Annotated in this window: 46 protein-coding genes and 1 pseudogene (1 of these 47 cut by a window edge); 25 read left to right on the forward strand and 22 right to left on the reverse strand. The window is 68.9% G+C overall.

The annotated features are described in order from the left end of the window. The 8 genes and pseudogenes from HXX10_RS12480 to HXX10_RS12515 all read left to right on the forward strand — a co-directional run. A pseudogene (locus HXX10_RS12480) lies at positions 1-210 on the forward strand (hypothetical protein); the annotation flags it as partial. Further along, the gene (locus tag HXX10_RS12485; RefSeq protein ID WP_296522583.1) at positions 186-929 is read left to right on the forward strand and encodes an FkbM family methyltransferase; all 744 of its coding nucleotides are present in this window, start codon (positions 186-188) and stop codon (positions 927-929) included. The pseudogene HXX10_RS12480 and the gene HXX10_RS12485, both read left to right, overlap by 25 nt. Next, positions 916-2,274: a hypothetical protein gene (locus tag HXX10_RS12490; RefSeq protein WP_296522584.1), complete on the forward strand. Its 1,359-nt coding sequence runs from the start codon at positions 916-918 to the stop codon at positions 2,272-2,274. The genes HXX10_RS12485 and HXX10_RS12490 overlap by 14 nt, the downstream gene beginning before the upstream one ends. Before the next feature lie 241 nt (positions 2,275-2,515). After that, positions 2,516-3,262 carry a coenzyme F420-0:L-glutamate ligase gene (cofE, locus tag HXX10_RS12495; protein ID WP_296522725.1) on the forward strand — a complete coding sequence of 249 codons (747 nt, stop codon included), beginning with the start codon at positions 2,516-2,518 and terminating at the stop codon, positions 3,260-3,262. Continuing rightward, positions 3,262-4,218 carry a 2-phospho-L-lactate transferase gene (gene cofD / locus HXX10_RS12500; protein WP_296522585.1) on the forward strand — a complete coding sequence of 319 codons (957 nt, stop codon included), beginning with the start codon at positions 3,262-3,264 and terminating at the stop codon, positions 4,216-4,218. The genes cofE and cofD overlap by 1 nt, the downstream gene beginning before the upstream one ends. Next, the gene (gene cofC, locus HXX10_RS12505) at positions 4,215-4,925 is read left to right on the forward strand and encodes a 2-phospho-L-lactate guanylyltransferase (RefSeq protein WP_296522586.1); all 711 of its coding nucleotides are present in this window, start codon (positions 4,215-4,217) and stop codon (positions 4,923-4,925) included. Before cofD ends, cofC begins: the two co-directional genes overlap by 4 nt. Continuing rightward, positions 4,925-7,321: a 5-amino-6-(D-ribitylamino)uracil--L-tyrosine 4-hydroxyphenyl transferase CofH gene (cofH, locus tag HXX10_RS12510; protein ID WP_296522587.1), complete on the forward strand. Its 2,397-nt coding sequence runs from the start codon at positions 4,925-4,927 to the stop codon at positions 7,319-7,321. Before cofC ends, cofH begins: the two co-directional genes overlap by 1 nt. Positions 7,322-7,569: 248 nt before the next feature. Then, a complete protein-coding gene (locus HXX10_RS12515) occupies positions 7,570-8,904 on the forward strand; it encodes an MFS transporter (RefSeq protein ID WP_296522589.1) in 1,335 nt (444 codons plus the stop codon). A gap of 302 nt (positions 8,905-9,206) precedes the next feature. On the opposite strand, the gene HXX10_RS12520 is transcribed toward HXX10_RS12515, so the two are convergent. Continuing rightward, positions 9,207-10,409: a CoA transferase gene (locus HXX10_RS12520; RefSeq protein ID WP_296522590.1), complete on the reverse strand. Its 1,203-nt coding sequence runs from the start codon at positions 10,407-10,409 to the stop codon at positions 9,207-9,209. A 357-nt stretch (positions 10,410-10,766) separates the two neighbouring features. Here HXX10_RS12520 and HXX10_RS12525 point away from each other — a divergent pair, with 357 nt between their 5' ends. The 5 genes from HXX10_RS12525 to HXX10_RS12545 all read left to right on the forward strand — a co-directional run bounded on the left by HXX10_RS12525 (position 10,767) and on the right by HXX10_RS12545 (position 15,347). Continuing rightward, a complete protein-coding gene (locus HXX10_RS12525) occupies positions 10,767-11,909 on the forward strand; it encodes an ABC transporter substrate-binding protein (protein WP_296522591.1) in 1,143 nt (380 codons plus the stop codon). A gap of 227 nt (positions 11,910-12,136) precedes the next feature. Next, positions 12,137-12,997 carry a branched-chain amino acid ABC transporter permease gene (locus HXX10_RS12530; protein WP_296522592.1) on the forward strand — a complete coding sequence of 287 codons (861 nt, stop codon included), beginning with the start codon at positions 12,137-12,139 and terminating at the stop codon, positions 12,995-12,997. 4 nt (positions 12,998-13,001) lie between these two features. Then, complete coding sequence (locus tag HXX10_RS12535) at positions 13,002-13,859, forward strand: branched-chain amino acid ABC transporter permease (protein ID WP_296522593.1); 858 nt, start codon at positions 13,002-13,004, stop codon at positions 13,857-13,859. Next, on the forward strand, positions 13,856-14,650 hold the full coding sequence (locus HXX10_RS12540) for an ABC transporter ATP-binding protein (RefSeq protein WP_296522594.1): 795 nt from the start codon (positions 13,856-13,858) through the stop codon (positions 14,648-14,650). Before HXX10_RS12535 ends, HXX10_RS12540 begins: the two co-directional genes overlap by 4 nt. Then, a complete protein-coding gene (locus HXX10_RS12545) occupies positions 14,637-15,347 on the forward strand; it encodes an ABC transporter ATP-binding protein (protein WP_296522595.1) in 711 nt (236 codons plus the stop codon). Before HXX10_RS12540 ends, HXX10_RS12545 begins: the two co-directional genes overlap by 14 nt. Positions 15,348-15,514: 167 nt before the next feature. On the opposite strand, the gene HXX10_RS12550 is transcribed toward HXX10_RS12545, so the two are convergent. The 3 genes from HXX10_RS12550 to ftcD are packed head-to-tail and all read right to left on the reverse strand — an operon-like array spanning position 15,515 to position 17,989. Further along, complete coding sequence (locus HXX10_RS12550) at positions 15,515-15,847, reverse strand: type II toxin-antitoxin system HicB family antitoxin (RefSeq protein WP_296522596.1); 333 nt, start codon at positions 15,845-15,847, stop codon at positions 15,515-15,517. Continuing rightward, the gene (locus HXX10_RS12555; protein ID WP_296522597.1) at positions 15,844-16,104 is read right to left on the reverse strand and encodes a type II toxin-antitoxin system HicA family toxin; all 261 of its coding nucleotides are present in this window, start codon (positions 16,102-16,104) and stop codon (positions 15,844-15,846) included. The genes HXX10_RS12550 and HXX10_RS12555 overlap by 4 nt, the downstream gene beginning before the upstream one ends. Before the next feature lie 34 nt (positions 16,105-16,138). Beyond that, positions 16,139-17,989 (reverse strand): glutamate formimidoyltransferase, encoded by a 1,851-nt coding sequence (gene ftcD, locus HXX10_RS12560; protein WP_296522598.1) that lies wholly within the window; start codon positions 17,987-17,989, stop codon positions 16,139-16,141. Between the two features lie 153 nt (positions 17,990-18,142). On the opposite strand from ftcD, the gene hutI reads away from it, so the two are divergent. Together hutI and hutU are read left to right on the forward strand one after the other, a co-directional pair. Further along, positions 18,143-19,342: an imidazolonepropionase gene (gene hutI / locus HXX10_RS12565; protein ID WP_296522599.1), complete on the forward strand. Its 1,200-nt coding sequence runs from the start codon at positions 18,143-18,145 to the stop codon at positions 19,340-19,342. 139 nt (positions 19,343-19,481) lie between these two features. Continuing rightward, positions 19,482-21,146 (forward strand): urocanate hydratase, encoded by a 1,665-nt coding sequence (gene hutU, locus HXX10_RS12570; protein ID WP_296522600.1) that lies wholly within the window; start codon positions 19,482-19,484, stop codon positions 21,144-21,146. A 203-nt stretch (positions 21,147-21,349) separates the two neighbouring features. Here hutU and HXX10_RS12575 read toward each other — a convergent pair whose 3' ends face one another. The 7 genes from HXX10_RS12575 to HXX10_RS12605 form a co-directional block, all read right to left on the reverse strand. Next, positions 21,350-22,030, reverse strand: coding sequence for a tetratricopeptide repeat protein (locus HXX10_RS12575; protein ID WP_296522601.1), 681 nt, complete (start codon positions 22,028-22,030; stop codon positions 21,350-21,352). A 139-nt stretch (positions 22,031-22,169) separates the two neighbouring features. After that, the gene (locus tag HXX10_RS12580; RefSeq protein ID WP_296522602.1) at positions 22,170-22,499 is read right to left on the reverse strand and encodes a DUF4387 domain-containing protein; all 330 of its coding nucleotides are present in this window, start codon (positions 22,497-22,499) and stop codon (positions 22,170-22,172) included. Continuing rightward, the gene (locus tag HXX10_RS12585) at positions 22,496-23,908 is read right to left on the reverse strand and encodes an acyclic terpene utilization AtuA family protein (RefSeq protein ID WP_296522603.1); all 1,413 of its coding nucleotides are present in this window, start codon (positions 23,906-23,908) and stop codon (positions 22,496-22,498) included. The genes HXX10_RS12580 and HXX10_RS12585 overlap by 4 nt, the downstream gene beginning before the upstream one ends. Before the next feature lie 60 nt (positions 23,909-23,968). Next, on the reverse strand, positions 23,969-24,982 hold the full coding sequence (locus HXX10_RS12590; RefSeq protein WP_296522604.1) for a tripartite tricarboxylate transporter substrate binding protein: 1,014 nt from the start codon (positions 24,980-24,982) through the stop codon (positions 23,969-23,971). Between the two features lie 115 nt (positions 24,983-25,097). Next, a complete protein-coding gene (locus tag HXX10_RS12595) occupies positions 25,098-26,066 on the reverse strand; it encodes a LysR substrate-binding domain-containing protein (RefSeq protein ID WP_296522605.1) in 969 nt (322 codons plus the stop codon). A 66-nt stretch (positions 26,067-26,132) separates the two neighbouring features. After that, positions 26,133-26,951 carry a hypothetical protein gene (locus HXX10_RS12600; RefSeq protein ID WP_296522606.1) on the reverse strand — a complete coding sequence of 273 codons (819 nt, stop codon included), beginning with the start codon at positions 26,949-26,951 and terminating at the stop codon, positions 26,133-26,135. A gap of 60 nt (positions 26,952-27,011) precedes the next feature. Further along, positions 27,012-27,521: an OsmC family protein gene (locus HXX10_RS12605; protein WP_296522607.1), complete on the reverse strand. Its 510-nt coding sequence runs from the start codon at positions 27,519-27,521 to the stop codon at positions 27,012-27,014. Positions 27,522-27,760: 239 nt separating this feature from the next. On the opposite strand from HXX10_RS12605, the gene HXX10_RS12610 reads away from it, so the two are divergent. The 4 genes from HXX10_RS12610 (at position 27,761) to HXX10_RS12625 (ending at position 35,607) form a co-directional block, all read left to right on the forward strand. After that, complete coding sequence (locus tag HXX10_RS12610) at positions 27,761-30,511, forward strand: response regulator (protein WP_296522608.1); 2,751 nt, start codon at positions 27,761-27,763, stop codon at positions 30,509-30,511. A 131-nt stretch (positions 30,512-30,642) separates the two neighbouring features. After that, positions 30,643-31,692, forward strand: a complete 1,050-nt coding sequence (locus HXX10_RS12615; protein ID WP_296522609.1) for an HlyD family efflux transporter periplasmic adaptor subunit — start codon at positions 30,643-30,645, stop codon at positions 31,690-31,692. Beyond that, complete coding sequence (rbbA, locus tag HXX10_RS12620) at positions 31,689-34,421, forward strand: ribosome-associated ATPase/putative transporter RbbA (protein ID WP_296522610.1); 2,733 nt, start codon at positions 31,689-31,691, stop codon at positions 34,419-34,421. Before HXX10_RS12615 ends, rbbA begins: the two co-directional genes overlap by 4 nt. 25 nt (positions 34,422-34,446) lie before the next feature. Beyond that, complete coding sequence (locus HXX10_RS12625) at positions 34,447-35,607, forward strand: ABC transporter permease (RefSeq protein ID WP_296522611.1); 1,161 nt, start codon at positions 34,447-34,449, stop codon at positions 35,605-35,607. Between the two features lie 241 nt (positions 35,608-35,848). On the opposite strand, the gene HXX10_RS12630 is transcribed toward HXX10_RS12625, so the two are convergent. From HXX10_RS12630 to HXX10_RS12640, 3 genes are all read right to left on the reverse strand, one after another. Beyond that, entirely contained in the window at positions 35,849-36,625 is a 777-nt protein-coding gene (locus tag HXX10_RS12630; protein ID WP_296522612.1) for an ABC transporter ATP-binding protein, read from the reverse strand. A gap of 208 nt (positions 36,626-36,833) precedes the next feature. Then, positions 36,834-37,685: an ABC transporter permease gene (locus HXX10_RS12635; RefSeq protein WP_296522614.1), complete on the reverse strand. Its 852-nt coding sequence runs from the start codon at positions 37,683-37,685 to the stop codon at positions 36,834-36,836. A gap of 32 nt (positions 37,686-37,717) precedes the next feature. Then, positions 37,718-38,695, reverse strand: a complete 978-nt coding sequence (locus HXX10_RS12640; protein ID WP_296522616.1) for an aliphatic sulfonate ABC transporter substrate-binding protein — start codon at positions 38,693-38,695, stop codon at positions 37,718-37,720. Positions 38,696-39,065: 370 nt separating this feature from the next. Here HXX10_RS12640 and HXX10_RS12645 point away from each other — a divergent pair, with 370 nt between their 5' ends. After that, positions 39,066-41,894 (forward strand): [protein-PII] uridylyltransferase, encoded by a 2,829-nt coding sequence (locus HXX10_RS12645; protein ID WP_296522617.1) that lies wholly within the window; start codon positions 39,066-39,068, stop codon positions 41,892-41,894. 83 nt (positions 41,895-41,977) lie between these two features. Here HXX10_RS12645 and HXX10_RS12650 read toward each other — a convergent pair whose 3' ends face one another. From HXX10_RS12650 to HXX10_RS12660, 3 genes are all read right to left on the reverse strand, one after another. Continuing rightward, positions 41,978-43,180: a multidrug effflux MFS transporter gene (locus tag HXX10_RS12650; RefSeq protein WP_296522618.1), complete on the reverse strand. Its 1,203-nt coding sequence runs from the start codon at positions 43,178-43,180 to the stop codon at positions 41,978-41,980. Positions 43,181-43,196: 16 nt separating this feature from the next. Continuing rightward, positions 43,197-43,490, reverse strand: a complete 294-nt coding sequence (locus HXX10_RS12655; RefSeq protein ID WP_296522619.1) for a DUF2218 domain-containing protein — start codon at positions 43,488-43,490, stop codon at positions 43,197-43,199. Between the two features lie 173 nt (positions 43,491-43,663). Then, positions 43,664-44,803 carry an amidohydrolase family protein gene (locus HXX10_RS12660; RefSeq protein WP_296522620.1) on the reverse strand — a complete coding sequence of 380 codons (1,140 nt, stop codon included), beginning with the start codon at positions 44,801-44,803 and terminating at the stop codon, positions 43,664-43,666. A 122-nt stretch (positions 44,804-44,925) separates the two neighbouring features. Here HXX10_RS12660 and HXX10_RS12665 point away from each other — a divergent pair, with 122 nt between their 5' ends. Both HXX10_RS12665 and HXX10_RS12670 read left to right on the forward strand, forming a co-directional pair. Then, the gene (locus HXX10_RS12665; protein WP_296522621.1) at positions 44,926-45,444 is read left to right on the forward strand and encodes a MarR family transcriptional regulator; all 519 of its coding nucleotides are present in this window, start codon (positions 44,926-44,928) and stop codon (positions 45,442-45,444) included. Positions 45,445-45,483: 39 nt separating this feature from the next. Continuing rightward, positions 45,484-46,392 (forward strand): PepSY-associated TM helix domain-containing protein, encoded by a 909-nt coding sequence (locus HXX10_RS12670; RefSeq protein ID WP_296522622.1) that lies wholly within the window; start codon positions 45,484-45,486, stop codon positions 46,390-46,392. 40 nt (positions 46,393-46,432) lie between these two features. Here the strand turns inward: HXX10_RS12670 and HXX10_RS12675 are convergent, their stop codons facing one another. From HXX10_RS12675 to HXX10_RS12690, 4 genes are all read right to left on the reverse strand, one after another. After that, positions 46,433-46,888, reverse strand: a complete 456-nt coding sequence (locus HXX10_RS12675; protein ID WP_296522623.1) for a zonular occludens toxin domain-containing protein — start codon at positions 46,886-46,888, stop codon at positions 46,433-46,435. Between the two features lie 239 nt (positions 46,889-47,127). Continuing rightward, entirely contained in the window at positions 47,128-48,957 is a 1,830-nt protein-coding gene (locus HXX10_RS12680) for a DNA translocase FtsK (protein ID WP_296522624.1), read from the reverse strand. Then, positions 48,939-51,059, reverse strand: coding sequence for a hypothetical protein (locus HXX10_RS12685; protein ID WP_296522625.1), 2,121 nt, complete (start codon positions 51,057-51,059; stop codon positions 48,939-48,941). Before HXX10_RS12685 ends, HXX10_RS12680 begins: the two co-directional genes overlap by 19 nt. Next, entirely contained in the window at positions 51,056-51,805 is a 750-nt protein-coding gene (locus tag HXX10_RS12690) for a hypothetical protein (RefSeq protein WP_296522627.1), read from the reverse strand. Before HXX10_RS12690 ends, HXX10_RS12685 begins: the two co-directional genes overlap by 4 nt. 920 nt (positions 51,806-52,725) lie before the next feature. On the opposite strand from HXX10_RS12690, the gene HXX10_RS12695 reads away from it, so the two are divergent. Further along, the gene (locus HXX10_RS12695) at positions 52,726-53,427 is read left to right on the forward strand and encodes a Crp/Fnr family transcriptional regulator (RefSeq protein ID WP_296522628.1); all 702 of its coding nucleotides are present in this window, start codon (positions 52,726-52,728) and stop codon (positions 53,425-53,427) included. Between the two features lie 532 nt (positions 53,428-53,959). On the opposite strand, the gene HXX10_RS12700 is transcribed toward HXX10_RS12695, so the two are convergent. Then, on the reverse strand, positions 53,960-54,913 hold the full coding sequence (locus HXX10_RS12700; protein ID WP_296522726.1) for a LacI family DNA-binding transcriptional regulator: 954 nt from the start codon (positions 54,911-54,913) through the stop codon (positions 53,960-53,962). Between the two features lie 303 nt (positions 54,914-55,216). On the opposite strand from HXX10_RS12700, the gene HXX10_RS12705 reads away from it, so the two are divergent. Together HXX10_RS12705 and HXX10_RS12710 are read left to right on the forward strand one after the other, a co-directional pair. After that, positions 55,217-56,212 carry a tripartite tricarboxylate transporter substrate binding protein gene (locus HXX10_RS12705; protein WP_296522629.1) on the forward strand — a complete coding sequence of 332 codons (996 nt, stop codon included), beginning with the start codon at positions 55,217-55,219 and terminating at the stop codon, positions 56,210-56,212. A gap of 28 nt (positions 56,213-56,240) precedes the next feature. Beyond that, a protein-coding gene (locus tag HXX10_RS12710) for a mandelate racemase/muconate lactonizing enzyme family protein (RefSeq protein ID WP_296522630.1) crosses the window boundary here: on the forward strand, positions 56,241-57,040 show its 5' portion. Its footprint extends 349 nt past the window's final position; 800 of the gene's 1,149 nt are visible here — the first part of the coding sequence; its start codon is at positions 56,241-56,243; its stop codon lies beyond the right edge, outside the window.

Consider the following 57,040-nt stretch of genomic DNA (forward strand, 5'->3'; position numbering starts at 1 on the left):
CCGCTCGCCGTGCTCACCGCGTCGCCGCGGGTCGGCCGTCTCGTGCGCCGGCTCGGCCTCGCCCGCCTGCCGGAGGAACGCGAGCCGCCTGCTGTCCTGCGGGCCGTCGCGCTCGCCGCGCTCGAACCGAAATCCGCCGCACCGCTCCCTGTCGCACCGACGTCCCCCGTCGCCGGACTGCCGTCATGCTCAAACGCTTCCACGCCCTGAAGGGTATCTTCGCGTCGCTGCGCACCTATCACGGTCGCCGCGAGCACCGCGACGGGCTCGATCGGCTGTACGCCCGCTTCGTGCAGCGCGGCGATCTCGTCTTCGACGTCGGCGCCCATGTCGGCGACCGGGTCGGCGCCTTCCGCCGTCTCGGGGCGCGGGTGGTCGCGGTCGAGCCGCAGCCGGCCCTGGTGCGGGTGCTGACCGTGCTGTACGGGCGCGACCGTGCCGTCACCATCGAGCCGCTGGTGATCGGCCGCACCGACGGCTACGCCGAGCTGATGATCAACCATGCCAACCCCACCGTGTCGACGGCGTCGCCGGCTTTCGTCGCTGCCGCCGCCGGTGCGCCCGGCTGGGAGAAGGAGAGCTGGACCGAGCGCCTGCGCCTCCCGATGACGACGCTCGACGCGCTGATCGCGCGGCACGGCATGCCGACCTTCATCAAGATCGACGTCGAGGGTTTCGAGGCCGAGGCGCTGGCCGGCCTGTCGACGCCGGTGCCGGCGCTGTCCTTCGAGTTCACCACCATCCAGCGCGACGTCGCGCTGACGGCGCTGTCCGCTCTGGCGGCGCTCGGCTACGAAAAGTTCGACGCCTCGCTCGGCGAATCGCACCGGCTGATGCATGGCGCCTGGCAGAGCGCGTCGCGCATGCGCGACTGGATCGCCGGTCTGCCGCACGCGGCGAATTCCGGCGACGTCTATGCGCTCCGCTGAACGGCTCGCCGTTCCGCTTTCCGCACTGGACCCGGCCCCGGCGCGCCGTCTCGTCCCGGCGCTCACCGTCGTGCTGATCGCCATGTCGGGCTTCGCCCTCACGCTCGCGGTGTTCTGGCCCGGCGTGATGACGTTCGATGCCCGCTTCGTGCTCGCCGCCGCTCGCGCCGGCATCTACGGCGACTGGCAGTCGCCCGTGATGGCGGCCCTGTGGCGCGCCATCGACCCGCTGGTGCCGGGCGCCGCCGGCATGCTGCTCACGACCGCTCTGCTCTATTGGCTCGGCTTTGCCCTGGTCGGCTTGGCGCTGGCGCGGCGCGCGCCCTGGCTCGGCGTCGTCACGGTCGTGCTCGGCCTCGCGCCACCCGGATTCATGTTCCTGGGAATTCTCTGGCGCGACGTGCTGTTCGGCTCCGTCTGGTTTTTGGCCGCCGCGCTCGCGTTTGTGGCGATGAGCACGCGGCTGCCGGTCCGTCCGGCACTGCAAATCGGTGCGCTCGGCCTCGTGATCCTCGGCGTGCTCTTGAGGCCCAACGCGATCTTCGCGGCGCCGATCCTGGTCGTCTATGCGCTGTGGCCGGCGCGCTTCGAAGTCCGGCGCACCGCGATCCTCTATGGGCCGGCCGGGCTCGCGCTGTTCGGCCTGCTGCAGCTCGTCTATTACGGCGTGCTCGGCGCCGCGCGGGAACATCCGGAGCACTCGCTCGCGGTGTTCGACCTCGGCGGCATCACGCATTTTTCCGGCGACATCCGCCTGCCGGGCGCGTGGACGCCCGAGGAGAAGCGCCGCCTCGCCACCGACTGCTACGACCCCTATCTGTGGGACGCCTACTGGTATAACCGCCCCTGCGCCTTCGTGATGGAGCGCCTGGAACAACGCGACGGCGTGTTCGGCACGCCGGCGTTGACGCTGGCCTGGCGCAATGCCGTCGCGGCGCATCCGCGTGCCTGGCTGACCCACCGCGCCGCCTTCACGGAGCAGTTCCTGCTCCGCGAGAATTTTACGCTCTGGGTCCTCGATCTCGACGACAAGACGCGGCTGGCGCTGCCCGACAACCACGCTTTTGCGGCGATGCTGGCCGTCCATGACGTGTTGAAGCCGACGCCGCTGTTCCGGGTCGGGGCCTGGCTAGTGGTGTGCAGCGTCGTCGCCGCATTCGCCTGGCGGCGTCGTGAGGAGCCCTCCGGCGCCTATGCGCTCGCGGTGTCGGGTGCGGCGATCGTCTATGTCGCGAGCTTCGCGGTGCTCGGCGTCGCCGCCGACGTCCGCTACGCGTGGTTCGCCGTGCCGGCCGGGCTGACCGGTGGGGCCGCGTTGCTGGCGGCAGGGCTTCGCCGTCGCTGAGCGGTTTCGTGCAGAGGTTGCCGACGCCGTAAAAAGGCACGCGGCAGCGGTTTGCATTGCGTCGCGCCAGGGTCGATAAATCGAAAACGCCGGCCCCTCGCGGCCGGAACTCCCGAGCGACCCCGTCGCCAAGGTCGGCCCCCGATCGATGAGCACCCCGTCGGCCCCGCGGGCCGTTCCCGCCGCCTCCCCGCCTGAGCCCGCCGCCTGCCCCGCGCCGGCCGCGCCGCGCCGGCTGGAGATGGTGGCTCTGCCCGGCCTGCCGCTGATCCGCCCGGGCGACGATCTCGCCGGCCTGCTGGCGGCGGCGATCGAGGCGGCCGGTGGCGTCGCCCCCGGCGACGTGCTGGTGCTGGCCCAGAAAATCGTCTCCAAGGCCGAGGGCCGCTATGTCGACCTCGACACCGTGGTGCCGTCGCCGCGCGCCGAGGCGCTCGCCGTCGAGACCGGCAAGGACGCCCGACTGGTCGAGCTGATTCTCCGCGAATCGCGCCGCGTGGTGCGCCACTCGCCCCATGTGCTGATCGTCGAGCACCGCTGCGGCTTCGTCATGGCCAATGCCGGCATCGACCGCTCCAATGTCGATCCGGTCGAAGGCAGCGACCCGGTGCTGCTGCTGCCGCAGGATGCCGACGCCTCCGCCGGCCGGCTCCATCATGCGCTGTCGGCCCGCTTCGGCCTGCCGCTCGCCGTGATCGTCAGCGACAGCTTCGGGCGCCCCTGGCGACAGGGCACGGTCGGGGTCGCGCTCGGCGCCGCCGGCCTGCCGGCGCTGCAGGATCTGCGCGGCGAGCCCGACCTCTACGGCCGGCCGCTGCGCGTCACCGAGACCGGCTTCGCCGACGAGATCGCCGCCGCCGCTTCGCTGCTGATGGGGCAGGGGGCGGAAGGCCAGCCCGCCGTTCTTCTGCGCGGGTTAGCGTTCGACGCTCCACCGCGCCCGGCCGCGGATCTGATCCGCGACGCGGCCGAGGATCTGTTCCGCTGATGGCGACGCGGCGCAAGGTGGTCGCCCTGTCGGGCGGCATCGGCGGCGCCAAGCTGGCGCTCGGCCTCGCTCGCGTGCTGGCGCCCGGCGACCTCACGATCATCGCCAATGTCGGCGATGATTTCGAGCATCTCGGCCTGCACGTGTCACCCGACATCGACACGCTGGTCTACACGCTCGCCGGCCTCGCCAATCCGGAGCTCGGCTGGGGTCGCACCGGCGAGACCTGGACCTTCATGGCGACGCTGGAGCAACTCGGCGGCCCGGCCTGGTTCCGGCTCGGCGACGGCGACCTCGCCATGCATGTGATGCGGACGCATCGCCGCGCCCAGGGCGTGCCGCTCTCCACCGTCACGGCCGACATTTGTGCCGCGCTCGGCGTCGTGCCGCGCGTGCTGCCGGCGACCGACGATTCCGTTCGCACCCGGGTGCGGCTCGACGAGGGCTGGCTCGATTTCCAGGACTGGTTCGTCGGCCGCCGCGCCGCCCCGCCGGTGCGCGAGCTCGCCTTCGACGGGGCCGCAACGGCGCGTCCGCTGCCCGCCGTGCTGGACGCGCTCGCCGATCCCGAGCTGCACGCCGTCGTGGTCTGCCCGTCCAATCCGCTGATCAGCATCGAGCCGATCCTGTGCGTGCCCGGCCTTCGCGAGGCGGTGCGGGCCTGCACGGCGCCCGTGGTCGCCGTGTCGCCGCTGATCGGCGGCCGTGCCGTCAAGGGACCGACCGCCGCCATGCTGAACGATCTCGGCGCCGGCGCGACCGTCGGCGCCGTGGTGGAGCGCTACCGCGATCTCCTCGACGGCTTTGTGCTCGACGAGGCCGACGCCGAAGCCGCGCCCGCTCTCGCCGTACCCACGATCGCCACAAAGACCCTGATGCTCACCCTGGCCGATCGCATCCGATTGGCCGAGGATGTGCTCGCCTTCGCCGACCGGATCGGAGCCACCCCCGGATGATCCCCGCGCCGAAGCTCTGCGCCGTCGTGCCCGTCAAGGGCCTGGTCGGCGCCAAGCAGCGCCTTGCCGACGTGCTGTCGCCCGACGCACGCAGTGCGCTCGCCATGGCCATGGCGGAAGACGTGCTCGAGGTGCTGGCCACCGTTCCGGAGCTTGCCCGTATCCTGGTGGTGACGGCGGACGCGACCGCGGCGGCGCTGGCGCGGCGTTACGGCTGCGAGGTCACCGACGCGCATGCGGGCGAGGGCCACACGGGCGCAGTGACGGGTGCCGCCCGGCGGCTTGTCCGAGAAGGCTTCGGCATGATCACGCTGCCGGGCGACCTGCCGATCTTGAACGCCGCCGATGTCAGCCGTGTCATAGCGGCTCATCGCAGTGCGCCGGCCTTCACCATCGCGCCGGCCCGCGACTTGCAAGGCTCGAACGCGATTGCATGCTCGCCCGCCGACGCGGTGCCGTTGCGCTTCGGACCGGACAGCTTCTACCCCCATCTCGATGCCGCGCGAAAACAGGGGATCGAGCCGACCGTGGTCGAGGCGGCGTCGATCGGCTTCGACGTCGACGAGCCGCACGATCTGGCGGCGTTTGCGCGCCTGAAGGCGCAGACGCGGGCCGGGCGGCTGGTGGCGAGTTTTGGCCCGGAGCTTTTGGCGCGGCTGGCGGCTTATGACCAAAGCGGGGCGAACGTGACTGTGGAGGCGAGATGATGAGCGAGCCGATCGATTGTCTGGCGCTGGTGCGCGCGCCACGCCGGCTCGCCGACGACGAGGCCATGCTGCTCGCCGACATGGAGCCGGGCCCGGCTCTGATGCGCGCCGCCGCGACGCGACGCGACTGGGCCTTCGGCGACCGCGTCACCTACTCGCGAAAAGTGTTCATCCCGCTCACCCAGCTCTGCCGCGACGCCTGCCACTACTGCACCTTCGCGCATCCGCCGCGGCGCGGCGAGGCGGCCTATCTGACGCCCGACGAGGTGCTGGCGATCGCCCGCGCCGGCGCTGCGGCCGGCTGTCAGGAGGCGCTGTTCACGCTCGGCGACAAGCCGGAGCTGAGGTACCGAGTCGCGCGCGAGGAGCTCGACCGGCTCGGCCATGCGACGACGCTCGACTATCTCGCCGCCATGGCGGATCTGGTGCGGCGCGAGACCGGCCTCTTGCCGCATCTCAATGCCGGCGTGATGACGGCGGACGACATCGCCACGCTGCGCGTCGTCTCGGTGTCGCAGGGCCTGATGCTGGAGACCGCCTCGGATCGCCTCTCCCAGCGCGGCGGGGCGCATTTCGGCTCGCCCGACAAGCGCCCGTCGGTGCGGCTCGCCACCATCGCGGCGGCGGGCGAAGCCGCCGTGCCGTTCACGTCCGGGATCCTGATCGGCATCGGCGAGACGCGGCGCGAGCGCATCGAGGCGCTGCTGGCGCTGCGCGCCCTGCACGAGCGGTACGGGCATCTTCAAGAGATCATCGTCCAGAATTTTCGCGCCAAGCCCGGCACCCGCATGGCGGCGCATCCCGAGCCCGACGCGGCCGAGCATCTGTGGAGCGTCGCGGCGGCGCGGCTGATCATGAGCGACGACGTCGCCGTGCAGGCGCCGCCCAACCTGGGCTCCGGTTATCTGCGCGGGCTCCTCGCCGCCGGCGTCGACGACTGGGGCGGCGTCTCGCCGGTGACGCCCGACCACGTCAATCCCGAGAAGCCGTGGCCTCACCTCGATGCCCTGGCGCGAGAGACCGCCGCGGTCGGCAAGGTGCTGGTGCCGCGGCTCGCCGTGCATCGCCGTTTTCTGGCGGACCGCGCCCGCTGGATCGACAAAGGGCTGCACACGGCGGTGCTGCGGGCGAGCGATTCCGAGGGCTTTGCCCGCGCCGAGGCGTGGACGCCGGGCGCCTCTCTGCCGCTGCCCGCCATGCCGGCGATCGGCCCGCGCGTCGGCTCGCTGTCGCCGATTCTTTTGCGCGCGACGCGCCGGGAGGAACTCTCCGAGGCCGACATCGGGGCATTGTTCGGCGCCCGCGGCGAAGCCTTCTCGGAAGTGTGCGCGGCGGCTGACGCGCTGCGCCGCGAGACCAACGGCGACACCGTCAGCTACATCGTCACCCGCAACGTCAACTACACCAACATCTGCTCGTATCGCTGCAGCTTCTGCGCCTTCTCCAAGGGCAAGACGGCCGACCATCTGCGCGGCCGGCCCTACGAGCTGGAGATTCCCGACGTGGTGGCGCGCTGCCGCGAGGCGTGGGAGCGCGGCGCCGTCGAGGTCTGCCTGCAGGGCGGCATCCACCCGGACTACACGGGGGCGTTCTATCTGGAGCTCTGCCGTGCCATAAAGGCGGAGCTGCCCGACCTGCACATCCACGCCTTCTCGCCACTGGAGACCTTCCAGGGCGCCAAGACGCTGGACCTCACGCCGTCCGAGTTTCTGCCCATGCTGCGCGACGCCGGGCTCGGCACGCTGCCGGGCACGGCCGCCGAGGTCTTGGATCCCGAGGTGCGGGCCATCATCTGTCCCGACAAGGTGACGGTCGAGCAGTGGCTGCACGTCGTCGAGTCGGCGCACCGCGCCGGCTTGCGCACCACCGCCACCATCATGTTCGGCCATGTCGACACGCCCCGGCACTGGGCGCGGCATCTCTTGCATCTGCGCCGCCTGCAGGAGCGCACCGGCGGCATCACCGAGTTCGTGCCGCTGCCCTTCGTGGCGATGGAGTCGCCGATCAATCTGCGCGGCCAGTCGCGCCTCGGGCCGACGTTTCGCGAGTCGGTCTTGATGCATGCGGTGTCGCGGATCGTCTTCCACGGGCTGATCGAAAACATCCAGACGTCGTGGGTGAAGATGGGCACCGAGGGCGCGCAGGTCTGCCTGAACGCCGGCGCCAACGACGTCGGCGGCACGCTGATGAACGAGAGCATCACCCGGGCGGCCGGTGCCGCGCATGGTCAGGAGATGACGCCCGCCGCGCTCGAATTGCTGATCAGAGGCATTGGCAGAACGCCACGCCAGCGCACCACGCTCTACGGCACGCCGCGGGCCGAGCGCATCGCCGTGTCCCACGCGGCGTCGCCTTTGCCGCAGCCGGAGACTGACCGTGCCGCGGCAAACGGCTGACGCGACGGCCGATATTGCAGCCGGCGAGCCGGCAACTGTCAGTATTATTAGGTATCAGGGTCGCGTTGCCGGCCTCATGGGACCGGCGTATCGTCTGCGGTCAGACATGCGCCGCACCTGCTGCGCATGGACCGGTATTGGTCGGGCGACCGGGCGTGCCGGACGGCTCTTAGTCATCACTTCACATTGACGATCTGCTGAGCGACCGGAGACCCCTCCGGCCGAACGCTTGTCCATGAGGTGGTCCGATGGCCATTGATCAGAGCGTCGAGGCGAGGACCTATGCCAAGGTCGACCGCCATATCATTCCGTTCTTGTTCCTGTGCTACATCCTCGCCTATCTGGATCGTGTGAATGTCGGCTTCGCCAAGCTGCAGATGTCGAAGGATCTGTCGCTCTCCGACGCCGCCTTCGCCACCGGCGCCGGCATTTTCTTCATCGGCTATTTCTTCTTCGAGGTGCCGAGCAACATCCTGCTGAAGAAGTACGGCGCCCGGATGTGGATCGCCCGCATCATGGTGACATGGGGCATCGTGTCCTCCGCCATGATGTTCGTGACCGACGAGTGGACCTTCTATATCGGGCGCTTCATCCTCGGCCTGGCCGAGGCGGGCTTCTTCCCCGGCGTCATCTTCTACCTGACGCTCTGGTATCCCTCCGACAAGCGATCGACCCGCACGGCGTGGTTCGTCTCGGCCATCGCGCTCGCCGGCGTGATCGGCAACCCGATCTCCGGCGCCATCATGGATCTGTTCTCCGGCGCGTTCGGGCTCGCCGGCTGGCAGTGGCTGTTCCTGACCGAGGGCATCCCGTCCATCATCGTCGGCATCTGGGTGATCTGGTATCTCGACAGCAGCATCGAGGAGGCCAAGTGGCTCTCCGTCGAGGAGAAGGCGATGCTGGCCCGCAATCTCGTCACCGAGGACAAGCACAAGACCGAGCACAGCGTGCTCGACGCCTTCAAGAGCGGCAAGGTCTATGTCCTGTGCGCCATCTACTTCACCCTGATGATCGGCCTCTACGGCATCGCCTTCTGGCTGCCGACCATCATCAAGGCGTTCGGGGTGCAAGGCTATCTGAGCGTCGGCCTGCTCTCGGCGATCCCATGGGGCTTCGCCACCGTCGGCATGCTGATCATCAGCCGCCACTCCGACCAGACCGGCGAGCGGCGCTGGCACTACGCCCTCAACGTGACGGCCGGCGCCATCGGCCTCGCCCTGAGCGGCGTGTTCGCTTCCAACCCGGTCGTCTCGATCGCCTTCCTGTCGATCGGCACGCTCGGCGTCGTCGGCTCGATGCCGCTGTTCTGGCCGATCCCATCGGCCTTCCTGGCCGGCACCGCGGCGGCGGCCGGCATCGGCATCGTCAACTCGGTCGGCAATCTCGGCGGCTATGTCGGTCCCAACGTGACCATTTGGGTGAAGGCGATCTCGGCCGACCCATCGGCCGCGATGTACTGCATCGCCATCATCCTGGTGATCGGCGCGGCGATCACGCTGCTCTTCATTCCCAAGGAGCTGCGGGTGAAGCGCGCCGCGCCGTCCGGCGGCTCCGGCCGTCCGCTCGGCACGCCGGCGGAGTGAGGCGGACGGCGCGACCTCTCGACTCGGCATTCGCGGGCTCGACCCGCGAATCCATCCTCGAAAAAGTGGTTTCTTTCGAAGAGATGGACCGCCGGATCAAGTCCGGCGGTGACGACCGAGACGGGGCGCCGCTCTTTACCCTTGGTATGAGGCCGACGCACCTCCATCGGCGCGTTGCTGCGATCACGGTGCTGCGGTTCCCCTCCCCCCGCGAAGCGGCGGGGAGGGGTCAGGGGTGGGGGGAAGCCCCGATGCACAGCGCGGCGTCGGCCACGGATGGGACGCGCTCATCGCGGTCCTGATCAGATCGCGCCGTCGGCGTGCAGCTTCGCCCGCTCGTCGGCCGTGTAGCCGAGCTCGTCCAAAATGGCGTCGGTGTCGGCGCCGAGCGCCGGCGGCGGCGTGCGCGGATCCGGATCGCCGCTCTCCAGCTTGAAGCCGGAACGCACCACCGGCACCTCGCGCTCGACCCCCGGCGCGCCGGGGAAGCGCGTCACCAGCTTGCGCTCCTTGATGTGCGGATGCTCCAGCACCTGCGGGATCGACAAAACCTCGCCGGCCGGGATGCCCTCGGCGTTGAGCAGCACCGACCACTCCTTGGCGGTTTTTCGCGCGAGGGCCTTCTCGATCTCGGCCTTCAACTCAAAGCGGCGCTTTTTGCGGTCCTCGCGGTCGGCATAGAGCGGGTCGGTGGCGAGCTCGGGCCGGCCGATCATCTGGCACAGCGCGACGAACTGCTCCTGCTTGTTGGCCGCGATGTTGAGCGGGCCGGAGCCGGTGGCGAAGGTGCCGGACGGGCTCGCCGTCATGTTCTCGTTGCCGATCGGCCGCGGCTGCACATGGGCGACCAGATAGTTCGACACCTGCCAGCCCATCGCGACCAGCGTCGATTCCAGCATCGAGACGTCGATGAACTCGCCCTCGCCGGTGCGGGCGCGGCGCACCAGCGCGGCCGCGATGGCGAAGGCCGCCGTGATGCCGCCCATGGTGTCGGCGACCGGATAGCCGACCCGCAGCGGCGCCGTGGTCTCGTCGCCCGTCACGCTCATCACGCCGGCGAGCCCCTGGACGATCTGGTCATAGGCCGGGTTGGCGTGCAGCGGGCCGGTCTGGCCGAAGCCCGAGATGGCACAGTAGACGAGGCTCGGCTTGAACTCCTTCAGGGTCGTCCAGCCCAGTCCGAGCCGGTCCATGACGCCGGGGCGGAAATTCTCCACCAGCACGTCGGCGCTCTCGACCAGCCGGCGGAACACCGCCTTGCCGGCATTGTCCTTGAGATTGACCGTGACCGAGCGCTTGCCGGCGTTCTGGGCCAGGAAGGAGACGCCCATCAGGGCCTTGTTGAGCTCGTGATCGGCGCCGAGCTGGCGGGCGAGGTCTCCCGTGCCGGGCACCTCCACCTTGATCACGTCGGCGCCGAGCAGCGCCATCTGGTAGCAGCAGAACGGTCCGGCCAGCACATTGGTGAGGTCGAGCACGCGGATCTTGTCGAGGAGTGGACTCAACGGTTCGTCCCGTTCGGTTGGTCAAGGCGCCGGGCAGGTCTCGAGGAGCGGGCCGCGCGTCTGGGCTGGCTGCGGGCCGGCGGGTCGGGCCGTCCCGAGGAAGCCTGTTCTGTACACGATTGCGGCGCCCCCGACGAGAGAGCGGGCGGCGGGGCAGGCATCCGGACAGACCCGGACCCGGCGCGTTCTGCGGTTGCCGCTGACGGGCCGCGCCAGCGGGGCGGGCGCGGCCGGAGCGCCTCCGCTGCCTCGTATGCCGGGCATGCGAGGCGCAATTTCTCGCCACGCGGCGCCGTTCGTTGACTCGCTCCGGCCGGGCGTCTACCCAGACGCGAGCATACTCAGGGGAGAAACGACATGCGTCGCATTCTGCCGCTCCTCGCGCTCGCGGTCCTGTGGCTGATGCCCGGCACCGCCCCCGCCCAGGACGTCGTCAAGATCGGGTTTCATGCCCCGTTGACCGGCTTCGCGGCCGCCGACGGCAAGTCGGCCCGCCAGGGTGCCGAGCTCGCCGTCGCCCAGGCCAACGCGGCCGGCGGCATCGCCGGCAAGAAGATCGAGCTCGTCGTCTACGACGACGAGGGCAAGCCGGAGAATACCATCCCGCTGGCCAACAAGCTGATCGGCCAGGACAAGGTCGCCGTGGTCGTGTCGGGCGGCTATTCGGGTCCGACCCGCGCCGCCGCCCCGGTGCTGCAGCGCGCCGGCATCCCCTATCTGTCGGCCTATGCGATCCACCCGGACATCACCAGGGCGGGCGACTTCATCTTCCGCACCGGCATGATGGGCGAGGTACAGGGCCGCGCCGGCGCCAAGCTGGTCGCCGACCTCCTCAAGAAAAAGAAGGTCGTGATCGTCGCCGTGAACAACGATTTCGGCCAGGCGCTGACGGCCGGCTTCAAGGAGGTGGCGCCCAAGTTCGGCATCGAGATCCTCAAGGAGCACACCTTCGCCATGCCGGACCGGCAGTTCGGTCCGCTGGTCGCCCAGGTGAAGGCGTCCGACCCCGAGGTGATCTACGCGCCCGGCTACTTCTTCAATGCCGGCCCGCTGGTCGCACAGCTCCGTGCCGCCGGCGTCGAGGCCACCATCATCGGCCAGGAGGGCTACGACAGCCAGCGCTTCATCGAGATCGCCGGCAAGGCCTCCGAGGGCGTGATCGTCACCACGTCGCTCGACCGCGATTCGACGTCGCCGGCCACCCGCGCCTTCATCGACGAGTACGAGAAGGCGTTCAAGGACCGGGTCGACATGGTCGCCGCCTCCGGCAACGCCGCCGCGACGGTCGCGATCGCCGCCCTGAAGAAAGCCGGCACCGATCCCAAGGCGATCCGTGACGCCATAAGGGCCGGCAGCTTCGACACGGCGATCGGCACGCTCTCTTTCAACAACCTCGGCGAGGTGAAGAAGGCCGTCCAGGTGCAGGTGGTGAAGGACGCCAACTTCCACCGCTTCGCCATCATCGACGACCTGCAGTTCCTGGCCCCGCCGGAGAAGTGAAGCTCGATCCGGCACGCTTCACGCGTCAGGCCGGTAAAACGCCGGCTCTCCCTCTCCCCGCGTGCGGGGAGAGGGTCGGGGTGAGGGGGCGTCTCGTGGATACGGAGGCGCCCCCTCACCCGGACCACATGCCTTCGGCATGCGGTCCGACCTCTCCCGGCCAGCGGGGAGAGGTGAAGAAGGCGCCGCCGTGATCTCCTAGCCCGCACGCGCTTGAAGGAACTGCCATGCTCCATGTCGAGCTCGTGCTGCAGGGGCTGATCAACGGCAGCATGTATGCCGTCATCGCGGTCGGCCTGACGTTGGTCTACGGGCTCTTGCGCATCCTGCACGTCGCCCATGCCGGCCTGTTCACGCTCGGCGCCTACATCACGGTGCTGATCACCAACGCCACCGGCAGCCTGCCGCTCGCGGTGCTCGCCGCGACGCTCGTCGTCGGCGTCGCCGGCATGCTGGTCTACCGGCTGCTCTACGAGCCGCTGCTCGACCGCCCGCCCTATGTGGCGCTGATCGCCTCCATCGGCCTGTTCATCTGCATGGAGGAGAGCTACCGCATCGTCTTCGGGCCCTACGGCAACTCGTTCGACACCATGCAGCTCACGCAGCGCATCACCATCGGGCCGATCGGCATGGCGGCGGCGGACGCGGCCATGCTGGTCGGCGCCGTGGTGCTGCTGACCGGGCTCGGCCTGCTGATGAAGCGCACCCGCTTCGGCATCGCCTGGCGGGCGACCGTGACGGACCCGGCGATGGCGCGCTCCTTCGGCATCGACACCATCAAGGTGCGTTACGTGAACTTCTTCATCGCCTCGGCGCTCGCCGCCGCGGCCGGCGCGCTGGTCGCCGTGCTCAACAACCTGGTCGAGCCGACCATGGGCAGCGTGCCGAGCTACAAGTCGCTCGCCATCATCGTGCTGGGCGGACTCGGCAATGTCGGCGGCACGCTCGCCGCGGCGCTGCTGCTCGGCGTCATCGAGGCCTACGGCACCATCTATGCCGGAGCGTTCCTCGACCGCGACGCCATCGCCTTCGTGTTCCTGATCGCGGTTCTCATGGTGAGACCGCAAGGCCTGTTCGCGGCGAGATGACCCGGTGATCGGCGCTTACGAGATCACGCTCGTCGCGGTCGTCAGCATCAACCTGATGCTGGCGCTCGGCCTCAACCTGATCACCGGCTTCTGCGGCCAGGTCAGCCTCGGCCATGCCGCCTTCTTCGGCACCGGCGCCTATGCGGCCGCGTTGGTCGCCGGCGGCCTGCCGCTGCCCGCCGTGCTGCTGGTCGCCGGCCTTTTCGCCTGCGCGCTCGGCCTTCTGGTCGGCGTCGCTTCGCTGCGGGTGCGCGAGGACTTTCTGGCCATCACCACCATGGGGGTCGGCTTCGTCTTCGTCGGCGTCGTGCGCAAGCAGGGCTTTCTCGGCGCCGAGATGGGGCTGACCGACATTCCCGACCACGGGCTCGGCGATCTCGGTTTCGTCGGACTGTGCCTGGCGCTGGTCGCCCTGATGGCGCTGCTCACCTGGCACATCAAGCGGAGCTGGATGGGATTTGGCTTCGCCGCTGTCGCCGACGACGAGCGCACCGCCCGCACCCTCGGCATCAACGCCGCCGCCTACAAGCTCGCCGCCTTCGTCATCGGCACCTTCCTGGCCGGCGTCGCCGGCGCCGTCTACGCCTACTTCACCCGCTTCATCATCCCGGGCGCCTTCGGCTTCACGGTGTCGATCAGCATCCTCACCATGGTGATCGTCGGCGGCGTCGGCTCGATCTGGGGCGTCGTCGTCGCTGCCGTGCTGCTCACCCTGCTGCCCGAGTTCAGCCGCGTCATCAACGACTACAAGCTCCTGCTCTATGGCGCCCTGATCGTGCTGACCATGCGGTTCGCGCCCGGCGGGCTCGCCGGCGTGGTGGCGGCCGTCAAGGCGCGCGTGCGGCCGGGAGGCGGGCCATGAGCGCACTGCTCGCCGTCGAGGACGTGCTGGTCCGTTTCGGCGGCGTCACGGCGCTGGCCGGCGTCAGCTTTTCTCTGGGCAAGGGCGAGTTGCTCGGCCTCATCGGCCCCAACGGCGCCGGCAAGACGACCCTGCTGCATACCGTGATCGGCGTGGTGACGCCGACAAAGGGGCGCGTCCTGGTCGGCGGCCGCGACGTCACCCGCCTGTCGACCGATGCCCGCGCCCGGCTCGGGCTTGCGCTGACCCACCAGATCGTCCGGCCGTTCCGCGGCATGAGCGTGCTCGACAATGTCACGCTGGCGGCCGGCTTCGCCAAGACGACGCATCTCCTTCGCGCGCTCACCTCGGTGTCGCGGACGGCCGAGCGGGCGCGCGCCCGCGAGCTCTTGGCGCTGGTCGGCATCGCCGACTATGCCGACGCCGCGCCCGCCGTGCTGCCGCTCGGCGCGCTCAAGCGGCTCGAGGTGGCCCGCGCGCTCGCCATCTCGCCCGAGGTGCTGCTGCTCGACGAGCCGCTCGCCGGCCTCAACTCGGTCGAGGCGACGCGGCTCGCCGCGACGCTCGCCGACCTCAACGCGTCCGGCATCACCATGATCCTGATCGAGCACAATCTCGCCAAGGTGGCGGAGATCTGCCCGCGCCTCGTCGTGCTCGACAACGGCCGCAAGATAGCCGACGGCTCGACTGCCGCCGTGCTGGCCGATGCCGCCGTCATCGCCGCCTATATGGGCAAGGACGCCTCGGGTCGAGACCCCTCGCACGCGGAGGCGTCGCATGCTGCGGGTTGACGGCCTCACCTGCGGCTACGGCCGCTTCGTCGCGGTGCGCGACCTCTCCTTCGCGGCCCAGCAGGGCGAGGCGCTGGCGATCCTCGGCGCCAACGGCGCCGGCAAGTCGTCGACCCTGATGGCGATCGCCGGGCATGTGGCGGTGGGCGGTGGCACCATCACGTTCGACGGGGAGGACATCACGGCGCTCTCCCCGATGGGGCGCTGCGCCAGGGGGATCGCACTGGCGCCCGAGGGGCGGCGGCTGTTCCGCGATCTCACGGTCCGCGAAAACCTGATCGTCGGCGGCTATGTGCGCGACGCGCGGCGCACCGACGAGGCGATGGCCCGCGTGCTCGACCTCTTCCCGCGCCTGAAGGAGCGGCTCGACAACCAGGCCGGCTCGCTCTCCGGCGGCGAGCAGCAGATGGCCGCCATCGGCCGCGCCATGATGGCGGCGCCGCGGCTCCTGCTCATCGACGAGGTGTCGCTCGGCCTGATGCCGAAGAACGTCGACATCTGCTACGAGGCGCTCGATGCGTTGCGCCGCGGCGGTCTCACCATCGTGCTGGTCGAGCAGAGTCTCGAACGCGTGCTCGCCATGGCGGACCGGGTGGTGGTGCTGGAATCGGGCCGCCTCGCCTGGACCGGCACGGCGGCGCAAGCGCGCGGCAATCCCGAGGTGCTCGGCGCCTATATGGGCGGCGTGCGAGCGTAGGGACGAGCCGCACCGGACGATCATTTCGCCGTCAGTCCGGGGCGCGCCGAAGGCGCGAACCCGGAATCCAGCGGCCAACTTGGTATTCTTGGCTGGATTCTGGGTCCGGCGCTCTGCGCCGTCCCGGATTGACTACTGAATACGTCACCCGGCCCCGGATCGGTCCCTCAGCCGCGGACGGCTTTCTCCAGCGTCGCCGTGACCCATTTGTTGAGGCTGACGCCGGCGCGGCGCGCCGCGCCCGACACGGCCTTGTGCAGCGACGGATCGGTGCGCACCACGAACTGGCCCGAGAACGGCTTCTCGGGCTCCTCGCCGCGCTCCTTGCAGAAGGCGATGTAGTCCTCGACCGATTCGGCGAAGGCCTGTTTCAGCTCGGCGACCGACCGGCCCTGGAACGTGATCACGTCGCGCAGGTTGACGACCTCGCCATGAAAGATCCCGGCGTTCTCGTCGTACTCGACGATCGCCTCGTAGCCCTTGTGGTTCATCGTGCTCATGGCTCGATCCCGGCCTCGGTCAGGAAACGGCGAACCGATTTCACCGCGCCCTTGTCGGTTTCCTTCTGCGGGTGCGGGCGATGGAAGACAGCGCGCACGCCGCGGAGCGCGACCCGCACCCGGGAGCCGCTGCCCTCGCTGACCTCGGCGCCGCAGGCCCGGAACAGAGTCTCGATATCGGTCCAGACGATGCCGGCGTGCACGGGCGTCGCGAAGATCGCCTCGAGAGTGGCGCGATGCTTCCTGCTCAGGTCCATATAGTATCACTTATTGATACTAATTCAAGGTCGCCTACTTCTTCGTCAGCATCGCCTCGAGCCGGGCGTCGCCGTGCTGGCCGGCGCGGGCCAGCAGGTCCTGCGCCTTGCCGAGCAGGTCGGCGCATTGCGCCTTCATGCGGTCCACATAGGCCGGATCCTTGATGTCCTTGAGATTGATGAGGACGTTCCACAGGCCACCGCGCACGCCCGCGAACGCGATGGTGAACCCCACCATGGTGTCGGTGATCGAGGCGGGATTGCCGTGGTGCATGGCGACCTCGGCCGCTTCCATCGCCTCGAAGCAGGCCTTGGCGGTGGACCAGGGCACGTCGGCGGCGACCATCAGCCCATGCTGCATCGCCGCCTCGCGGGCGGCCTTCTCGTCCGGCGTGCCGGCGGGCAGCCGGCGGGCTTCCATGTAGGCCGTGAAGGCGGCCGTGTCCTCGTCGACCGCCAGCACCAGCGCGTCCTTCACCCGCTGGGCCTTTTCGGCGGCCTCTCCGAGGGCGAATTCGGCGTCGGGGCTCTTGGCCTTGCCCTGGGTGAGATTGGCCACCATGGAGGCGAGTGCGGCGCCGAGCGCGCCGGCCAGCGCCGCGATCGAGCCGCCGCCCGGCGCCGGCGTGTCGCGCGACACCTCGTCGACGAAGGCGGTTCCGGTCATGCTCATCAGTCCGCCCGGATAGGATTTCGGCAGGCCCAGCACCTTCTTGTCGATCTCGAATGACGCCACGTCGGCGAGGCCCATGGAGAAAACCGCGTTCTCCAGCACGTCGGCGACCGGAACGAACGGGCTCTTGCCCTGCTGTTTCAGATAGCGCCGGCCGGCCTGATGGAGCGCCTGGAACGGCACCACGCCGACGATCTCGCTGCCGGTGACGACGAGGCCGCGGGCGGCCGCCATGGTTCGCGCCGCCTCCAGCACGTCGACCGGGCTCGTCACCTTGTAGTTGGTGAGATTGATCGAGAGCTGCGCCCGCTTGTAGGTCTCGACGTACCAGCCGATCGCCTTGCACTGCTTGAACAGCCCGGCTCGATAGACCTTCTGGCCGACCACGCCCTTCGCCGCGTCGACTCCGTTGAGCGCCAGCAGGTGGCGAAGGTCGTAGCCGTGGACCTCGCGGCAATGCGCCTCCGTCTCGGCGAAGGTCGCCCCGTCGAAATCGCAGTTGCCGCAGGGAAACCTGCCGTCCTGATAGAAGATCAGCTCGCCGGAATTGTAGAAGGCGGTCGCCTGGCCGCGGCGCGCCACCCGGCCGGTCTCGCGCAGTTCCAGCGCCATGTCGGCGGCGTGGCTCTTGTCACGGCTGTTGAGGGTGATGTTGTAGGCGATGAGGAACTCGCGCGCCCCGGTGATCAGGGCGCCGGCCTTGGGATGGAAGACCGCTGGGCCGAAATCGGGGGCCCATTGCGGATCCTTCAGCTTCTCCTCCAGTCCCTCGTACTCGCCTTTGCGGACCACCGCGAGATTGCACCGCTCGGGGCGGCTCGCGGCATGCTCGTAGAGGTAGGTGGGGATTGCCAGCTCCCGCCCCACCCGCTCGCCCAGCTTGCGGGCGAGCGCCGCGCAATCGTCGAGCGTCACGCCTTCGACCGGCACGAAGGGACACACGTCGGTCGCCCCCATGCGCGGATGGGCGCCCTGGTGGGTGGTCATGTCGAGCACGTCCGCGGCGGTCTGCACGGCCTGGAACGCGGCCTCCAGCACGGCGTCCGGGTGCCCTACGAAGGTGACGACGGTCCGGTTGGTGTCGGCGCCGGGATCCACGTCCAGCAGGCGGACCCCCGACACGCGTTCGATGGCATCGGTGATCCGGCGGATTTTCGCCATGTCCCGGCCTTCGGAGAAATTGGGGACGCATTCGACCACTTGCTGAGCCATGGAGAATCCTCGTGCTGATCGCCGCGCGGAGCGGCGCCTCGCCTGCCGCGCGCGCTGGACCATAGCGGAGGGCGCGGCGATTTTGTATGGGACAGGGCGCAGGCGAGCCTTGCCAGGCGAGCCTTGCCAGGCGAGACCGACGACGAGGCGATCATGCGGTTCGACAGGGTTTGGCGTGACGCGCGGCTGGCGACGCTCGCTCCCGACCGGCCGGGGCTCGGCCTGGTCGAGCGCGGCGCGGTGGCTGCCAGGGATGGCCGGATCGTCTATGCCGGCCCGGAGGCCGAGCTGCCGCCCGGCGACGCGGCCGAGACGGTGCGGCTCGACGGGCGGCTGGTGACGCCCGGGCTGATCGACTGCCACACCCATCTGGTCTACGGCGGGTCGCGGGCGCGGGAATTCGAGCTGCGGCTCGCCGGGGCGAGCTACGAGGAGATTTCTCGCGCGGGCGGTGGCATCGTCTCCACCGTGAAAGCGACGCGCGCCGCGAACGAGGATGAGCTGGTGTCGAGCGCCCGGGCGCGGCTCGACCGGCTCTTGGCCGAAGGCGTCACCACGGTGGAGATCAAGTCGGGCTACGGGCTCGATGCCGAGACCGAGACCCGGATGCTGCGCGCCGCGCGAAAACTCGGCGGCGAGGCGGCGGTGCGGGTCGTCACCACCTATCTGGGTGCGCACGCGACGCCGCCCGAGACGCCCGACAAGGAGTCTTATATCGCCGCCGTGTGCGATCTGATCCCGATGCTGGCGCGCGAAAAGCTCGCCGATGCGGTCGACGCCTTCTGCGAGGGGATCGCCTTCTCGCCGGAACAGACGGCACGCGTGTTCGCTGCTGCCAAGGCCGCGGGGCTGCCCGTAAAACTGCACGCCGACCAGCTCTCGAATCTGCATGGAGCAAAACTCGCGGCCGAGCACGGCGCGCTGTCGGCCGATCATCTCGAATACACCGACGAGGAGGGCGCGGCCGCGATGGCGAAGGCCGGCACCGTGGCGGTGCTGCTGCCCGGCGCCTTCTATGTGCTGCGCGAAACCCACAAGCCGCCGGTCGAGGCGTTCCGCCGGCATGGCACCAGAATCGCGCTGGCGACCGACTGCAATCCCGGCACCTCGCCGCTCACCTCGCTGCTCTTGACCATGAACATGGGCGCGACGCTGTTCCGCCTCACCGTCGACGAGGCGATCGCCGGCGTCACCCGCGAGGCCGCGCATGCGCTCGGCCTCGCCTCCGAGATCGGCACGCTCACACCCGGCAAGGACTGCGACCTCGCCATCTGGGACGTCGACACGCCCGCCGAGCTCGTCTACCGCATCGGCTTCAACCCGCTCTATGCCAGAGTGTTCAGGGGCGCGTGATGCCGAACATTCATTCGGTCATTCCGGGACGGCGCGACAGCGCCGGACCCGGAATCCAGCCAGACTCTCTGAGTGCGTTTCTGGATTCAGGGTTCGCGGCTTCGCCGCGCCCCGGAATGACCAACCAGAGGACCACACCATGACCCGCATCGACAACGCCCGAACTATCCGCGCGCCACACGGCAACGTGCTCTCGGCCAAGAGCTGGCTGACCGAGGCGCCGCTGCGCATGCTGATGAACAATCTCGATCCCGATGTCGCCGAGAAGCCGAACGAGCTCGTCGTCTATGGTGGCATCGGCCGGGCCGCGCGCAACTGGGAGAGCTTTGACCGCATCGTCGCAGCGCTGCGGGCGCTGGAGAGCGACCAGACACTGTTGGTGCAATCGGGAAAGCCGGTCGCCGTGCTGACGACCCATGCCGATGCGCCGCGCGTCTTGATCGCCAACTCCAATCTGGTGCCGCACTGGGCGACCTGGGACCACTTCAACGCGCTCGATCGCAAGGGCCTGATGATGTACGGCCAGATGACGGCCGGCTCGTGGATCTATATCGGCTCGCAGGGCATCGTGCAGGGCACCTACGAGACGTTTGCCGAGCTCGGTCGCCGGCACTATGGCGGCGACCTCGCGGGCAGATGGATCCTCACCGCCGGCCTCGGCGGCATGGGCGGCGCGCAGCCGCTCGCCGCCGTGATGGCGGGCGCCTCCTGCCTGGTCGTCGAATGTCAGCCGAGCCGCATCGAGATGCGGCTCAAGACCGGCTATCTCGACGTCAAAGCCGACACGCTCGACGAGGCCTTGGAGATCATCCGCCGCGCTTGCGCGGCCAAGACGCCGGTGTCGATCGGCCTTTTGGGCAACGCCGCCGATGTGTTCCCCGAGCTTTTCCGGCGCGGCGTCAGGCCGGACGCCGTGACGGACCAGACCTCGGCGCACGATCCGGTCAACGGCTATCTGCCCAAGGGCTGGACGCTGGCCGAGTGGGAGGCCAAGCGCGAGAGTGATCCGAAAGCCGTCGAGCACGCGGCCAAGCGTTCGATGGTCGAGCACGTCCAGGCGATGCTCGACTTCCATCGCGCCGGCGTGCCGACCGTCGACTACGGCAACAACATCCGCCAGATGGCGCAGGACGAAGGCCTCGTTGACGCCTTCGCGTTCCCGGGCTTCGTGCCGGCCTATATTAGGCCGATGTTCTGCCGCGGCATCGGCCCGTTCCGCTGGGCCGCGCTGTCCGGCGATCCCGCCGACATTTTTCGCGCCGACGCGGCGGTCAAGGAACTGCTCCCGAACGACCGCCATCTGCACAACTGGATCGACATGGCCCAGAAGCGGATAAAATTCCAGGGCCTGCCGTCGCGCATCTGCTGGCTCGGGCTCGGCGACCGTCATCGCGTCGGCCTCGCCTTCAACGAGCTGGTGGCGAAGGGCGAGATCAGCGCCCCGATCGTCATCGGTCGTGATCATCTCGATTCAGGCAGCGTCGCAAGCCCCAACCGCGAGACCGAGGCGATGCTGGACGGCTCGGACGCCGTGTCCGACTGGCCGCTGCTCAATGCGCTGGTCAACTGCGCGAGCGGCGCCACCTGGGTGTCGATCCATCACGGCGGTGGCGTCGGCATCGGCTACTCGCAGCATGCCGGCATGGTGATCGTCGCCGACGGCACGCCGGAGGCGGCGCGACGGCTCGCGCGCGTGCTGTGGAACGACCCGGCGACCGGCGTCATCCGCCACGCCGATGCCGGCTACGAGACCGCGCAGGCCTGCGCCCGCGAAAAGGGCCTGATCATGCCGAGCCTGGAGTGAGGCTTGCGCCATAGCCTCATCGACGGGCAACACGCCAGCGATCGTCATCGTCCGCGCAGGCGGACGATCCAGCAGTCGCCGTCGCCGGAGATTGGACCGATGCGTCACGGCGTACTGGATGCCCCGCCTTCGCGGGGCACGACGGCGGGGAGGGGGGTGCCATGCAGCAGTCCCATCTGCGCCGTCCATGTACGGCCGCCCCCTCACTTCGCCTCCAGCCGCTCCTTGGCCGGGGCGTAGCCCTGGGCGGCGGCCTTGCGGTAGAGGGCGAGGGCCTGCTCCTCGTCCTTCTCGATGCCCTCGCCGTCCTCCAGCGCGACGGCCAACGTGTATTGGGCCGGCGCATAGCCCTGATCGGCGGCGCGGCGGAACCACGTCAGCGCCGCAGCGGTGTCCTCGTCGACGCCACGGCCGCTCGCATGCATGTTACCGAGCCTCGTCTGGGCGACCGGGTCGCCCTGCTCGGCCGCCTTGCGGAACCAGCGTGCCGCCTCGCCGTCGTCCTGGGCAACGCCGTCGCCGGCCTCGTACAAGCGGCCGAGGCTCGTCTGCGCCGGCGCATGCCCGCGCTCCGCCGCCTCGCCGTACCAGCGCGCCGCGATGTCCGGCTCCTTGCTGGCCTCGTAAGCGCGCCCGAGCTGAAAACGGAAGCGCGCCACCTCGGGAAACAGCGTCTTGGCCTTGAAGCAGGCGGCGATCGCCTTCTTGGGGACGATCCGGTCGATCGGCACGCCGGGCGCCTTGCGCTGCGGGTCGTCGGCACTCGCCGCGAGACTGTCGCAGTCCATCGGCGGGGCATCCTGCGCGATCGCGGCCGTCGCGACTGCGATACAGCAGCACAGCAGGGCGAATACTCGCGTCGGGACGACGACTCTGGTCGGCATGAGGGGTCTCGCGGCGCGGCTCCACGGTCGGTCGATGAACCGTGACGTTGCCGAGATCGCCTCTCCGCCGTCGTTGATCTGTCTCAACGGAACCGAGCTGCCGACCGTGCGCCGCGCCAAGCCGCGGCGAGGCCGACGGTCAGGACGCCGGATCCTCGAAGGTCAGCCCGAGCAGCGGGGCGTGCTGCTGCGCCCCGTAGACGTCGGCGTCGCCGATCGCGCCCGAGGCGAGCGGCCGCTTGAGCGTGATCTTGAGGGCATTGGCGGGGTCGAAGGCGACGATGGAGATAACATCCTCTTCGGTCACGCCGTAAAGGGCAGCGATCCGGGCTGCGCTGATCGCGCCGCTCTGGCGGACGCGCTGGTACCACGCGGCGTCGCGGAACATGATGTCGAGCGTCAGCTCGAACGGGCCGGCGTTCTTCGAACGGATCACGCCGGCGATGTCGACGAGGCGGACCGTGCTCATGGCTTGACCTCCGCGACGGCGGCCCCGCGGCCGACCTCCTCGATCCGGATCGGAAACGGTGCACATGGGTCGTCGATCCCGGTCAGCAGGTGATAGACGCTGAAGCGGAACACCTCGCCGGCCTGGAAGTCGGAGGGCGAGTACGGGAAGGCGAGATTGCCGGCGGTGGAGACGCGGCCAGGATAGCCCCAGTGCAGCAAGCTCGCACGGGCGAAGCTGACCACGGTGTCGGCGATCTCCTGGCTGGCGGCGACGGCCTCGATCACCAACCCGAGCTCGTGCGGCGTCGCGGTGTCGCGCAGCGGCTCGCTGCGCCCCATCACGCCGTCGCGCCCGTAGAGCCGGAACAGCAGCCGGTATGCGCCGGGATCGAGCGTGCGGGCGAAATTCTCGGCCACACGCCCGCGCACCGCGTCGAGGATCGAGTCGACCTGCGCGATGAAGGACGGGTCCCGCACGCCGGCGATCGACACGGTGCGGAAGCCCGCCAGCGCCGCGCCCTCGATCTTGAGCGTGTAGGGCTTGCGCACCATACGGCTGCCGGTGACCCGCACGGTGCGGTCGTCCTCTTGCGTGAACGCCGCCGCCGTCAGGTCGAGCACGCCGCCCGGGCCCGGCAGGCGATATGGATCGCTCTTTTCGTAGAGCGTGTGGGCCGCGACGGAGACCACCGTGCAACGCCGCTCGGGCGCGAGGGGCTCGACCAGGAAGTGATCGGGCCGCAGCGTGCCGAGCATGCAGTCGCCGCCTGATCCCGGCACGGCCGCGATCGCGGCGCATTCGAGGATCTTTCCGAGATGCACGGCAAGCCCGGGATCGAAGCCGTGCATCAGCGGCACGGCTGCGAACACGGCGGGATCGTAGGCCCGGCCGGCGACGATCACGTCGGCGCCGGCCCGCAGCGCGGCGATCAGCGGCTCGACGCCCATCTGGGCGACCAGATGGGTGGAGGCGCGGATGTCGTCCTCGCTCGCCTCCGGTCCGGGCGGCAGCGGCGCCAGTCGGCCCGCCCGGTGCGCCGCCAGCAGCGCGTCCGGGTCGATGTCGGCCGGGATCACGGCGAGCCGGAACGAGAGGCCCTCCTCGTCGGCGATCTCGCGCACGATCGACAGCGTCCAGTCGAGATGCGGCTGCGCCCCGCAGCCGCCCGCCGTGCCGACGATCACGGGAATGCTCCGCCCGCGACCTGCGATCAGCATCAGGCGGAGGTCGCGCTTCACGGCGGCGCGGTCCGTGAACGGCACACCGGCGCCGAGATAGTACGGCCCCGGGTCGGACGAGCCGGCGTCGACCGCGATGACGTGCGGATTGCGCGCGAGCCCCGCCGCGAAGGACGACTCCGGGAAGCCGTAGCCGAGGATCGCGGTCGGCGAGAGGATTCTCAGCTCGTCCGGCGGGGAGGTGATCATTGTTCGTGCTCTCACAAGGCTTGTTATTGGATCGTCCGGTCGGGAGACGGTCGGCCGCCGTCACTCCACCTTGGCGCCGGCGGTCTTCACCACCTCGGCCCAGGCGGCGAGGTCGGTGTCGAGCAGGGCGGCGAGCTCCTCCGGCGTGCCGGTGACGATGGTGGCGCCCTGCGCCTTCAGCTTCTCCTGGACGCCGGGGTCCTTCATGGCCTGCACGGCCGCCGTATGCAGCTTGTCGCGGACCGTCTTCGGGAGCCCCCTCGGCGCGAACAGCGCGACCCAGAGGTCCGCCGCGAAGCCCGGGAGCGTCTCGGCGATGGCCGGGATGTCGGGCGCCGCCGGCGTCCGCTGCGCCGAGCTCATCGCCAGCGCCTTGAGCGACTTGCCCTGCAGATGCGACATCACCGAAGGCATGCTGGCGAAGCCGAGCATCACATGGCCGGCCACCATGTCGTTGATGGCCGGGGCGACGCCGCGGTATGGCACGTGGGTCAGCGGAATGCCGGCGCGGCTCTTGAGCATCTCGCCGAGCAGGTGGTTGAGGGTGCCGTTGCCGGCGGAGGCGTATTGCAGCGGCTGAGTCGCGGCCTGCTGCTTGGCGAGCGTGATCAGCTCGGCGACCGTGTTGGCCGGCAGCGAGGGATGGGCCACCAGCACGTTCGGCACGGTGGCGAGCAGCGTGATCGGCTCGAAGTCCTTGACCGGATCGAAGCCGAGCTTGGCGAACAGGGACGGGTTGATGGCCTGGGTCGACGAGATGGTGACCAGCAGCGTGTAGCCGTCCGGCGCGGCGCGGGCCGCCGAGGCGGTGCCGATGTTGCCGCCGGCGCCCGGCCGGTTCTCCACCACGAAGCGGGCCTGGCCGAGGATCTCGCCCATCTTGTCGGCGAGAACGCGCGCGACGATGTCGTTGGTGCCGGCCGGGGCCTGCGGCACGACCACGGTGACGGGACGGGCGGGGTAGACCTCCTGCGCCGGTGCCGGGGTGCCCGGCACGGCGGCGGCGAGCGTCACGCCGAGAAGCGCGGCGCCGGCCAGGGCCGCACGGCGTGTCGGTACGAAAACGTCGGTCATGAAAAATCCTCCCTGGTTGCGAGTCGGCGATCTCCGCCACCGGATGAAACCGAGGGTAGGCGGCCGGCACGGCGGGCGGGAAATACCGTCTCGCTCTGCGGGCCATAAGGCCGGTTTATGGCTCGCGCAGCCGGACGCCCCGCCAGGCGCCCGCCTCGACCCGTTCGCGGGTGAGGGCGACCAGGATGTCGTGCACGGCTTCCGCCGCGGCCGTGCGGGCCGCCGAGGCCAGTCGGCACAGGCTCACGGGACGCGCCACCGCCGGCTCGACCAGGCGGCGATGCGCGAGCGTCACGCCGGCCGGCAGCGCGGCGAGCGCCGACCACGGCAGCACCGTGCAGGCGAGCCCGTCGAGCGCGGCGGAGAGCAGCAGCGGCAGCGAGTCGATGTCGGCGATCACGGTCGGCGGTTCGGCGTCGGCCTGGGCGAAGGCGCGATCGACCAGGAGCCGCAGGCCCTGGCCGCCGCTCGGCAGCACCAGCGGCACGCCGGAGAGCGCGGCGACCCGCAGGGTCGCCTGCGTCGCCTCGCCTGCGTCGCCGGCCTCGCCGGGGACGTCGTCGCCGGGCACCGCGCCCATCACGAACAGATCCTCGTCGAGCAGCGGCTCCACTGCGACGTTCGGCGTCTCCACGTCCCGGTACAGCACCGCGAGGTCGAGCCGGCCGTTGGCCAGAAGCTCGGCCAGGTAGCCGCTCATCGATTCGAACACCTGCAGCCGGATGCCCGGATGCTGGTCGCGCATGCGGCGCAGCAGGGGCGCGGCCAGCATGGCCGCGACCGTGGTCGGCAGCCCGACCGCGACCGTGCCGGTGGCGCCGCCCTGCGCCCCGTGGAGCACCTCGGCGCGCGCCTCCTCGAGCTGGCGCAGCACGAGCCGGGCATGGCGGTAGAGCGCCTTGCCGGCCTCGGTCGGACGCACGCCCTGCGGGCTGCGCAGCAGCAGCGCGGTCTTCAGCTCGGCCTCGAGCCTCGTCATCCGCTGGCTCAGCGCCGGTTGCGCCACATGCAGATGCGCCGCCGCGCGGGTCAGGCTGCCGAGGTCGACGATGATGACGAAGGCGCGGAGCTGGCGAATGTCCATGATGGCCGGTCGGTTCGAGGACGCCGCGAGCCTAGAGCGTTTTCGAGCGAAGTGGGAACCGGCGAATCAAGTCGGCGGATTGCCGCGCGGTTTCGGCCCGAGCGGGCTGCGGCCCACCAGCAGCACCGCGAGATTGAAGCCGACCGCGACGGCGAGTGCGAGGGAGAGGCCGAGCCAGACGCCGGCGAGCGGCACGGTGAGATGGATGGTCAGGCAGGCGGCCGTGAAGCCGACCAGGCCGATCAGCGCATTGGCGATGATGGCGGCCGTCGCCGGGCCGCCGAGCCGCGGCTGCAGGATGATGACGAAGCTCAGCAGCACGATCGGAAAGGCCGAGAGCAGGCCGGTGACGCCGGTGCCGAGCCGCTCGCTCATGGTGACGACGAAGCCGACCAGGCTCGCCACCATCAGGGCACGGGCCGGCACGTCGTACCAGCGCCGCCGCGTCAGCGGGATCCTGGCATGCCGATAGGGCGCCGCCAGCACGACGCAGCCGATCAGCACGGCGAAGATCACGATCACGGCCGGCCATGTGGTCCATGTCACCGCCTGCACGGCGAAGCCGGCGACCACCCAGACGGCGAGCGCCCCGGCGGCGCTCGCGACAATCCCGTGCCGCTGCGCCAGCCACACATAGGTGAGCGCGAACAGGCCGTTCCCGGCATTGGCCGTGACGCTCGCCAGCGCACTCGCGGCGATGAAGTCGGCGCCGTGGTCGAGGGCCAGGAACACATAGGCCGGCCCGGCCGAGGTCGGCAGCGTCGCGATCATGGCGCCGAGCAGCGCCCCGGCCCGCTCGGCCACCACGGTGGCGATCACCACGATCAGCGCCGTGACCGCCATCTTGCTCGCGAGCGGCAGCAGCACCTGGAGGTCGGGGGACATGGCACGTGAACCGGGGGCGGGGTGGGCGCGGCCTGCGCCCGGCTACGGCGGGCGGCGGCCTCAGGCGCGATCGAGACGGACGGCGACGCGCGGCCCGTTGCGGATGGTCTGGTAGACCACGCAATAGCGCTCGGTCAACTTGAGGAGCTGGTCGAGCTGCTCCTGCGGCGCGTCGGTATCGACCGTGAAGGCGAGGCGGATCTCGGCGAAGCCGACCGGCGCGTCCTTGGCGACCCCGAGCGTGCCGCGGAAATCGAGATCGCCCTCGGCCGCCACGGTGCCGCTCTTCAGCGGAATGGCGAGCGCGGTCGCCACCGCCTTCAGGGTCACACCCGCGCAGGCGACCAGCGCCTCGAGCAGCATGTCGCCGGAGCACAGCTCGAGGCCGGTGCCGCCGGTCGCCGGATGCAGGCCCGCGACCGCCAGCGCCCGCCCGGTCTCGACCTTGCAGGCGACATTGCTGTCGTCGAGTGTCCCCCTGGCCTTCAGGGTGATCATGGCGGCGGCGGGGTCGGCCTTGTAGCGGTCCTTGATCGGGGCCTGCAGGGCCCGCAGCTCGGTCGCATCCATCGGGTCGGGTCTCTTCTGTCGGGGGCACGAAAGGGCTCGCACGTTACAGACCGCGGCCGCGTGCGCAAGGGGTGCAGGTGCCGGTCTCTAAATCATTGCGAATGCGTGCAGTTTGACTGAGCCCTCACATTCCGTCACTTTAGATGAAACCGTTTCGGATTTCTCCGAGCCATCACGAAGCGCCGTTTTCCGACGCCGTCCGTCCGCCACGTTTCGATGCTGTGTTCAGGGTTTCCGGAATGACAGCGCAAGGCGCGGACGCCGAACCCTCCGACACCGAACCCGAACGAGTCGACATCATCACAAGGACCTTCCAATTCCTCGCCGGCGGGGGCGAGATGGGCGCGCTCATGCGGGCCCACGACTGGACCCGCTCGCCACTCGGGCCGCCGGAGCGTTGGCCCGACGCCCTCAAGATGGCGGTGAGCATTTGCTTGAACTCGCGCTTCCCCATGCTGATCTGGTGGGGGCCCGATTTCGTGATGCTCTATAACGACGCCTACCGGCCGATCCTCGGCATGACCAAGCATCCGGCCAGCCTCGGCCGCCCGGGGCGCGTCATCTGGCCGGAGACCTGGAGCATCACCGGGCCGCAGCTCGACAGCATCTGGCAGGGCGAGGCGACCTGGTCGCACGACGTGCTGCTGCCGCTCGACCGCAACAATTATCTGGAAGAAGCCTACTTCACGTACTCCTACAGCCCGATCAAGCACGCCGACGGGCGGATCGGCGGCGTCTTCACGGCCGTCACCGAGACCACCGAGCGCGTTTTGGGCGAACGCCGCCTGCGCATCTTGCGCGAGCTCGCCTCCCAGACGGCCGAGGCCCGCACGGTCGAGCATGCCAGCCGCCGCATCATGGACGTGCTCGGCGCCAACAATCCCGACATCCCGGTCGCGCTCCTGTATCTGGTCGACGAGGAGCGCTCGGTGCTGCAGGTCGCCGGCGCCTGTGGGGTACCGGCCGAGAAGTATCCGGCCGAGGTCGGCTTCGACGACGACGATCCCTGGTGCGTCGCCCGGGCGATCCGCGCGGCCGAGCCGGTGCTGCTCGACTATCTGCCGTTCCGCTTCGGCTCGCTCACCGGCACGGTGTGGCCCGAGCCGGTGAAGCGCGCCCTCGTGCTGCCGGTGCCGCGGCTCGGCGTCGCCGGCGCCGTGTGCGGCGCCGTGGTCGTCGGCATCAATCCGCGCCGTGCCCTCGACGATGACTATCGCGGCTTTCTCGAGCTCGTCGCCGGCCATGTCGCCACCGCGATGTCCAATGCCCGGGCCACCGAGGAGGAACGCCGCCGCACCGACGAGCTCGTCCGGTTGGAGGCGCGCTTCCGCGACCTCGCCGATTCGGCGCCCGTGATGATCTGGCTGTCGGACCCGGGCGGGCTGTGCACCTGGTTCAACCGTCCCTGGCTCGTCTTTACGGGCCGCGGCCTGGAGGACGAGCTGGGCGAGGGCTGGCTCGCCGGCGTCCATCCCGACGACCGCTCCCGCTGTGCCGCCGTCTACCGCTCCGCCCTCGATCAGCGCGAGCCGTTCCGCGTCGAGTTCCGGCTGCGCCGGCACGACGGCGAATGGTGCCAGGTCGACGACACCGGCGTGCCGCACTACGCCGCCGACGGCGCCTTTCTCGGCTTCATCGGCTCCTGCGTCGACGTCAGCGGCGCGCGGCGCTTCGAGGCGGCGCTGCGCAAGAGCCGCGAGGATCTCCTGCGTCTCAACGAGACTCTGGAGACGCGGGTCGCCGAGCGCACCGAGGACATCGCCGCCGCCAACCGCCAGCTCCTCGCCCAGATCGAGGAGCGCGAGCAGGTCGAGGCGACGCTGCGGCAGATGCAGCGGCTCGACGCGGTCGGCCAGCTCACCTCGGGCGTCGCCCACGACTTCAACAATCTGCTCACCGTCATCCTCGGCAATGCCAGCTATCTCGAGAAGCTGTGGGCGGAGGCCGACGATCCCAAGTTGATGCGGCGGATCACCCATATCCGCATCGCCGCCGAGCGCGGCGCCAAGCTGATCGCCCAGCTCCTCGCCTTCTCGCGCCGGCAACGACTCGAGCCCTGCGCCCTCGACCTCAACGAGACCGTCGGCAAGATGCACGAGCTGCTCGCCACCACGATGGGCGGCGGCATCGAGCTCGAGACCGTGCTCGCTCCGACGCCGTGGGCCGCGCTGGTCGATCCGACCCAGCTCGAGCTCGTCGTGCTCAATCTCGCGATCAACGCCCGCGACGCCATGCAGGTCGGCGGCCGTCTCACGGTGCGCACCGCCAATGTCGTGCGCGGCGATCCGCAGCGGCCGGAGCAGCCCGCCGCCGGCGAGTATGTCGAGCTCGCCGTGGTCGACACCGGCACCGGCATGGCGGACGAGGTGCTGGCCAAGGCGTTCGAGCCGTTCTTCACCACCAAGACGGTCGGCAAGGGCTCCGGCCTGGGGCTCTCCCAGGTGTTAGGCTTCGCCAAGCAGTCGGGTGGCGGCGTCGCCATCGAGACCGTGGCCGGGCAGGGCACCACGGTGCGGGTGTTCTTTCCGCGCGCCCCGGTCACCGACGAGGCCGACGCCTCGGCCTCGCCCGACGCGCCCGCCGGCGCGGCGGCGTCCGCCTGCGTGCTCGTGGTCGACGACGACGACGACGTGCGCCACATCACGGCGTCCATGCTGGAGGGGCTCGGCCACCGGGTGGTCGAGGCGGGCAGCGGCGGCGCCGCGCTGGAGCGCCTCGCCGCGCGCGACGATATCGACATCGCGCTGATCGACTTCGCCATGCCGGGCATGAGCGGCCTCGATCTCGCCCGGGAGGCGCGCATGCGCCGCCCGGCGCTGCCGATCGTGTTCATCACCGGCTACGCCGACTCCACGGTGCTGGCCGGCGTTCGCCACGAGCACATCCTGCGAAAGCCGTTTCTCGACGTCGATCTCGACCGCCGTATTCGCGCCACACTCGCCAACACGCGGGCCGGCAGCCTCGATGCGCTGATGTCGACGCCGCGGTGACACGCTTTCAACGGGACCCGCGCATGCCGGGCCTGTCGGGACACCGTCGCCGAAACGGCGTATGATTCCTCGGGGATGGTGTCGCGGACCGTGGTCGACGTCGGGACGCGATCGTCCCGAGGAGTCCCCCGATGCCCGTTCGCGTTGCCGCTGTCGTTGTTTTTGCGCTCACGCTCTTTGCCTCCCTCCCGACAGCCGGGCCGGCCCAGGCCCAATCAACCCAACCAGGTGCGGCCGCCCGCGCCGAGTCGGCGGTGCGCTCCCTCATCGCGCGGTTGCGCGGCAACACCATGCCGGACGGCATCGTCAAGTCGAACGGCCGCATCGAGGCCACCCAGGTCGACATCGCGGCGAAATACGGCGGCCGGCTCGCCACCATGACGGTGGAGGAGGGCGACGAGGTCACGGCCGGCCAGGTCGTCGCCACCATCTCGTCGCCCGAATACGAGGCGCAGCTCCGCGGCGCCCAGGCCCAGGTGCTGCGCGCCAAGCAGGCGCTGGCCGAGGCCGTCGCGCTCATCGCGCAGCGCACCAGCGATGTGAACTTCGCAAGGACCGACCTGGAACGCGGCAAGAGCCTGCTCGAGAAGGGGAGCATCACCGTGCAGGTCGTCGACCAGCGGCGGAACAAGTTCGAGGCCGCCGACGCCGCCTTCCGGGCCGCCACGGCCCAGCACGAGCAGGCGCAGTTCGCCATCAAGGTGGCCGAGGCCGATGTCGAGCGGCTGCAGTCGGTGCTGGTCGACCTGGTGCTGGTGTCGCCGCGCAGCGGCCGCGTGCAGTACCGGCTCGCCCGCGCCGGCGAGGTGGTCGCGACGGGGCAGCGCGTTCTCACCATCCTGGATCTCAAGGACGTGTACCTGACCATCTATCTGCCGGCCGAGGACGCCGGCAAGCTGACGCTCGGCGACGAGGCGCGCATCATCGCCGACCCGATTCCCGAATATGTCATCCCGGCCACCGTCGCGTTCGTCGCCACCGAGGCGCAGTTCACGCCGAAAAGCGTCGAGACCGCCGAGGAGCGCCAGAAGCTGATGTTCCGGGTCAAGCTTCAGGTCGATCCGGACGTGCTGCAGAAGTACCACCGCCAGGTGAAGACGGGCGTGCGCGGTGTCGGCTTCGCCCGCACCAGCGCCACGATCGCCTGGCCCGAGGATCTCGTGGTGAAGCTGCCCAAATGACCGACCTCGTCGCGCGGGTCGTCGCGGTCACGCACCGCTACGGGACGACGCATGCCCTCGACGACGTCAGCCTCGACATTCCGGCGCACGGCATGGTCGGGATCATCGGGCCGGACGGCGTCGGCAAGTCCACGCTCCTCGCGCTGGTCGCCGGGGTTCGAAAAATCCAGGCCGGGCATGTCACCGTGTTCGACGGCGACATGGCGGATGCGGGCCACCGCCGCGCCAGTTGCGGCCGCATCGCCTACATGCCGCAGGGCCTCGGCCGCAATCTCTATCCGACGCTCAGCGTGTTCGAGAACATCGACTTCTTCGGCCGCCTGTTCGGCCAGGGCGAGGCCGAGCGCCGCACCCGCATCGCCGATCTCACCCGCGCCACCGGCCTCGATCCGTTCGTCGACCGCCCGGCCGGCAAGCTGTCCGGCGGCATGAAGCAGAAGCTCAGCCTCTGCTGCGCCCTGATGCACGACCCCGACCTGCTCGTGCTCGACGAGCCGACCACCGGCGTCGATCCGTTGTCGCGTCGCCAGTTCTGGGATCTGATCGATTCGATCCGGGCGCGGCGCCCGCAGATGAGCGTGGTCGTCGCCACCGCCTATATGGAGGAGGCCGCCCGGTTCGACTGGCTGGCCGCCATGGACGACGGCAAGGTGATCGCCCGCGGCGCACCGGACGAAATCCTGGCGCAGGCGCACGAGACCTCGCTGGAGGGCGCCTTCATCGCGCTGCTGCCGCCGGAGAAGCGCTCCCGCCACGAGGGCGTGGTGGTGCGCCCGCGCGTCGCCGCGGCCGACGACGTGCCGGCGATCGAGGCCGAGGGGCTGACGCGAAAATTCGGCGACTTCGTCGCTGTCGACCATGTCAGCTTCCGCATCGGCCGTGGCGAGATCTTCGGCTTCCTCGGCTCCAACGGCTGCGGCAAGACCACCACCATGAAGATGCTCACCGGCCTGTTGCCGGCGAGCGAGGGGCGGGCGAAGCTGCTCGGCGAGCCGATCGGCGGCGACGACATGGCGATGCGCCGCAAGGTCGGCTACATGTCGCAGGCCTTCTCGCTCTACACCGAGCTGACGGTGCGCCAGAATCTCGATCTGCACGCCCGGCTCTATCACCTGCCGGCCGACGAGATCGCGCCGCGGATCGCCGAGCTGCTTGCCCGCTACGACCTGAAGGATGTCGCCGACGCGCGGCCGGACTCGCTGCCGCTCGGCATCAAGCAGCGGCTCCAGCTCGCCGTCGCGGTGCTGCACCGTCCGGCCATTCTGATTCTCGACGAGCCGACCTCGGGCGTCGACCCGATCGCCCGCGACGCGTTCTGGCGCACCCTGATCGACCTGTCGCGCGACGACGGCGTGACCATCTTCCTGTCGACCCATTTCATGAACGAGGCCGAGCGCTGCGACCGCATCTCGCTGATGCATGCCGGCAAGGTGCTGGCGGTCGGCACGCCGGCCGATCTGGCGAAGGGGCGCGGCGCCGCGACCCTCGAGGACGCCTTCGTGTCGTATCTGGCCGAGGCCGGCGGCGTCGGCAAGGTCGCGGCGGAATCGCCGGCACAGGATGCGCCCGCCGCGGCGGCCACGGCGGGCACGGCGCCGAAGCGGTTCGATCCGGGGCGCCTGTGGGCCTATGCGCGGCGCGAGGCCATGGAACTGCTGCGCGACCCGATTCGCCTGATCTTCGCCTTCGTCGGTCCGCTGGTGCTGATGCTGGCGTTCGGCTACGGCATCTCCTTCGATGTCGAGAATCTGACCTGGGCGGCGTTCGATCAGGACCAGACGCCGGAGAGCCGTGCGCTCCTCGAAAGCTTCTCGGGCTCCCGCTATTTCACCGAACGGCCGCCGGTCGGCACGACGGCCGAGATGGACGCGCGGTTCAGGAGCGGCGAGGTGACGCTGGTCGTCGAGGTGCCGCCCGGCTTCGGGCGCGACCTGCAGAACGGCCGCGTGCCGGAGGTCGGCGTGTGGATCGACGGCGCCATGCCGTTCCGCGGCGAGACGACGCGCAGCTACGTCGCCGGCCTCGCCCTGCAATACGCCAAGCGGCGCACCGTGGAGACGGTCGGGCCGAATGCCGCCGTCAGCCCGGTGACCATCGAGACGCGCTTCCGCTACAACCAGTCGTTCAAGAGCGTCAACGCCATGGTGCCGAGCATCATCGTGCTGATGCTGATCCTGATCCCGGCCGTGATGTCGGCGGTCGCGGTGGTGCGCGAGATCGAGACCGGCTCGATCGCCAATTTCCATTCGACGCCGACCAGCAAGGTCGAGTTCCTGGTCGGCAAGCAGCTCCCCTATGTCGCGGTCTCGATGGTGAGCTTCGTGCTGCTGGTGCTGCTCGCCGTCACGGTGTTCGGCGTCCCGATCACCGGGTCGCTGGCGACGCTGACGCTCGGCACGCTGCTCTACTGTTTCGCGACGACCGGCTTCGGCCAGCTCGTGTCCACCTTCACGCGCACCCAGGTGGCGGCCGTGTTCGCCACCGCCATCCTGGCCGTGGTGCCGGCCGTGAACTTCTCCGGCCTGCTGGTGCCGGTGTCGTCGCTGTCGGGCGGGGCGCGGTTTCTCGGCCTGACATTCCCGGCCGCCTGGTATCAGCCGATCAGCGTCGGCACCTTCGCCAAGGCGCTCGGCCTGTCCGCCGTGTGGCCCGAAATGCTGGTGCTGGCGTTGTTCGCCGTCGCCTATCTGGTCGCCGCGCGGCTGTTTCTGCGCAAGCAGGAGGCGTGAGATGGCGGCGCACGGATCTGACACAGTGGCGCGCAAGCCGGAGACGGGCCGCCTCGGGATCGGCGCCCACCTCGCCAACATCTGGCGGCTGACCATCAAGGAGCTGCGCAGCATCCGGGCCGACCCGGTCATGCTGATCCTGGTCGTCTATGCCTTCAGCATCAACGTCTACACGGTGGCGACCGGCGCCTCCGTCGAGGCGAACAACCTCGCCGTCGCCATCGTCGACGAGGACCGCTCGGCGTTGTCACGGCGCATCGCCGACGGCCTCACGCCGCCCTTGTTTCGCCCCGCCGTGGAGATCGCCGCGACCGCCATCGACGGCGAGATGGACGCCGCGCGCTACGTCTTCGTCGTCGAGATCCCGCCGCGGTTCGAGGCCGACGTGCTGGCCGGGCGGACCACCACGGTGCAGGTCAATGTCGACGCCACCGCGATCACCCAGGCCGGCAACGGCGCGGCCTATCTGCAGACCGTCATCTTGAACGAGGTCGCCGCCTTCAAGGCGGGGCGCGACGGCGTCTCGACCAACCCGGTCGATGTGGTGATTCGCGCCAACTCCAATCCAAACCTGAAATCGAGCTGGTTCACCTCGGTGATGCAGGTGATCAACAGCATCACCATGCTGACCGTGATCCTCACCGGCGCGGCGCTGATCCGCGAGCGCGAGCAGGGCACGGTCGAGCACCTGCTGGTCATGCCCGTGGTGGCGAGCGAGATCATGCTGGCCAAGATCCTGGCCAACGGCCTGGTGACGCTGGTCGCGGCCGGGCTGTCGCTGGTGCTGGTGGTCGAGTGGTGGCTGCAGGTACCGATCGCCGGCTCGATCCTGCTGTTCCTCGGCGGCGCCGCCGTCTACGTGTTCACGGTCGCGGCGCTCGGCATCCTGCTCGGCACCATCGCCAACACGATGGGTCAGTTCGGCCTGCTCGCGATTCCCGTGCTGCTGGTGACGATGCTGCTGTCGGGCAGCGCCACCCCGATCGAGAGCATGCCGGTCTGGCTGCGCTGGATCGTGTGGATCATCAGTCCGACGCCGCACTTCGTCAGCTTTGCGCAGGCGGTGCTGTATCGCGGCGCCGGCTTCATGACGGCGTCGCCACCCCTGATCGCCGTCGCGGCCATCGGCGGCGTCTATCTGGCCGCCGCCTTGCGGCGCTTCCGCCGCGTCGTTCTCGGCGGGTAAGTGTTTGGAGACTGTTTTGGACGGACGAAACTTGCTCTGAATTCAGCGGATAGGCCGCTGCCTCCTACCTCCGACCCCTCCTCGCCGTTGGCTGACGCGAATGGGGGGAGGGGAGCCGCAGCGCCGTCTTCTCCCCTCCCCCCGCGAGCGAAGCTCGTGGCGGAGAGGGGTCGGGGGTGGGGGGAGGCCCCGTATGAATGCGTCTGCGATTGGCCCCCGAACGGATCACTCGGGTTTCGTCTCACCACCACATCGCGCCGCCGTCCTCGGTGGCTTTCTCCCGAGCCCCTTCGCGGGCGCCGTGCAGTGCGGCGAGCACCTGCCGCTTCACCGCGTCCCAGGCGGCGGATTCTCGATCGCGTGGGCGCGGCAGCGCGACTGCGATCTCGGCGGCGATGCGGCCCGGGCGGGGGCGCATCACCACGATGCGGTCGGCCAGCACGATCGCCTCGTCGACATCGTGGGTGACGACCACCAGCGTCGGCTCGCCGTCGTGCCAGAGATCGAGCAGGTGGTCCTGAAGATCGGTGCGCGTAAACGCGTCGAGCGCCGAGAACGGCTCGTCGAGCAGCAGCACCTCGGGCCGCGTGACCAGGGCGCGGGCGAGCGCCGCCCGCTGCGCCTGTCCGCCGGACAGCTCGCGCGGCCATACGCCGGCCTTGTCGGCGAGGCCGACGCGGGCGACCTGCGCCGCGACGCGCTCGTCGCGCTCCTCTCGCGGCCGGGCCTGAAGGCCGAAGCCGACATTGTCGGCGACCGTCAACCACGGCAGCAGCCGCGGCTCCTGGAACACCATGCCGATTTTTTCATGCGGCGCCGTGATCTGCTCGCCGTCCAGCACGATGCGGCCGTCGGTCGGCCGGTCGAGGCCGGAGACGAGCCGCAGAAGCGTGGACTTGCCGCAGCCCGAGCCGCCGACCACGACGACGATCTCGCCGATCGGCACGGTGAGCGACACGCCGTCCAGCGCCCGCACCCCATTGCTGTAGGTCTTTCCGATGTTTTCCAGGACCAACATGCGGGGCCTCTCACGAAGAATTCGGCTGATCGGTTCGGCTTGGGCCGGTGCCGTTCCCCCCACCCCCGACCCCTCCCCGCCGCTTCGCGGGGGGAGGGGAGCCGCAGCGCCTCTGCTCCCCTCCCCCCCGAGCGAAGCGAGTGGTGGGGAGGGGTCGGGGGTGGGGGGCTCTTCGGCGCCTGCACCGAGCAAGGCCCCACTCTTGCAATCACCTCGCCTCGCCATGCGCCACCACGTCCTCCCAGCGCAGGAACGGGGCCGTGATGGCGACCAGGATCCAGTCGGTGGTCTTGCCCAGGATCGCGAAGGCGACGATGGCGGCGACGATCTGGGTCGGCTTGCCGAGCTGCTGGCCGTCGACCAACAGGTAGCCCAGGCCCTCGGCCGCGCCCATGAACTCGGCCGCCACGACGAACATCCAGCCGAGCCCGAGCCCGGCACGCAGCGACACCACGAAGCTGGGGAGCACCGCAGGCAACAGGATTCGCCGCACCATCGCGGGTCCCGTCAGGCGAAAGATGCGGCCGACCTCGACGATCTTGCGGTCGACCGAAGCGATCGCCGCCATCACGCCGAGATAGACCGGGAAGAATACCCCGACGGCGATCAACGCGACCTTCGAGGCCTCGAAGATGCCGAGCCACAGGATGAACAGTGGCACCCAGGCGATCGACGGAATGGCGCGCAGCGCCTGCAGGGTCGGATCGACCAGTGAGCGGGCCAGCGCCGAGTAGCCGGCGATGGCGCCGAACAGCGTGCCAGCCGCCGCCCCCAGCCCAAAGCCGACGGCGACCCGCAGAACCGTCGCGGCGGTGTGCCGCGTCAGCTCGCCCGTCGCGGCGAGGTTGGAGAACGTCTCGACAATGCGCGAGGGCGGCGGCACCAGCCTGCCGTCGGACAGGCCGGCGCGCACAAAAAACTCCCAGCCGACCGCGGCGATGACCGGCACGATCAGGCCGAGCCCGACGCCGCGCCAGCGTCGGGCGCTGCCCGCGGCCTGCGCGCGGGCGCGTCCCGAGGGCGTCGCGTCGAGAGCGGCAATGTCGGCGTCGGCCACCATGGGCGAAACGATCGCCGGAGCGGCGGGCGGCGTCAATTCCCGGCCGTCGCCAGACGGTCCTCGATCAGCGCGTCGACGGTCGCCTTGACGTCGACGTTCGGGCCGATCACGCCGGCCTGCTGCAGCGCGAGCCCGGCCGCCAGGATCGAGTCCCGCTGCGGCGCGCCGATGCGGCTGTGGGTCAGCTCGGTGCGTTCCTCGAGCTGCTTCTTCACCACGGCCTCGGGCAGCTTGGTCACGGCGACAAACGTCTTCTTCAGGCCTTCGGGGTCGGCCAGCGCCTGCTTGCGGGCCTCCTCGTAGACGGCGAGCACCCGTTGCACCAGCTCCGGGTGATCCTTCAGGAAGGCCTCGCGGACATTGAGGATGCCCCAGGTGTTGGCCTCCGGCTTGCGGTAGAACAGCGTCGCCCCGTCCTCCACCTCGGCCTGCGCCATCATCGGGTCGAGCCCGGCCCAGGCGTCGACGTCGCCGCGGATCAGCGCCGTCTTGCCGTCCGGATGCTGGAGGAGCACCGGCTGGATGTCGCGCTCGGTCAGCCCGGCGTCGAGCAGCGCGCGGACCAGGAAGATGTGCGGATCGGTGCCGCGGGTGACGGCGACGCGCTTGCCCTTCAGATCCTTGACCGAGGTGACGGGCGAGTCCTTGCGGGTCACCAGCGCGGTCCATTCGGGTCGCGAATAGACGTAGATCGACTTGATCGGGTTGCCGTTGATCCGGGCGACCAGCGCGGCCGAGCCGGCCGTCGAGCCGAAGTCGATCGAGCCGGCATTGAGGAACTCGAGCGCCTTGTTGGAGCCGAGCGTCTGCACCCAGCGGACCGTGATGCCATCCTTGGCGAGCTCCTTCTCCAGCAGCCCCTTGTCCTTGAGCACCAGCGAGACGGGATTGTAGGTCGCCCAATCGAGGCGGATTTCCTTGGGTGGATCGGCCGCGAGCGCGGGCCCGCCGAGCGACAGGACGAGGCCGGCGAGAGCACCGGCGGCGGCACGACGCGACATCGACGACATGGAACCTCCGCACATGAATGGATCGGCCGGGGGTCGAACGGAGTTCGCGGCCCGTCGGGGGAGCGGGTCCGGCGGGCAAAAAGGCTCGCCGGCGGCTGACCAAAACCCTGGCGGAGGCCGGGACCGTCGTCAATATCACAGGAATTACTTGTATTTAGCGGTCCGTAGCAGGAACTTCTCCCACCTCTTATCCCGGCAGCAGGTTGTTCTCTATGTCGCCTTCGCGCGGGGGCCGGCCGCAGCCGGCTCTTCGCGGCCATGGCCGGGCCGGCGTGCCCGCGATGACGGCTCAGATTTTGTGCACGCGGCGGGCCGGACAGTCCCGCCACGGCGGCCGTGACATGGTCCGCCGGGTTCGCTATCCAGAAGCATGACCGATATTCTCGACAGGCCGACGCGCCCCGCCTCCGAGCTGTTCGACGTCGCGGCCGTGGCGGCTGACCTCGACGAGCTCGCCCGTGACTATCCCGGGCGCGAGCGCGAGCTGCGCAGCGCGGTGGCGCAACGCCTGAAGATCGTGGTCGCCGAGGGGCGGGCCAAGGCCGAGGAGCTGCTGCTCGCCGACAGGCGCGGCCGCCGCTGCGCCGAGCGGCTGTGCCAGATGCAGGACGCCATCATCGCGCTCCTCTACGACTTCGCCTCGACGCATCTCTACACCAGCCAGAATCCGTCCGAGGCGGAGCACATGGCCGTGGTCGCCACCGGCGGCTACGGCCGCGGCCTGATGGCGCCCGGCTCCGACATCGATCTCCTGTTCCTGCTCCCCTACAAGCAGACCGCCTGGGGCGAGTCGATCGCCGAGGCGATCCTCTACTGCCTGTGGGACATGGGCCTGAAGGTCGGCCACGCCACCCGCTCGGTCGACGAGAGCGTGCGCCAGGCCAAGGCCGACATGACGATCCGCACCGCCATCCTGGAGGCGCGCTTCCTGTTCGGCGAGCAGGCGCTGTTCGACGAGCTGGTCGCCCGCTTCGACAAGCAGGTGGTGCAGAGCACCGGCCCGGAATTCGTCGCCGCCAAGCTGTCCGAGCGCGAGGAGCGGCTCAAGCGCGTCGGCCAGTCGCGCTATCTGGTCGAGCCCAATGTCAAGGACGGCAAGGGCGGCCTGCGCGACCTGCACACGCTGTTCTGGATCGCCAAATACGTCTACCGGGTGCACAAGCCCGAGGAGCTGATCGAGCGCGGCGTGTTCGACCGCCAGGAATACAAGCTGTTCGAGCGCTGCGAGGACTTCCTCTGGTCGGTGCGCTGCCACATGCACTTCGTCACCGGCCGCTCGGAGGAGCGGCTGTCCTTCGACATCCAGCGCGATCTCGCGGTGCGGCTCGGCTACACCGAGCACCCGGGCATGCAGGATGTCGAGCGCTTCATGAAGCACTACTTCCTGATCGCCAAGGACGTCGGCGACCTCACCGCCATTCTGTGCGCCGGGCTGGAAAGCCGGCACCAGAAGGAGGTGCCGATGCTCAACCGCTTCGTCAACCGGCTGCGCCCGCGGCCGCAGCGGACCTTGCGCGAGAGCGACGACTTCGTCGTCGACAACAACCGCATCAACATCGCCGATCCTGACGTTTTCCAGCGCGACCCGAAGAACCTGATCCGCATCTTTCATCTCGCCCAGAAGCACAGCCTCGCCTTCCATCCGGACGCCATGCGGTCGGTGACCCGCTCGCTCAAGCTGATCGACAAGCATGTGCGCGCCGATCCCGAGGCGAACCGGCTGTTCCTGGAAATCCTCACCGGCCGCAACGACACCGAGATCGTGCTGCGGCGGATGAACGAGGCCGGCGTGCTCGGCCGCTTCGTGCCGGACTTCGGCCGCGTCGTCTCGATGATGCAGTTCAACATGTACCACCACTTCACGGTGGACGAGCACCTGTTGCGCTGCATCGGCGTGCTGGCCGAGATCGAGGCCGGGCAGAGCGAGGAGTACGGGCTCTCCAACGAGCTGATGCGCACCATCCAGCCGGAGCACCGCGACCTCCTCTATGTGGCGATGTTCCTGCACGACATCGCCAAGGGCCGGCCCGAGGACCACTCGATCGCCGGCGCCAAGATCGCCCGGCATCTGTGCCCGCGCTTCGGGCTGTCGGCCGCCGACACCGAGACGGTCGCCTGGCTGGTCGAGTATCACCTGGTGATGTCGGCGATCGCGCAGTCGCGCGACCTCTCCGACCGCCGCACCATCGAGAACTTCGTCCAGATCGTGCAGTCGCTGGAGCGCATGAAGCTGCTGACCATGCTGACCACGGCGGACATCAAGGCGGTCGGCCCCGGCGTGTGGAACTCCTGGAAGGCGCAACTCCTGCGCGCCCTCTATTACGAGGCCGAGCCGGCGCTGACCGGCGGCTTCTCCGAGGTCAACCGGGCGCAGCGCGTCGCCGCCGCGCAGGGGCAGTTCCGCCACGAGATCGGAGACTGGTCGCCGGAGGCGCTGGAGAAGTATATCGGCCGGCACTATCCGGCCTACTGGCTCAAGGTCGACATCGCCTCGCAGCTAGGCCACGCCAATTTCGTGCACGAGACCGAGGCGGCCGGCCTGCCGCTCGCCACCCGCTGGGCCTTCGATCAGCACCGCGGCGTCACGGTGCTGACCGTGCTGGCGCCCGATCATCCGTGGCTCTTGTCGGTGATCGCCGGGGCATGCGCCGCGGCCGGGGCCAACATCGTCGACGCGCAGATCTACACGACCACGGACGGGCTCGCGCTCGACACCATCTCGGTGTCGCGCGAGTTCGAGCGCGACGAGGACGAGTCGCGCCGCGCCGCCCGCATCACCGAAGCCATCGAGAAGGGCCTGCGCGGCGAGTTGAAGCTGCCCGACGTGGTGGCCAAGCGCGGCCCCGGCAAGGGCCGCATCCGCGCCTTCCGGATCGAGCCCGAGGTGTCGGTCAACAATCAGTGGTCGCACCGCTACACCGTGGTCGAGGTCTCCGGCCTCGACCGCCCCGGCCTCCTCTACGAGCTGACCACGACGCTGTCGAAGCTGAACCTCAACATCACCTCGGCGCATGTGGCGACCTTCGGCGAGCGCGCCGTCGACGTGTTCTACGTCACCGACCTGATGGGCGCCCGCATCACCTCGCCGACCCGCATCGCCGCGATCAAGCGCGCGCTGCTGCAGCCCTTCACGCCGCGGCCCGAGCGCCCGGACGCATCGACCGGCGCGACGGCCGACGATGCCGCGGCGGTGGGGTAGGGGGCGGCGGGGGACGAGGATACGAGATCCGGATCAGCCGGATGTGGCGGGATGCGCCGTCGACCCGGCTTCGCTGTTCGAGGTCATGATCGCCTGACGGGCATTTCGCGGACCTGCTCGGTCGTGGCCCAGACAGCCAGGGTCAGCGTTCCGGTGACCGCCACCACGATGACCAGCGGCCAAGCGGTCGATGCGAGGAAATGGCCGACGATGGCGCCGGCTGCTGCGGCAGCGGTCTGCTGCACGAACCCGGCGAGCGACGAGGCCGTCCCGGCACGATCGGGAAACGGCTGCAGCGCGCCGGCGAGCGCCTGCGGCATCGTCAGTCCCATGCCGGCCAGATAGAGCATCATCGGGAGGACGAACGCGACGGTCGATCCCGGCGCCATCGCGGTCGTCAGCGCCAGGATGATGGCGCCGGCCGCCAGCGCCGCGGCGCCGAGCCCGATGGTGCGGTTCAGCCCGATTCGCATGACGATGTGCACGGCGAGCCAGGAGCCGGCGACCACGCCGATCGCCGCGGCGGCGAAGGCCAGCCCGAACTCGATCGGCGAGAGACCAAAAAAGTCCTGCAGGACGAAAGGGGAGCCGGAGATGTAGGCGAACAGGCCGGCATAGCTCAAGGAGATCAGCGCGAGGTGGGCGCGAAAGCCGCGATGGCGGGCGATCACCCCGCAGCCACGGAACAGATCGCCGAGGTGAAAGCGGCCAGGCGGGCGCGTCGGAAGGGTTTCCGGGAGCAGGCGCCGGACGAGGACGACCGCGACCGCCCCGATGGCGAAGAGAAAATAGAAGCAGGACCGCCACCCGAATGCCGCCTGCAGCACGCCGCCCGCCGTCGGCGCCATCACGGGCGCGAGGCCCATGATCATGCCCATGATCGACATCTCCCGGCCGGCGCGTGCGCCATGGTACAGGTCGCGGACCACGGCCCGTGCGAGAACGGCGGCGCCCGAGGCGCCGATCGCCTGGATGGCCCGCGCGGCGATCAGCCAGCCGATGTCCGACGCGACCGCGCACACGAGCGTCGCGGCGCAGAACGCCACCAGGGCGACCAGCAGGACGGGACGGCGTCCGTGGATGTCGGCGAGCGGACCGTAGCCGACCTGCCCGAAGGCGAAGCCGACCAGATAGGCCGAGATGGTCCACTGCACCTGTGCGGTCGGGGCAGCCAGCTCGCGCCCGATCTCCGGCAACGCCGGCAGATAGAGATCGACCGACAGCGGACCGATGGTGGTCAGAAGCCCGAGCAAGGCCGTCAGGGCGAAGGTGTCGGGACGGAGCATCCGGGCTTCCACCGGCTCATTCCTCGTCCCCGGTGCGCCATTCGATCGCGGGCGGATCGCGGAACGCAAAGCGGAGAAGGTGTCTTGCGACGACGTCCTGCAGCTCGGCCAGCCGGGCGGCATCCTCGGCCTCGACCCGCAGCGTCAGAAGGCCGTCGCTCGCCGCGAGGCGGCACACGCCGATCGTGAAGGTGATCCGGCCCGCTTCGGGCGTCACCTCGACGGGCAGCTTGTGGGCGAAGTGCTTGCAGAGCTGCTGGAGATAGGTGCTCGCGCGGTCGGTTGCGAGGCGCGCGGTCGATCGGGTCATGTCTTGTGTCCTCATGAGAGTGCCGGTCGCCGCGCAATCGCCTGCGCAGATCCCGGGCGGGGGTCGAACGCGTCGCGTCTGCGGGGTCGTCGCCACGACCGAAGGGGCGCGTCTGGCGCGCCCCCCTTGTCGAGTCCTGTCGTCGCGATCTCCGGAAAACGACGTCGCGCCCATCAGCCGAGCTTGAACAGCCTCTTCGCGTTGCCGCCCAGGATCAGCGCCTTGTCCGGCTCGGAGATCGCCAGGCTGCGGACATAGGCGGCGCCGTCCTGGAACCAGTCGCGCCGGATCGGATACGATCCGCCGTACAGGATATGGTCGGCGCCGAAGACCTTCACGGCGCATTCGAGCTGCGCCTTTCCCCACTGCGGGGCGCCGGAGAGATCGAAGAAGATGTTGTTCGCGAGGTAGCGGCGGATCTTTGCGCTCTGGTCCTCGAAACGATCGACCGCGTCCTTGCCCGTGCTGGGCGGCGCCAGCATGTCGGCAAAGGCGAAGAACCCGCCGCCGAGCATGGAGTGGACGAGCCGCAGGTTCGGGAACTCCTCGAACAGGGGGCTGAACAGCTCGCGTCCGACCGCGGTGCCTTGCGCGATGCAGCGGCCGAACTGCCGCCGCAGGTTCGGATACTTGACGATCGAGCCGTAGTCGACGGGCATCGGCGTGTGGTGGACGACGACCGGCACGCCGAGACCGGCGAGGAACTTGAAATAGGGCCTGAACTCGTCCTCGTCGAGATAGAGCTGGCCGTAATGTGCGGCCATCTGCACGCCGCAGAAGCCGAGATCCTTGATGCACCGCTCCGCCTCCGCGAGCGCGTCCTTCGAGCCCCAGGGCGGGACGACGGCGAGGGCCTGGAAGCGCCCGGGGTTGCGCTTCACGTGCCGGGCCAGGCCGTCATTGACCGTCTTGCACGCCTCCAGCCCGAGCCACTCCTGCCAGCACGGCAGGCGCAGGATCGCCTTGTCGATCCTGGCCTGGTCCATGTCGGCGATCTGGCCGTCGGCGCTGTACTGGTTCTCGGCGTAGTTGAGCACCTCGTATCCGGGGGGCTGCTCGATGACGATCTGGCGCAGCGGCTTGCCCGGCACCGGTGCGACCCCGGCGCGGATTCCGTACTCGCGCGGCACGGATCCCACGAAGGCCGACAGCAACCGCTCGTCCGTGAACAGCGTTTCGGGAAGCCAATGCATGTTGGCATCGATCACCGGGCCGGCCACCGGCTGGGCCTGTGCGGTCGTCGCTCCCATGGCGCCGGCCAGGGCGCCCGCGGCGGCGAGCTGCATGACGTCGCGTCTGCTGTGGTTTTCCATCTCCGGCTCCTCGTCGATCGAGATGTGTGTTGGAACCTCATGTATCTTCATGGGAAGATATAGCTTGCAAATATCTTTCTGGCAAGATATATAAGATGAAAAGATCGTAAGGAGCTGAGCTGATGAAATCGGGTCGTCGCCGGACTGCGGACGATCTCTTGAAGGCGAGAGCCGTGAACTGGCCCGAGGCCGTGTCGCCGATCACCCATCTGATGGTACGCATCTTTCGGTTCAGTACTCTGGTTCGCGACAACGCCACCCGTCGGGTGGCGGCGCACGAGCTCACCTTCACCGAGTTCGAGGTGCTGGTCACGCTCAGGAGCGCGCCGCCGCCGCACGAGCTCGCCCCGACCGACCTCTACACCGCCGTCCTGATCACGTCGGGGGGCCTGACCAAGGTTCTCTACGCGCTCGAGGACAGAAAGCTGGTCACGCGGGGCGAAGGCGGCGCGGATCGGCGAAGCAAGCCCGTGCGCCTGACGGCCAAAGGGCGCGTGCTCGCCGAGCGCGTGATGGCGGACGTGATGCGCAGCGACGAGGCGCTGGTCGCCAACGGGCTTTCGGACACGGAGGTCGAGCGTTTGACCAAGTTGTTGTGCAAGCTGCTCGCCAGGCTCGAGCCGGGCGGAAGTGACGCGTGAGCAAAAGCAAGTGATGCGTGAGCAAGACGAGAGGCGATCATGAAAGCGTGGTTCTTCAAGTTTCACCGGTGGCTGGCGCTGGTCTTCGCGCTGCCGCTCGCCGTCGTGATCGTCACCGGACTGATCCTGTCCTTCGAGCCTTGGCTCGTCACCCGTGCCATCCAGCCCGACACGCTGAACCCGCAGAAGATCCAGGCTCTCTTGAGCCGGCACGACCCCGGCGGGCAGGTGCGCGCCCTCTCCTATCGAAGCTACGACCAGGCGATCGTCCTGGGGGCGGGGCGCGGCGGCGGCATCGTGGTCGATGCCGTCTCCGGGCAGGTGCAGGCCGGATCATCGGTGCTGGCGAGCGTCCTGGGGGCCTCCAGAGGATTGCACGAGGCGCTTCTGGCCAATGCCGGCTGGCTCGTCACCACCTCGACGGCAGCGATGCTGATCATCGCGATTCTCGGGACGCTGATGGGCTGGCCGCGTCTCGCCAACACGCTGGCGGGATGGCACAAGGCGATGGCGTGGGGGCTCCTGCCGCTCGTCGTGCTGTCGCCACTGACCGCTCTGCTGATGGCCGCGGGTGTGACGTTCACGACGCTGCCGCCGGCCGCTCCCGCGGCCCAGGGCCCGCCGTTGACGCTGCCGGCGGCCGTGCAGATCCTCGGCCGGGACCACGACCTCTCGACACTGATCTGGATGCGGCCGATGGGCGGGCGCCTGCTGGCGCGTCTCGCCGAAGGCGGCGAGTATACGCTTTATGCCGTGACGAACGACGGCGCCACGGCGCTGCAGCGCAACTGGCCGCGCCTGTGGCACGAGGGGAATTTTGCCGGCGCGTGGTCGGCCGCCATGAACGTCATCATCTCCGTCGCCATGATCGGCCTGCTCACGACCGGCCTCTGGATCTGGCTGCGGCGGACCCTGAGACGGCGGGCTCGGCGGTCGAGCCCGGCTTGACGATCCCGCCGCTGATCGCCGTCGCGGGCGCCGCGCCGCCTCACCCCGCCTGCGCGCGCGCCTTCTCGACGATCTCCTCGGCGGTCGGCGGGTTGGCCGGATGGAAGCTGAGACAGAGCGGCGTCCTCACCTTCACGGGGCGGCGCATGCCTTCGGTCGAAAAATAGAACTCTCCGCGCGCCAGCCGGCCGATGTCGTCCGCCGCGCCGCCCTTCGCAGCCATCAGCTCGCGCGTCGCCTCGATGGTCGCCGGTGAGCTCATGCGCCCGTAGAAATGCGTCGTGCAGTTCGACACGATCTTGTTGTCGATGCCCTTCGGGGTCTGGGTCGCCAGCACCATGCCGAGCCCGTATTTGCGGGCCTGGGCAGCGAGCGACAGCGCGCTTGCCTTGCACGCGGTGCCGGCCTGCGACGGCACGAAGTTCTGGGCCTCGTCGAGCACGTAGAGGCGTCCGCTCGGGCTCGGGTGGCGCTTGATCCACGTGAACAGCGTCATCTGCAACTGGTTGACGAAGGCGTCGCGTGCCTCGTCGCTCCCCAGCCCCGACAGGTTGACGACCGAGATGCGCGTCTTGCCGGACGGGCTCTCGAACAGCGTCGCCGCGCCGCGCTGAGGACGCCGAGCTTGAGAGTGGCGCTCGTGCCCGTCGCGACGACGAACGGGTCGCTCGCGGCGACACCTGGGCAGCGGGGAAACGAAGCGGGGACGCCTCTGTCTCAGCCCTGGCCAGTTGCCTACGGCTTCGGCCGCACGGCCGCGAGGAAGTCCGGCTGTGGAATGAACAGACCCTGCGCGCGGACCAGGCCTTTGCCGAAGTCGCACAACAGGTCCCCCTTGCCGAAAAGGCTTTCGGCGCCAGGCTCGTCCAGCACGATCTGCGCGTTTACAGCATTGGCGACCTTCAGGCACACCTTGAGAGGTAGGTTTGCCTTGACGAGGCCCGTGACCACCGCGCGGTCCGGCCGCTGGGTCGCGAGCACCAGATGGATGCCGGCCGCCCGGCCCTTGCCGGCGATGCGGGCGACGAGCGACTCGAATTCCTTCTTCTCCTCGCGGCCGGCGAGGATCAGGTCGGCGAACTCGTCGAAGATCAGCACCAGGAAGGGAATGTCGGTTTGCCCGGCCTTGAAGCGCTCACCCAGATTCACGAAGCCGCCCCGCGCCAGCACCCGATAGCGGGCGTCCATGTCGGCGACGGCGTCCCGCAGGATCGCCATGGCGTCCGCGAGCGTAGTGGCGACCGGCCGCCAGAGATAGGGGCTGCCTTCGACCCCCGTGAAAGTGAGAATCTTCGGATCGATCAGGGCGACCTGGACGTGCTTAGGCGAGCTGCGCAACAGCATGCTGGCGACCATCGCCTTCAGCCACTCGCTCTTGCCGCTGCCAGTCGAGCCGGCGACGAGCGCGTGGCAGGTGTTCGGATCGGCGAAATCCGCCACCACCGGATCGCCCTCGACGCCGATCCCGATCGGAAACGCCACGATGCTCGTCAACGCGCTACCGAGGCCGCCGGCGAGTTCGACCTTCAGCAGACACGCCTTCGGTTCCGGCCGCGGCAGATCGAGGATGACGAAGCCCTTGCCGGCCTTGATCAGCGGCGGCACGGCGAGCGAAAGCGGAATCTGCAGGTCTTCGGCGCGGTTCGCAAGCGACGAGACCTTCACGCCCGGCGCCGGCGTCAGCCGGAGGCGCACGAGCTGCGGGCCTTCGATGATGCCCGAGACCTCGACGCCGAGATTGAAGCCGCGGAACGCCTGGACGACGGTTTGCCCGAGTGCCTCCCGGCTCGGCGCCGCCTGGACTGGAGGCGATGCTGCCGGCGCCGAGGCGGCCGGCGCGAACATCTCGCTCAGCACCGGTGCGACCAGACCGGAAAAGATGTCGGCCAGATCGCCGCGGGAGACGTGCACCTCGCTGAAATCGGGCAGGTAGTATTCGAGCGTGCCGCAAAACTCGCAGCCCGGCCGCCAGATCGGCAGCAGGTGCGCATAGATGGCGAGCTGGACCAGATCTGCCTTTTGTTCCTGGCCTTGGCTCAGCTTGTAGTCGACCACTTCCAGGCGATGATCGGGATGAATCCGGAGGGCATCGACTCGTGCACGGATCTCGACCACGGTTTCCCCGACCGAAACCGGGATTTTGGCGAGCGGTTCCTCGGTGCCGATGAAGACGTCCTGCCAGTTCTCGAAGGCCTTGGTCCGCCGCTTCAGATTGATCAGCCTGGCGCAAAAATTGTGCATCCGCTGGGTGAAGAGGAATGCCTCTTCGGCACGACCCTCCGCAAAAAGTTTGTCTGTGAAGGTCTGCAGCGATGTCGCCCACAGATGCTCGACCAGCCCCTCCGCGGAGTCGATCATCGCCGCAGCCGCGAGGCTGTCGCGTGCGGTCAGCCACCCGACCAGCGTCTCCGCCTGTTTGTGAAATTGGACGCCGAGCGCCCGCACGGTGCCGGGCGGCGCGAAAGTGCGGGTCGACGGCTTATCGCCGGCGAGCCACTTCGCCCGCCACTCGGAATCGAGCACGGCGAACTTCAGCTCGCTCGCCGTTATGCTGTGATGCGCCATTGCAGGAAGATGGTCTTGGGGCCGGGGTGCGCTTTCAGATTCGGATGAGCCTCGACGCTTCGCAGCAGGGGGTCACGGAGGCCTTCGCTCCCGAGCCGTCCCAGAACGACCTGGATGTCGACGATCTTCTGAGATCGCACCGTATCGAGGACGATTTTGAGCTTTTCGGAGTCGAGCTCAGTCGTGCGGACGGGTGGCGTGGCTTTGTCGTTCGGCGGCTCGGTCTCGGGTTTCTTGCCGGGCACATTGTATTTTGTTTCGGCGGGCCACTCGCGAAAACTCAGATCCGTGAGCATGGCCGCGAAGTGGGTTCGAAGCCAGGCGAGGGTTTCCGGTCCGGAATATGCGATGTTGCTCTGCCGTGCATTCGAGTAGAGTTCACGGGCGGCGTGCAATTCGCAAACCTGCTCCAATGTCAGTTCGGTGATCTGGAATCCTCGCGCTTTCGCGTCGTCGATGGTCTGTTTGATCACTCTCCAGGTCGGCCGGGGCACTTTCGCCAGGTCCGGCGTACGAAAAACGTAGCTGAGAACCGTCTTGCCGCGATGCGCCTCGGCCAACTCGATCGCTTCCTTGGCGATACTGCCCCACCGGTGCCAATGGTCGCCGCCCTCGAAGGCGAAGAACACGGATCGCTCGGGCCAGGCCCATTCGACCGAATAATATCGGCGGTGCGCCGGGCGCGTCACGGATACGTTCTCCTGGCCCTGGCCGATGTCCTTGACGAACCACATCAGGGCGTCCTGGTTGTAAGCCAGCATCGCCTTCTTGGATCGGACCTCGTTGACCTGAAGCTTGAAGAGGTCGTCCAGCGTTTTCGGTGGCGGTGGCGGGTCATCCGGATTGGCGAGCCTGCGAAACCTCTCGGCTGACTTCATCAGAAGAGCGCGAACACCGAGTTCCGGAAGCGGAGTGAAGATGGTTTCGAGCCAGCCATCGGCGAAGAACCGGGCGATGTCGTCCGCGCCGAGATCGTACTCCGTGAGCCGTGCCACGATCAGCTCGCGAGCCCCCTCGGCGCGAATTCCGTCCAGCTTGATCTCGGGCGATATGCGTTCGTGTTGAGGCTTGGCGATATGCGGCAGGATCTCCGTCATCCAGTTTTCTTGGTTTGCCGTGATGACGGTCAGATGGTTCGGAAGATCGACGTAGAGTTGGTCGATGCAGTTGCCGAGCGTTCTGACGAGGGCGATGTCGCTCGCATAGAACTCCGTCTGGTCGAAGCAGAACAGGAATGGTCGATAGTAGGACGCGAGCCGGCAGAGCCCCTGCAGCCGGCGGAAGCTCAGCGTGTTGATCTCCTGCGCGGTCGAATCGCCTCGTCCCTCGTTGTCGGCGGCGGCAAGGCCGAGGAAGTCGACCTCGTTGGCCTCGAGCGGCTCGGCGCGAAGCCATTTCAGGGCGGTACGGCGTCCCGCGCCGTCGCGCTCGTCGAGCGCGATCGCGGCGAGGATCGTCAGCCAGGCGGCTTCGCGCCCGCCGAGGTCGATGTCACGGTGGTGTAGTCGGGCAGTGAGCTTGCCGATGTCCACGGGGTCGAAGATCCGCCCGCTCAGCCATTCGAGCCACTGCCGCGCCTTCGCGTCGGGCAGCGCCGTGCTGCCGCCCAGCTTGCGCAGGAACTCGACAGCGGTTGTCTTGTCTTTGTAGTTCGGAATGCCGTCCGCGGCGATGAAGTCGGCGGCGACATGAGCGAGCGTGCCGAGCGCCATCGCTTCGATCTGAGTGGCCGCCCCGGTCTTTTCGACATCCGGGCGCTCGAGCTCCTGGATGGTGAGCAGCAGGATCGAGTGCCATGCTTTGTAGGGATCCTGAAACGGCCGCAGATACACCTTGATGGCTCGCCGCCCGAGCTTCGAGAATAGGCGGCCGAGAAGGTGCGACTTGCCGTAGCCGCGGTCCGGCGACACCACGAGCTGTGCCTTCTTGGCGCGGGCGGGTTTACGTGGCGGTGCGCCGCCGTCCAACGCGGAGAAGTCGCGATGCAGGCTGCTCAGCGGTGAATCGTTGAGGCCCTTGACCGAGAACGACACTTCGCGGGGCTCCCGGACCACGTCGTCTTCGAACGGGTTCACTTTCGCGTCCGCAAAGGAGGTCGTCATCGATCGTCCTTGACGACCACCGTGATGAAGGGCTCGGCGAAGCCGTCGAGACGGATGCCGGCATCGATCACTTCGCGGGGAAGCTCCACCGAGGTCGTCGGATGAATCGTGATCCGCCCCGCTTTGGCTTCTTGCACCAGCAGCGTGTGCAGCGCTTCTTTCGGCACGTTCAGCGCCTTCATGAGGTCGAAGATCTTGACGGCCGAGAATCCACCCTGCTGGGCCTTGAGCCGGCGGTAGACCGGAAGGAGATCCTCGAAACGCAACGACGGGCCGTGTGGCGGGTTCGGCCCCGGTACGGGGCTCGGATCGACCGGCATCGTCGTCGTCTCGAAGGCGAAACGCTCCGCGGCGACGTCGCAGTGGAGGTAGTATTTCGACTTTCCGCAGGTGAGTTCGACGATCGCTCGGCCCGCAATTGCATGCTTCACCGCATCGGGAAAGAACCGGCGGTGCATGCCGGTCACTTTCTTTTCGAGCCCGGGGCGCGACAAGAGCCTGGTGCCCGATTGGAGGACCAAGCGGACCAGCAAGGCGCTCGCAGTCTCGATCGACGGACCCCTCCCAGCGGCGAAATAGTATTGGGTGCTGCCATGTTTCACGGGCCCCCAGATGTCGCCACGCTCGGCGAGGGTCTTCAATGCGTCGCGCAGACGTTCTTCTCGTGCCTTGGCGGTGGCTTTCGCTTTTCCCACGAAACAGGTCTTGAGGGTGCCGAGCGCGAGCCCAGCATCCTCCGCGTTCATGATTGTCGGAAGGAGGTCGTCTAGCGTTGAAGCCATTAGGTTTCTGCCGCTTGAAATCAATGGAACGGCAATGCCGCGTCGGGCGCCATCATAGTCGGGCGACCTGGTGAGAAAAGCCAAATCTAATGGGGCCGTTCGTCGGCCGCCGTTGGCTCGGGATGCCACCTCTTGTCCCGCACCTGAACGCCCGCCGGCGACACCCCGCGGCGGGGTCGGGGGCGGCCGACCTCCGCGCCGCACAATGGTCGCCGCGGCCGTCGTAGCCGCTACCCGCGCGCCGGCGTGGCTGTGAGCAATTCTGCACAGTTCTCGCCATGGGTATGCGTTACTTTTTGCCGATACAGGGGTGTCTTTCCCGACCCCTGGAGGCGGCGGCATGCCATCGGGACGTGATTTCGACAATCCCGGAAATCCGGGATTCGCCAAGGTCTGCACCACCGCGCGGTCCGTCCGCGGCAGTTATCGCGTGCGCCTGGACGCCGCCGGGTGGCATTGGATGGCCGGAGCCTCGGGCCAAGTGACGGCACCCGAGGATCATTTCGGCCTTTCGCCGGCCGGCGCGGTCCGGACCTGGTGCCAGGTCCGGTCGGTCCTGGCGACCCGAGGGGCACCCGGGGCCGGCCCGTCGGCCGCGCTCCCGCCCGGCAATCCGGCCGCGGTCGCGGGCGATCCGGATGACTGGTCCGTGTGACGTCGCGCCGACCCGCCTGCCGCCGCGGCTGGCCGTCCGGCGGACCGTCCGTGTCGACGGTGCGGCGGCCGCGGAGTTGTGCGTTTTGCGGCGGCGACATAAATATTCACAGGAATACGGATCGTCGGGTGGATCGTCATCCGACGCCGGTGCGACGGCGGTGCGGAACCGAATCCGGCCCCCGTCGCGACGCCGAGACACAGCGCAATCTCGATCGCAGGAGGTCGCGATGGCGGACCGACAGCCTCCGACATTCGATCCCAAGGACTTTCTCGCCAAGGTCGGCGACGGCCGCAGCATCGGCAAGTACCGCAAGGACCAGATTCTCTTCGCCCAGGGCGAGCCGGCGGACGCGGTGTTCTACATTCAGAGCGGCAAGGTCAAGGTCACGGTCGTCTCGAAGCAGGGCAAGGAGGCGGTCGTCGCCATCCTGGCTGCCGACGAGTTCGTCGGCGAAGGCTGCCTCGCCGGGCGGGCGACCCGCATGGCGACCGCCGTGGCGATGACGGACTCGGTCGTCTTGCGGCTGGAGAAGTCGGCCATCCTGCGGGTGATCCACGAGGAGCCGGCGTTCTCCGAGCTGTTCATCGCCCGTCTGCTGGGTCGCAACATCCGGGTCGAAGCCGATCTCGTCGACCAACTGTTCAACTCGAGCGAAAAACGTCTCGCGCGCCTGCTGCTGCTGCTGGCGAACTTCGGCAAGGAGGGCAAGCCGGAGCCGATGATCGCGAAGATCAGCCAGGAGACGCTCGCCGACATGATCGGCACGACGAGGTCGCGCGTCAGCTTCTTCATGAACAAGTTTCGCAAGCTCGGCTTCATCGACTACAACGGCGGCATCGAGGTCCACAGCTCGCTGCTCAACGTCGTCCTGCACGACTATCCGCACATCGCCGGCACCCCCGCCGAGTCGGACGAGCCGGAGCAGTGACCCACAGCACGGGCCGGCGGTGGCGACGCCCGGCGTGACGCGACAGTCCGGCCGGGTGAGCAAAACAGAACAGATCCGGGTGGCTGATCGTGGTAAAAGAACAGCTCATAGAGGTGGACCCGGCCTTGCGTCCGAATCCGCCCTGGAGTCTGGGGACGAGACGCCGTTTTGCGAGCCGGTTTTGCTTGGCGCGCGAATGTTGCGATGCGGGTGTGGGGCTGCGATCGTGCTGCCGACTCGGGTGCTGCTCGCGGCAGACGTCACGACGAACCTCCGCCCGCCGGGACGGTGACGCAGTCCGTTGCGTCAGCCGGTGTCAGTTGTGCTGAAAATAATCAGTTGCGTCGTGTCGATCAGTTGCGTTGTTGCGTCGGCGGAGTCAGTTGCGTCGAGATTTGGACTTGCCTGCCGCCCGACCCGTCCCGAGCCGCGCGCCTCATGCCGCGGTTGAGGGTTTGCTCCGGGCGGCGAGGCTTTTTTGACGGCCGGGTCCGGTCCGCGGCCGCACACCTTCGCACCGTTCCCAATCGCTTCAAGCCGATTGACGTTGCACGATCTCGAAACCGACATCGATGACCCGCTCGCGGATTGTCTCGCCGCTGCACCGTGCGATGATCAGCTCGCCGGCGAGCCTGCCGATCGATGCGCCGTCGACATGCACGGTCGTCAGCGACGGAACGATGTGGGCGGCGAAGTCGGCGTTGCCGAACCCGCAAACGGCGAGATCGTCCGGAACGCGCAGCCCGCGCGCCTGCGCCTCCACGATCACGCCCTGGGCCAGTTGATCGGCGCTGCACGCGACCGCCCGCAACGCCGGATCCTGGCGGAGAAGCTCCCCCAAGGCGCTGCGGCCGAGAGCGAGGCTGCTCGGCGCCGGGACGACGGCGGTCGGAACATTGTGCCCGACAGTCGCCAGGAATCCCTCGCGGCGGAGCTGAGCGCGATGGTCGTCGCCGGTGGCGATCCCGATCCTGCCGTATCCCTTGCCGAGGAGGTATCCGGCGAGCGCGCTGCCGACCTTGATGTGGGAGAAACCGACCACGATGTCGAGCGGCCGATCCGTCAAGTCCCAGGTCTCGATCACCGGGGTGCCGAGACGCACGAGCTGCCGGCGCGCCGCCTCGGAGCGGATCAGCCCCGTGACCACGATGCCGTCGACCCGACGGCCGATCATCGCATTGAGCAGCGCGTCCTGGCGCGAATCGTCGTAGCGCATCTGGCCCAGCATCAATTGATAGCCGGCGCCGTCGAGCACGTCGGTGAGCGACTGCAGGGTCGGCAGGAACTGGGCGACGGACAGCGCCGGCACGAGCCCGCCCACCAGCCGGCTGCGATTGGACTTGAGACTGCCGGCGAGAAGATTCGGAATGTATCCGGTCGCCTGCACCGCCGCCTGCACGCGGGCGATGGTCTTCTCCGACACCAGCTTGGGATTCGTCAGCGCCCGCGATGCGGTGATCAACGAAACGCCTGCCGCACGGGCCACGTCGTGGAGCGTCGCGGACTTGGCGGACAAGGGCTCGAGGTCGGACTTGCGGGGCAATGGCGTGCGGCTACGTAGCAGTCCCAGGCTTGCGGTCGACGATACGACAACGTTATCATACCAGCCGCTTGGAATGCAATTTCCGGCTGCGTCTTACGGAAATGTCGATTTCGTCCAGCGGCGTGCGCCGGTTTTTCTTGTTCCGCAGAATGACAACGTTGTCATTCTGCCTCCCGAATACAAGCCCGTCGGGGTCCCGCCCTCGACGCCGAATGCCCGCCTTTCCCGTCAAGGAGGATACACTCCATGCGCTGCATGATCCGCCCGCCTCGCCGGTCGGCTTGCGTCGTCGCCGTCGCACTGGCGATCGGCACCGTGGCGACGCCGGTTGCACAGGCTCAAACGGATTATCCGTCCAAGACCGTCAGCATCGTCGTGCCGTTTCCGGCCGGCGGGAGCGCCGACCTCGTCGCCCGCTGGCTCGCGCCTGCCCTGCAGGACAAGCTCAAGCAGACCTTCATTGTCGAGAACCGCGCGGGCGCCAACGGCAGCATCGGTTCGGCGGGTGTCGCCCGGGCGGCGGCCGACGGCTACACCCTGCTCATCTCGGGCATCGGCTCGAACGCCATCAACTATGCGCTCTACAGCAAGCTGCCTTACGCCGACAAAGACTTCCAGCACGTCTCGCTGCTGATCACCGGGCCCAATGTCATCGCGGTCAATCCCGAGTCGCCGGCCCGCACGCTGACCGACCTGATCGCCCTGGCGAAGGCCGCGGACGGTAAGTTCCAGGCCGCGCATTCCGGCAACGGGTCCTCGAACCATCTCGGCATGACGATGCTGGCGAAGGCCGCCGGGTTCAAGGTCGTGCACGTGCCCTACAAGGGCGGCGCACCGGCCATCACCGACGTCGTCGGTGGGCACGTGCCGGTCATCACGTTGAACCAGGACGTCCTGCTGCCGCATGTGCAGGCCGGCAAGCTGCGCGCCCTCGCGGTGCTCAGCCTGGAGCGGAACCCCGCCTATCCGGGCGTGCCGACCGTGGCCGAGCACGGCTTTCCCGGATTCTCCGCTGTGTCCTGGTTCGGCCTGTCGGCGCCCGCCGGCACACCCAAGGCCGTCATCGACAAGCTCGCCAAGGCCTGCGCCGAGATCCTCGCCGACCCGGCCCTGAAGCAGAAGCTCGAAGCCAACGGATTCGTCGTCGTCGGCAGCACGCCGCAGCAGGCCAGCGCGTTCATCAAGGCCGAGATCGAGAAGTGGGACGGTGTCGTCAAGACGAACGGCGTCACGGTCGACTGATTCAACCATCCTGCTGCAGAGGACCGACATGACTGCTCACGACCGCACCGCCGACGACCGCATCGCCTGGATCAGGCTGTCCTCGTGCTTCCTTCCGCTGGGGACGCCGGTCAGCGACGCCAAGGTCCTGACCGGCAAGCAGAAGCCGATGACCGAGATCGCGTTTCTGTTTGCCGAGATCGCCACCACGGACGGCCATCGCGGCCTCGGCCTGAGCTATTCCAAGCGCGCCGGCGGGCCGGGGCAGTTCGTCCACGCCAAGGAGATCGCGCCGGCGCTGATCGACGAGGACCCGAGCGACATCGGACGGCTGTGGGACAAGCTCGCCTGGGCCGGTGCCTCGGTCGGGCGCAGCGGACTGTCGACGCAGGCGATCGCCGCCTTCGATGTCGCCTTGTGGGACCTCAAGGCGCGGCGGGCCGATCTGTCGCTCGCCAAGCTCCTCGGCGCTCACCGCAACTCCGTTCGCTGCTACAACACCTCGGGCGGCTTCCTGCACACGCCGCTCGACCAGGTGCTCGACAACATCACGGCCTCGCGGGCGCGCGGCATCGGCGGCATCAAGATCAAGGTCGGGCAGCCCGACTGCGCCGTCGACATCAAGCGGATCGAGACGATCCGGAGCCATCTCGGCGACACGTTCCCGCTGATGGTCGACGCCAACCAGCAGTGGGACCGCCCGACGGCCCAGCGCATGTGCCGGATCTTCGAAAAGTTCAACCTGATCTGGATCGAGGAGCCGCTCGACTGCTACGACTTCGAGGGGCACGCGGGGCTCGCCGCCCAGTTCGACACGCCGATCGCCACCGGCGAGATGCTGACCAGCGC

The sequence above is a fragment of the Rhodoplanes sp. genome (assembly GCF_013377085.1).
GTDB lineage: Bacteria > Pseudomonadota > Alphaproteobacteria > Rhizobiales > Xanthobacteraceae > Rhodoplanes.

Excerpts from the sequence above, each read along its gene's own strand:
- HXX10_RS12485 (WP_296522583.1), top strand. The coding sequence starts at position 186 with ATGCTCAAACGCTTCCACGCCCTGAAGGGTATCTTCGCGTCGCTGCGC.
- HXX10_RS12490 (WP_296522584.1), top strand. The coding sequence starts at position 916 with ATGCGCTCCGCTGAACGGCTCGCCGTTCCGCTTTCCGCACTGGACCCG.
- cofE (WP_296522725.1), top strand. The coding sequence starts at position 2,516 with ATGGTGGCTCTGCCCGGCCTGCCGCTGATCCGCCCGGGCGACGATCTC.
- cofD (WP_296522585.1), top strand. The coding sequence starts at position 3,262 with ATGGCGACGCGGCGCAAGGTGGTCGCCCTGTCGGGCGGCATCGGCGGC.
- cofC (WP_296522586.1), top strand. The coding sequence starts at position 4,215 with ATGATCCCCGCGCCGAAGCTCTGCGCCGTCGTGCCCGTCAAGGGCCTG.
- cofH (WP_296522587.1), top strand. The coding sequence starts at position 4,925 with ATGAGCGAGCCGATCGATTGTCTGGCGCTGGTGCGCGCGCCACGCCGG.
- HXX10_RS12515 (WP_296522589.1), top strand. The coding sequence starts at position 7,570 with ATGGCCATTGATCAGAGCGTCGAGGCGAGGACCTATGCCAAGGTCGAC.
- HXX10_RS12525 (WP_296522591.1), top strand. The coding sequence starts at position 10,767 with ATGCGTCGCATTCTGCCGCTCCTCGCGCTCGCGGTCCTGTGGCTGATG.
- HXX10_RS12530 (WP_296522592.1), top strand. The coding sequence starts at position 12,137 with ATGCTCCATGTCGAGCTCGTGCTGCAGGGGCTGATCAACGGCAGCATG.
- HXX10_RS12540 (WP_296522594.1), top strand. The coding sequence starts at position 13,856 with ATGAGCGCACTGCTCGCCGTCGAGGACGTGCTGGTCCGTTTCGGCGGC.
- HXX10_RS12545 (WP_296522595.1), top strand. The coding sequence starts at position 14,637 with ATGCTGCGGGTTGACGGCCTCACCTGCGGCTACGGCCGCTTCGTCGCG.
- HXX10_RS12550 (WP_296522596.1), bottom strand. The coding sequence starts at position 15,847 with ATGAGCACGATGAACCACAAGGGCTACGAGGCGATCGTCGAGTACGAC.
- HXX10_RS12555 (WP_296522597.1), bottom strand. The coding sequence starts at position 16,104 with ATGGACCTGAGCAGGAAGCATCGCGCCACTCTCGAGGCGATCTTCGCG.
- ftcD (WP_296522598.1), bottom strand. The coding sequence starts at position 17,989 with ATGGCTCAGCAAGTGGTCGAATGCGTCCCCAATTTCTCCGAAGGCCGG.
- hutI (WP_296522599.1), top strand. The coding sequence starts at position 18,143 with ATGCGGTTCGACAGGGTTTGGCGTGACGCGCGGCTGGCGACGCTCGCT.
- hutU (WP_296522600.1), top strand. The coding sequence starts at position 19,482 with ATGACCCGCATCGACAACGCCCGAACTATCCGCGCGCCACACGGCAAC.
- HXX10_RS12575 (WP_296522601.1), bottom strand. The coding sequence starts at position 22,030 with ATGCCGACCAGAGTCGTCGTCCCGACGCGAGTATTCGCCCTGCTGTGC.
- HXX10_RS12580 (WP_296522602.1), bottom strand. The coding sequence starts at position 22,499 with ATGAGCACGGTCCGCCTCGTCGACATCGCCGGCGTGATCCGTTCGAAG.
- HXX10_RS12585 (WP_296522603.1), bottom strand. The coding sequence starts at position 23,908 with ATGATCACCTCCCCGCCGGACGAGCTGAGAATCCTCTCGCCGACCGCG.
- HXX10_RS12590 (WP_296522604.1), bottom strand. The coding sequence starts at position 24,982 with ATGACCGACGTTTTCGTACCGACACGCCGTGCGGCCCTGGCCGGCGCC.
- HXX10_RS12595 (WP_296522605.1), bottom strand. The coding sequence starts at position 26,066 with ATGGACATTCGCCAGCTCCGCGCCTTCGTCATCATCGTCGACCTCGGC.
- HXX10_RS12600 (WP_296522606.1), bottom strand. The coding sequence starts at position 26,951 with ATGTCCCCCGACCTCCAGGTGCTGCTGCCGCTCGCGAGCAAGATGGCG.
- HXX10_RS12605 (WP_296522607.1), bottom strand. The coding sequence starts at position 27,521 with ATGGATGCGACCGAGCTGCGGGCCCTGCAGGCCCCGATCAAGGACCGC.
- HXX10_RS12610 (WP_296522608.1), top strand. The coding sequence starts at position 27,761 with ATGACAGCGCAAGGCGCGGACGCCGAACCCTCCGACACCGAACCCGAA.
- HXX10_RS12615 (WP_296522609.1), top strand. The coding sequence starts at position 30,643 with ATGCCCGTTCGCGTTGCCGCTGTCGTTGTTTTTGCGCTCACGCTCTTT.
- rbbA (WP_296522610.1), top strand. The coding sequence starts at position 31,689 with ATGACCGACCTCGTCGCGCGGGTCGTCGCGGTCACGCACCGCTACGGG.
- HXX10_RS12630 (WP_296522612.1), bottom strand. The coding sequence starts at position 36,625 with ATGTTGGTCCTGGAAAACATCGGAAAGACCTACAGCAATGGGGTGCGG.
- HXX10_RS12635 (WP_296522614.1), bottom strand. The coding sequence starts at position 37,685 with ATGGTGGCCGACGCCGACATTGCCGCTCTCGACGCGACGCCCTCGGGA.
- HXX10_RS12640 (WP_296522616.1), bottom strand. The coding sequence starts at position 38,695 with ATGTCGTCGATGTCGCGTCGTGCCGCCGCCGGTGCTCTCGCCGGCCTC.
- HXX10_RS12645 (WP_296522617.1), top strand. The coding sequence starts at position 39,066 with ATGACCGATATTCTCGACAGGCCGACGCGCCCCGCCTCCGAGCTGTTC.
- HXX10_RS12650 (WP_296522618.1), bottom strand. The coding sequence starts at position 43,180 with ATGCTCCGTCCCGACACCTTCGCCCTGACGGCCTTGCTCGGGCTTCTG.
- HXX10_RS12655 (WP_296522619.1), bottom strand. The coding sequence starts at position 43,490 with ATGACCCGATCGACCGCGCGCCTCGCAACCGACCGCGCGAGCACCTAT.
- HXX10_RS12660 (WP_296522620.1), bottom strand. The coding sequence starts at position 44,803 with ATGGAAAACCACAGCAGACGCGACGTCATGCAGCTCGCCGCCGCGGGC.
- HXX10_RS12665 (WP_296522621.1), top strand. The coding sequence starts at position 44,926 with ATGAAATCGGGTCGTCGCCGGACTGCGGACGATCTCTTGAAGGCGAGA.
- HXX10_RS12670 (WP_296522622.1), top strand. The coding sequence starts at position 45,484 with ATGAAAGCGTGGTTCTTCAAGTTTCACCGGTGGCTGGCGCTGGTCTTC.
- HXX10_RS12675 (WP_296522623.1), bottom strand. The coding sequence starts at position 46,888 with ATGACGCTGTTCACGTGGATCAAGCGCCACCCGAGCCCGAGCGGACGC.
- HXX10_RS12680 (WP_296522624.1), bottom strand. The coding sequence starts at position 48,957 with ATGGCGCATCACAGCATAACGGCGAGCGAGCTGAAGTTCGCCGTGCTC.
- HXX10_RS12685 (WP_296522625.1), bottom strand. The coding sequence starts at position 51,059 with ATGACGACCTCCTTTGCGGACGCGAAAGTGAACCCGTTCGAAGACGAC.
- HXX10_RS12690 (WP_296522627.1), bottom strand. The coding sequence starts at position 51,805 with ATGAACGCGGAGGATGCTGGGCTCGCGCTCGGCACCCTCAAGACCTGT.
- HXX10_RS12695 (WP_296522628.1), top strand. The coding sequence starts at position 52,726 with ATGGCGGACCGACAGCCTCCGACATTCGATCCCAAGGACTTTCTCGCC.
- HXX10_RS12705 (WP_296522629.1), top strand. The coding sequence starts at position 55,217 with ATGCGCTGCATGATCCGCCCGCCTCGCCGGTCGGCTTGCGTCGTCGCC.